This is a genomic window from Methylomonas stagni, from assembly GCF_050154735.1.
Lineage (GTDB): Bacteria > Pseudomonadota > Gammaproteobacteria > Methylococcales > Methylomonadaceae > Methylomonas > Methylomonas koyamae_A.
The window spans coordinates 2519991-2575915 of sequence record NZ_CP189557.1 but is presented as its reverse complement, the minus strand read 5'-3'; the positions used below and the strand labels follow the sequence as shown (position 1 = coordinate 2575915).

Below are 55925 nucleotides of genomic sequence, written 5' to 3'. Positions count from 1 at the left end.
TACTTGGTCCAGCGTCGAACGCTCGGTACGCATCGCCCGTTATCACGGCGCCGAGTACATCATCAACACCCGTGCCAGCAACGGTTATCAAGGCTTTCGCGGTTTGGGCTGGTGCGGACAAATGATGACCGCGCTGAATCAGGCGTTTAGCCGCGATCCAATGGCGGCGGCCAATCAGCCGGACATCATGGAGCAGGCCAGCAGTTTTCCGCCGGAATTGCGCGACATCCGCAAGGCGTCGGCCGCCATCAACGACGATCTCGGTTTGTTGGTATTGAACGGCCAGATCGCCTCGGCCCGTAAAAACGCAGCCGAATTCATGCCGGTGTTGGAAGCGATCAAACAAATCGGCACCGATATCGCCAGCATTTTTACCGCCTCGGTCAACAGCTTGCAGCAAGCCACCGTGATGTCGTCGCATCTAAACAACGCGGGCTTTTTGGCTTCGTTGGCGGTCGACATCATGGACCGCAATCTGTACGAGCGCGCCAACGATTGCCGTTGGTGGGCATTGACCTCGGCATTTCGTCGTCACCTGGCCGCCGGCAGCCCCGATGCCGGCCAGCGGCGCGAAATCGCCGATATTCTGCAATACATCAACGCCTTGTACACTGTTTATACCAATCTCTATGTTTACGACGCCAACGGTGACATTGTCGCGGTGTCCGATCCTAACCAACAGGCCTTGGTCGGCGGCCGGGTTGGCGACGATAGCGGAGCGGTCACGGCCCTGAAATGCCCTGACAGCCAAAGCTATCGGGTCTCGCCTTTTGCCCGTTCGGCGTTGTACGCCCAGAGACCTACCTATATCTACAACGCGGCGATCACCGATTTGGCCGATACGACCCGGGTCGTGGGCGGAATTGGCATTGTTTTCGATAGCGAGCCGCAATTCGCGGCGATGTTGAGCGACGTATTGCCTCGCGACGAGCAGGGTAGTCCGGTGGCGGGTTGTTTCGCGCTGTTCGCAGATCGGCAAAAGCGGGTCATCGCGACGGCTGGCGACTCGGATTTGGGCGCCGGCGAGTTGTTGGATTTGGACGGTGCCTGCTTTCGCTTGCCGGCCGGTCAGCGCGAATCCCGAGTGGTGCAATACCGCGAACGAAATTACCTGCTGGGTAGTGCTGTGTCCAAGGGCTACCGGGAATACAAAGTCGCCGACGGCTACGTCAACGACGTGATCGCCTTCATCTTTATTCCGTTCTGAATCTACCCGAGGCGGCCGATCGCCCATTCGCAGTTTAACTTTGGGTGTTCGGCGGACTAGGGCATGGAAACGCAGTCTTGAATTCTCGGGGGATAAGGCTTTGTTTTCTGAGTAGCTTGCATTGCCAATTCCGGCCCTTGCTCCATCCAACTTTTGCACATAATGGCTGTTTGGAAGCATTACTAATCCAACAAAGTTTTGCTTACTACGGCGATATTTAAAAATTAGGTAGGTTCTAATTTGCAAGCTTAGAATGCAAATAGCCGGTATTTTTCCAGGTTGCATCGAATTCAAACCAAGCGGATCTGTCGGCTCCATACACTTAAAACCAGTCCAAGCTGTTGGCGTCCTTGCTGGCCGGCAACCAGTCGCTCGGCATGTCGTCTTTCAAGGCCACGCCGGAAAGTCCGCGCCGTAGCGCTTGCGCGCTCAGATAAGCCAGTTTGATCGCGGCGGCTTCGTAAGCCAGGCCCTGCGGCGGGCGGATGTTGGATAGGCAATTGCGGTCGGCGTCGGTATTGCCGAGGCGCGGCGCGTGGGTCAGGTAAATGCCCAAGCTGTCGGCGGCGCTTAAGCCGGGGCGTTCGCCGACGATGATGACGGCGAGTTTGGCTTGCAGCAGTTCGCCGATTTCGTCGGCGACGGCGACGCGGGCTTCCGGCACTAGACAAATCGGACCCAGGGTCAGGCCGCAAGCGCGGTAAGCGGCCGTCACCGCTTGCAATAAGCCGAAGCCGTGGCGTTCGACCGCAGTCGAAGACAGACCGTTGCTGACGATCAGCGCGACATCGGAGACGGTCGGGTTCAGAGTCGCGAGTTGGGCGCGGCTATTCTCGGTCAAGCGTCGGCCCAAGTCCGGTCGGCGCAAATATTGAGCGCGATCCGCAAGCGGCGTGTTCAGTACCAAAACCGGCCAGCCGGCATCGGCGACTGCATCGGCACAGGCGCGAACCGCCCACGGTTGATGCACCGCGTCCCGAGCCGCGGCGTGAGCAGCGTTGAATTCCAGTTGCGCCGAGGTCGGCAGCGCGCAGCCGGCCCGGCCCAATGCGATGCGAGCTTGGGTGTAACGGCGCAGTTCCAGCCAGGGATCGCTCATGCCGTCAGTTCGCCACGAAATTGGCCGAGCAGCCGGGACGCCTCGCGCCGGCCGGTCAGGCGGTTGTTGTCGAAGATGCCCTGGTTTTCCAGCCAGGCCTCGAATTCCGGTGCGGGGCGCAGGCCCAGCGCTTCGCGCAGATACAGCGCGTCGTGGAACGAGGTGCTTTGGTAGGCCAGCATCACGTCGTCGGCGCCGGGTACGCCCATCACGAAATGGCAGCCGGCGACGCCGAGCAAGGTCAGCAAGGTATCCATGTCGTCCTGGTCCGCCTCGGCATGATTGGTGTAGCAAATGTCGCATCCCATCGGTAGGCCGAGCAGTTTGCCGCAAAAATGGTCTTCCAGACCGGCGCGGATAATCTGTTTGCCGTCGTACAGGTATTCCGGGCCGATGAAGCCGACCACCGAATTGACCAGCAGCGGATCGAACTCGCGGGCAACCGCGTAGGCGCGGGCTTCGCAGGTTTGCGCATCGACGCCGTGATGGGCGCCGGCGGACAGCGCGCTGCCTTGGCCGGTCTCGAAATACATTAACTGGCTGCCGACGCTGCCGCGCCGTTGCTCGTCGGCCATCGCCTTGGCTTCGCTCAACAGCCCCAAATCCACACCGAAGCTGCGATTGGCGGCCTCGGTGCCGGCGATCGATTGAAACACCAGATCGACCGGTGCGCCGCGCCGCATTAGCTCCATCGTGGTGGTGACATGGGCCAACACGCAGGCCTGGGTCGGGATCGCGTAACGCTGGATGATGCCGTCGAGCATCTCGAGCAAGGCGCGGACGTTGTCCAGGCTGTCGGTGGCCGGATTGATGCCGATTACCGCGTCGCCGCTGCCGTACAGCAAGCCGTCGAGAATGCTGGCGGCGATGCCGCGCGCGTCGTCGGTCGGATGGTTCGGCTGCAGCCGGGTGGATAGCCGACCCGGCAGTCCCAAGGTGTTACGAAACCGACTAACCACCCGGCAGCGGCGGGCGACCGCGATCAGATCCTGATTGCGCATGATTTTGCTGACCGCGGCGACCATTTCCGGCGTCAATCCGGGCGCCAGGGCCGCCAAGTCGGTTTGACCGGTCAGCAGCCAATCGCGGAATTCGCCGACCGACAAACCGGCGACCGGCGCAAATGCGCGCTGGTCGTGGCGATCCAGGATCAGGCGCGATACTTCGTCGTATTCCGGGTCGATCAGAGGCTCTTCTAAGAAGCGTTGCAGCGCGACCTCGGCCAGACAACGCTGGGCGGCGGCCCGTTCGATCTCGGAATCGGCGGCCAATACGGCCAGTTCGTCGGCTGCTCGGCGTGGCGATGCCTTTGCCATCAACACCCGCAGATTCGCAAATTGAAAGAAGCGGCCGTTAACGGCGGTCGAGTAGGGCATTCCGCGAGCGAAAATTGATTGAAGATTGGACTGCGAGCATAAGCCGGTTTTATGACCGATTCGTGACACTGGCGAGCGCATGCTTGCCGCAAACTGGGGTATCTCAAAAAGAGTCGTTGTCACGTGTTTTGGGCCGTCCATGTTTCGACTTTGCTCAACACGAACCGCCCAAAACACACTCACTTACCCGGTGAATAAAAAATCCAGCTTCCACTTCAGAGGGTGTCGTAAAAGTCGAAACAGAACCTTCTCCTCGCGGGAGAGGGCAGGGTGAGGGGGATAAATTCAATGCCTTACCTTGATATTTCCCCTCACCCCAACCCCTCTCCCGCAAGGAGAGGGGCTTTTACGACACCCTTCTTCAGTGGGAGTTACGCGGTGTCGGACGCGGATTGCGGTCAGTAGTTGAGACCGGGCAATTGGAGGATCAGCGCGGCGCTGATCATCGCGGCGGCGGTCAAAATGGCCCAGAGCGAACGGCGATTGTTGGATTTGAGCTGTTTGCGCAGCAAGACCATTTCGCGCTGGTGGTGCTGGATTTGTTGCTGCATCTGGGCGGTGCTCTGCAATGCGTGCAACACCAGGGCCGGGATTTCCGGCAGTTGCTCGGTGATTTCCGGGAGTTTGCCCAGCAGTTCCTTGAGCTTGGCGGCGGGTCCCATCCGTTCCTTGAACCAATTCTCCAGGAAGGGTTTCGCTGTTTGCCACAGGTCCAGCTCCGGGTAGAGCTGCCGGCCCAGGCCTTCGATGTTCAGCAAGGTTTTTTGCAGCAGCACCAATTGCGGTTGAACCAGCATATCGAAGCGGCGGGCGGTCTGGAACAGTCTGAGCAACAGCAGGCCGAAGGAGATGTCTTTCAACGGCTTTTCGAAGATGGGTTCGCAGACGGCGCGGATGGCTGCCTCGAATTCCTCGACCCGAGTCGTGCTCGGCACCCAGCCCGACTCGATGTGCATTTGCGCGACCCGCCGGTAATCGTGGTTGAAAAAGGCCAGGAAATTCTCGGCCAGATAACGCTGATCGGAATCCGACAGGCTGCCGACGATGCCGAAATCGACCGCCAGGTATTTGTCCGGCAGTTGCACGAAAATATTGCCGGGGTGCATGTCGGCATGAAAGAAATTGTCGCGGAATACCTGAGTAAAGAAGATTTCGACGCCCCGTTCCGCCAGTTTCTTGAAATCGGCTTGGCCTTCGCGCAAGGCGTCGATGTCGCCGACCGGAATACCGTAGATGCGTTCCATCACCAGCACTTTGCGGCGGGTCAGCGGCCAGTGGATTTCCGGGATGTAGAGCAACTCGGAGTTTTTGAAATTGCTGCGGATCGCGCTGGCGTTGGCGGCTTCGCGGACCAGGTCCAGTTCGTCGAGTATGGTTTTCTCGAACTCGGCGACGATTTCGACGGCGCGCAGGCGGCGGGCATCCGGCCAGAAGCGCTCGGCCAGTTTGGCGAATTCGAATAACAGCGCGACGTCCGAATGAATCTTGCCGGCGATGTCCGGGCGCAACACCTTGACGATGACTTGCTCGCCGCTGTGCAATTGCGCGGTATGAACTTGGGCGACCGAGGCCGAGGCCAGCGGCGTCGGATTGAATTCGGCGAAGGCTTCGCCCAGGGTTTGGCCGAGTTGCTGCTCGATGATTTTCCGGGCCGTTTCGGCCGGAAAGGGCGGCACCTTATCCTGGAGCTTGACCAGCTCCTCGGCGATGTCTTCCGGCAGCAAGTCTTTGCGGGTGGACAGGGTTTGGCCGAATTTGACGTAGATCGGCCCCAGGTCTTCCAGGGTTTTGCGGATGCGGACGCCGCGCGGCAGCGTGGTGCGGCCCAGCCAGTAGTTGGGCGAGCAATAGGCCAGAAAGCGGATGGCCCGGAACAAGCGGGTTTTCAGCACGATTTCGTCCAGACCGTGGAACATCATCACCCAATTGATATGAATCAGGCGCATCAAGGTTTTGGGACGAATCACAAGCAGTCCTTTTAACGGGGTTCGGTGGGTGGAGTGAGGGCGGCGGCCAGCCGGTCGAGGCGAGCGGTCAGTCTATCGGCATCCTGCCGGAGTTCGTCTATCCGTTGAAAGACTTGCTCGGCTTCCGGTTTGGCGGGCAGTTCGCGGGTTTCTTCCTGGAGAAATTCCTCCAGATTGAGTTTAAACGTGGTAAGGCCATGCCGCGACCAGGCGCGGCCGCCGCGCACCCAGCCGGCCAGGCGGTGGGCCAGGTCGGCGCCGGCGTAGCGGGCCAACTTGGCTTCCCAGGCGATGTCCAGCTTTTCGAACAAGCGCTGCAGCTTGCGGGCCAGTTGGGTATCGCCGGCCAGTTTGACTTCGCCGCGAAACAGCGAGCGCATGGGCGTGGCGCTCAAGCCCATCAGGCCCAGAGCGGCCAGCGAGCCGCTCAAACTGGCATCGGGTTCCCCGGCGTAACTCTCCAGAATCTGGATGCGCCGGGTGCCGGGACACAGGAACAGTTCGGCGCCGAAGGGCTGAATGCGCAACGCGATGACCTTGCCGGCCATCGGCGCCAGATAGTCTTCGAGGTGGTCGTCCAGCACCAGATACTGGTTCAACGCGGTTTCCAGCGCGGCTACCAGCAGGGGGTTGACTTGCAGAAAATCGTTCGCCATTAGCCGTTCGTCGATCGGAGCTGTTGCGGACAATCGCGCGCTACCATCCGGGGGCGATGGAAGCCGCGGCGCTTAAAATTTGTAGCCCCGGTGCACCGCGACGATACCCTGGGTCATATTGAAATATTCGCAGCGCTCCAGGCCGGCGTTTTCCATCATTTGTTTTAGTTCGTCCTGCTTCGGGTGCATCCGGATGGATTCGGCCAGATAGCGGTAGCTTTCCTCGTCCTTGGCGACGACCGCGCCGATTTTGGGCAGCAGATTGAACGAATAAAAGTCGTAAACCTTTTCGGTAATCGGATCGGTCGGATGGGAAAATTCCAGCACGATGACCCGGCCGCCCGGTTTCAAGACTCGGTACATCGAACGCAGCGCGGCGTCCTTGTCGGTGACGTTGCGCAAGCCAAAACCTATCGTCACGCAATCGAAGGTATTGTCGGCGAAGGGCAGGCATTCGGCGTTGACCTGGGCGTAACGGATATTGCCGGCCAGACCTTTGTTGACCAGGCGTTCGCGACCGTTGCGCAGCATCTCGGCGTTGATGTCGGCCAATACCACTTGGCCCTTGGCGCCGACCCGTTTCTCGTACAGCATCGTCAAATCGCCGGTGCCGCCGGCCAGATCCAGTATTTTATCGCCTTCGCGCACATTGGCCAGTTGTACCGCGACCCGCTTCCAGATCCGGTGAATGCCGAACGACATCAGATCGTTCATCAGATCGTAGTTGTTGGCGACCGAATCGAACACGCCGCGTACCATCGCGACTTTTTCCGAGACCGGTACTTGTTTGAAGCCGAAATGGGTAGTGTTGTCGTTAGTCATGGTGGCGTTTAATGAGTAATGGGCGAGCGGCGGCTAATGCCGGCGGCTTGGAGTTCTTCGAGATATTGCGACCAGAGCAGCGGAAAGTCCGAACCCAGTTTGTACAACAAGTCCCAACTGTAAATGCCGGTATCGTGGCCGTCGCTGAACACCAGTTTGACCGCGTAATTGCCGACCGGCAGGATGTCGGTGATGGCAACGTCCTCCTTGCCTGTTTGCAGGGTTTCCTGGCCGGGGCCGTGACCGACGGCTTCGGCCGACTGGGTGTAGACGCGCAGGTATTCGGCCGGCATTTCGAAGATGCTGCCGTCGTCGAAATGGATTTCCAGTATACCCGAGACCTGGTGCAGCTTGATTTCGGTCGGGACGTGGTGGCAGGGCGGAATTTCGATACGCATGGCTTATAAGATGTAGCGGCTGAGGTCTTCGTCGTCGGCCAGTTCCAGCAAATGGGCGTTGACGTAGGTGGCGTCGATGGTCACGGTTTTCTCCAACAGGTCCGGGGCGTTGAAGGACACGTCCTCCAGCAACTTCTCCAAGATTGTGTGCAAGCGGCGGGCGCCGATGTTCTCGGTTTTTTCGTTGACCTGCCAGCCCAGTTCGGCGATGCGGCGGATGCCGTCGGCGGTAAATTGCACGTCCACGCCTTCGGTTTTGAGTAGCGCCTGATATTGCTCGGTCAGCGAGGCGTTGGGCTCGGTCAGGATGCGGACGAAGTCTTCGGCGCTAAGCGCGCTCAGTTCGACCCGGATCGGAAAACGGCCTTGCAACTCTGGAATCAGGTCTGACGGTTTGGTCAAATGAAAGGCTCCGGATGCGATGAACAGCACGTGGTCGGTCTTGATCATGCCGTATTTGGTGCTGACCGTGCTGCCTTCGACCAGCGGCAACAAGTCGCGCTGCACGCCTTCGCGAGAGACTTCGCCGCCGCCGATTTCGCCCCGTTTGCAAATCTTGTCGATCTCGTCCAGAAACACGATGCCGTTTTGCTCGACGGCTTGTAGCGCCGTTTGCTTGATGTCTTCCTCGTTGACCAGTTTGCCGGCTTCTTCTTCCTGTAGCAGTTTCAGCGCGTCCTTGATTTTCAATTTGCGGGTCTTGGTGCGGCCGCTGTTCAGGTTTTGAAACATGCCCTGTAACTGATTGGTCATTTCTTCCATGCCCGGCGGCGCCATGATCTCGACACCCACCGACGGCGCCGCGACATCGACTTGAATTTCCTTGTCGTCGAGATCGCCTTCGCGCAGTTTTTTACGCATTTTCTGGCGGGTGGATTCCTCGGTTTCCGACAGCATGCCGCCCTCGGCGCGCGGCAGCAGAATGTCCAGCACCTTGTCTTCGGCGGCGTCGGCGGCGCGGTTTTGCACTTTTTCCATTGCCGCGACGCGAGTCATTTTGACGGCGGTGTCCACCAGATCGCGGATGATGGATTCCACGTCGCGGCCGACGTAACCGACCTCGGTAAACTTGGTGGCTTCTATTTTAATGAAGGGGGCGTTGGCCAAGCGGGCTAGGCGGCGGGCGATTTCGGTCTTGCCGACGCCAGTGGGGCCTATCATCAGAATGTTCTTCGGAGTGATTTCCTCGCGCATGCCGGCATCTACCTGGCCGCGGCGCCAGCGGTTGCGTAGCGCGATAGCGACCGAGCGCTTGGCGTCGGCCTGGCCGACGATGTGCTTGTCCAGTTCGCTGACGATTTCTCTTGGGGTCATTTGACTCATGGTTGTTCTTGCTCCGCCGGTTTGGCTTCGGCGTCCAATTCTTCGATGCGTAAATTGTGGTTGGTGTAGATGCAGATGTCGGCGGCGATGTGCAGCGACTTTTCGACGATGTCGCGGGCGCCGAGTTCGGTGTTTTCGTACAAGGCGCGGGCCGCGCTTTGCGCGAACGCGCCGCCGGAGCCGATCGCGATGAAATCGTATTCCGGCTCGATCACGTCGCCGGTGCCGGAAATGACCAAGGTGGTCTTGCTGTCGGCGATGATCAGCAGGGCTTCCAACTTGCGCAGCGCCCGATCGGTGCGCCAATCCTTGGCCATTTCGACGGCGGCGCGGGTCAGATTGCCCCGGTGTTTTTCCAGTTTGCCTTCGAAATGTTCGAACAGGGTAAAGGCGTCGGCGGTGGCACCGGCAAAACCGCCTATCACCTTGTCGTGGTAAAGCCGGCGCACCTTGCGGGCGTTGGCCTTCATCACGGTGTTGCCCAGCGTGACCTGGCCGTCGCCGCCGATCACGACTTTGTCGCCGCGCCGCACGGACAATATGGTGGTACCTTCGAAACTCGTCATGTTTTCAATCAACGGAACGGGGAAAGCCGAGGATTTTACATGTTCTGCATTGCGATGGGGAGAAGTTTGCTGGGGCTCGCCGGCCGGCCAAGCGTTGAACTATCGGGCGAAACTGATTAAAGTGAGGCGGCCGGATAGGTGGTGCCGATAACGCTGCCGTAGAGCGGCGGCCGGGACGGCTTTCGATCATTAGAATAACAACAAGGGGATCAACATGAGAGGTTCATCAGGCTGGAAACGCGCGGCCTTGCTGTGCGCGGTGTTCTTTTCGGGCGCGGTAGCGGCGGTAACGCCAGACGAAGAAGAAAAACAGCAATGTAAAAAACCCAAATTTCGGGACTTCGAGCCCGCGCACATGGCGGAAGTGGCACCGGGCGTGCCGTTGTCGTTTCACGTTTCGCCCAACGCCGACCCGTTTACGATCACCGCCGAGGCACGTGGCGAGAAAATGAAAGTGGATGTTGTCAATAAAAAGACCTTCTATCTGGTCAATACGACTTTACCGGCGCTGAGCGGCGGGTTTGCCAGGATACACGTCACCGCGAAAGCCGCCGAAAGCAAGACCATCGCTAGCGGTTGCCTGGGTCAGGATGGTTGGCTGCTGAAAATCAAGGGGGCCGAGGCGCCCGCGAAAACGGCGGTGGCGCCGGCCGCTCAATAGCGGATTTTGTCGGTTTTGGCCTGCCAACGGCGGAACGGCAGATCCGGTTCCGCCAGCGGCAGTCGGCGCATTGCGATTCGGCGGTGCTCGGCGGCCTTGCCGATTTCGTCGTAGATAAAGCCGTCGTCGAAACCGGCTTGGGCCGCGTCGTGGCGGTCGCTGGCGTAATACACCGCCTTTAGTCGCGCCCAATAAATCGCGCCCAAGCACATCGGACAGGGTTCGCAACTGGTGTAGAGCGTGCAGTCGGTCAGTTGAAAGTCGCCGAGCGCTCGGCAGGCCAGACGGATTGCCGCGACTTCGGCGTGAGCGCTCGGGTCCAGGTCGGCGGTCACCCGATTGCCGCTGGCGGCGATAACTCGGCCGTCCCGGACGATCAGCGCGCCGAACGGTCCGCCGCCTTGTTCGACATTCGCGGTGGCCAAATCCACCGCTTGCTGTAAAAAGCCGGCGTCCATTAGAGGCCCAACGGGTTGTCCGGGTCGATGCCGGTCATGAACGGCAAACGCCGGTCTTCGTTGGTGATTTGGTAAACCTTGCCCAGCCAATTGTTGAACACCGCCTTGGCGGAGTCGCGCCACGTAATGTCCAAATGGCCGAGTATCTCCTCCTCGGGCAGGGCTTTTAGCGGTGTGGCGCCGTGCCGGGCGGCCTTGACCTCCGCTTCGTACTCGGACAGTAGGCGTTGCGTCGCAGGGTCGAAGTAGTTTTCCGGAAACGGCGGGTAATCGTCGCGTTCTGCTCGGTAAAACCGCAGTACCTCGCGCTTGTATTCCTTCAGCAGGCTGATGTCGTCGTATTCCGGATGGCCTTGGAAGAATACGATACGGAAGCCGTCCGGACTGACCGCCAGATGTACGCCCGCCTGATCGCTGGCCACCAACACTTTCAATCCGTGTTTTGCCATGTCCGCTTGAAAGACTTCGTTGTAGCGCGAGTGCGGTACGTCGAAGCGGGTGTTGATTTCGGCCACCAACGGATGGCGGCGGTCGACGACCTTATGCGAGAACACGCCCCAGCGTTTGGCCGGTAAGCGGGTGCGTTCCACGCCGTAGCAATGCTGAATCAGTGCGTGGGTCGCCTGACAAGAACACAATATTGACGTAACATTTTGGTTGGCCCACGCGAAAATTTCAGTCAACGGCCCCCAAAACACTTCGTCTTGCACACGGTCATGGGTGACAGTGGCGCCGCTGATGATCAATGCATCCAGGCCGTCGCGTTTGATTTGCTCGAAGGATTCGTAATAGCGCTCGATATGAGCCAGCGCTTCAGGGCCGCGTTCGAGGCCGGCAATCGTGAATGGATGAACGTGAAATTGGGCAATCTGATTACAAGCGCCGACCAGCCGGAAAAACTGGCGTTCGGTGGCTTCCAGCGCCGCGTCGGGCATGATGTTGAGCAGGCCGATATGCAATTCGCGGATGGATTGGCCTAGCGCGCGCGCCGGACTGAGGATTTCTTCGCCTTCGTCGCGCAGACGGCCGAAGGTCGGCAAATCGGTATGGGCAACTAACGGCATCGCGGTAGAGGCCTCATGAGCTCTGGCGGTCGATGGCCGCGGCGATCAATTCGATGAAATCTTGCTCGCTTTGAATCCGGGCCGTTTCGTCGGCGCTGACCGTGTAGCCGTATTGGGCGGCAATCGCTTCGTAGCGCGGCACGCGGGCCTTGAACAGCTCCGGAAATACCCAAGTGACGAAGTCGTCCGGCGGAATTTGGTCGGTCGAGGCGTAACCGCGTTCGTTCATGAATCGCGCCAGCTTGGCATCGACGAATTCGGGGCGGTAGTAGAGCGGTTTCGGATCTTGCTTGGCGCGGTCGATGATGGTTTGTTCCAGCGCCGGCGGAATCTGGATGTAAACGATCAGCGTGTGCTCGGCCAGCGTTTCGAGAACCTCGGGGCAATCGAGTTCGCAGACGCTACCGCCTGCGTCGTTCAAAAAATGTTTGTAGCCGTAAATCGCTTCGGCCTTATGAATGAAATCCGGCACGTCGTTCATCGCCGCGATTTCGGCCTGATGGTGTAGTGCCTGGCGGCGCTTGAATTCGGCCAGCGTCAGGCCGCCCTTGGCCGGATCGCCGATTTTGCCCAGGAAACTCGATACCGGCGCCAGATTATCGACGGTAATATTGTTGCAGATGTAGATCGAGTCCGATTTAAGCAGCTCGCGCAAAAACGGCACGCCCATCGCCTGCTGTTTGATGTTGTCCAGGATGGGTTCTTCCAAGTACTTGGTGCCGATCCGGTAATCCCCGGAATAGTGGAACCATTTGTCCTTGGGCAGTTTGTTGGACAAGGTAGTCTTGCCCGCGCCGGACATGGCCAGCAGCGTGATGCTCTTGGATTCCCAGTCCAAGAATTGTTGGGCGGTCATTTTCATAAAAGGTGATTGCTTAATCCAAAAATCGCTGATATCCAAATCTTCCGAGTCCGGGCGGGCGTGGCGATCGGGATCGGTATAGCCGAGATCGTCGGCTTCCAGATCGTCGAACGGCGCGCTCCAATCTTCGGGGTCTTCGATATAGTCTATCGTCGAGTTGTACCAACTTTCGTTGTCGTATTCGCCCAGATCGCCATTGGCGTATTGGACTTCGATGTTGTCGTCGTTGCCTTCGATGGCGACGACCTTGAAGGTGAGGTTGCTTTCCAAGTCTTTATACCAACGGCCGATCACCGGGTCTGCGATAGTAGTCATCGTTGCGTCCTCGCTAAGTGGTTTACCCGCCCAATGATAGCGAGTTTGCCGAGACTGTGCGAGCCGAGTCGCCGGCGAATTCGGTTAGAATGGCGATTTACTCTTGGTCGGTACAGGTCATGAACGTGGATAGAATCATCGAATTGGAGATCAAGCAGGCGTATCAGGAAGACCTGATACAGGCATTGAATCAGGTGGTGGCCGGTCAACAAATCCAGATCGGCAAACTGGAAGAAACTTGCAAGTTATTGCACGACAAGATCAAAAGCCTGGGACATGCCATTAACGATGGCGGCGGAGCGCAGGCGGACGAGCGTCCGCCGCATTATTGAACCGGCCGGCATCCGGCCGGGCTTGTGCTTCCCGCCGTTTAGCCGGTCTTGACGCGCCGACGCGGCGTTTCGGCGCTAGCGACCGATTTGGCGGATGGCGGCAATGCGGTGCAATCCAGATTTTTAGAATGCAGTCGCCGGCAGAAATCGCGGCTGTCGTCTTGCGCCAGCCCGGTCCAAACGGTTTTCCAAAACACGCCGCCCTTGAATTTTTGGCGGACGATACGAGCTTGGCCGGCTTTGGCTAGTGGGCCGAGCGCGCTTCTGGCGCGTTTCAGATTGACGTCGGCGTCGATCTTGCGCGCGAAATTGCCCATCGCGACCGACCAGGCGCGCTCGCTGGAATGGCTTTTGACGCTGGCCGCGCGGATTTCCTTAACGGCCTTGCCGCGTTCCGAATGGCCGGGATTGATCCGAATCGGCTCGTAACGGTTGCTGCCGGAGTCGGCGCCCATTTGTTCCGCGCTACCGGCGCAACGATTAGAGGACAACTGGAACGGCGGCGGCGCGCCGCTGCCGTCTTGCAATTGGCTGATGTGGCTGCCGTACAAGCCGCTGGCACTGTTGGTAAAGCCCAGGTCCAGCAGGTTTTCCATTTGTTGAAAGCGTTCGGCACTACTGTGCGCCCCCAACAACACGCCTATCAAGCGATGGCCGTTGCGTTTGGCCGAGGCGATCAGGTTGTACCCGGAGCCGCAAGTAAAACCGGTCTTCAGGCCGTCGGCATCCGGATAGCTTTTCAGAATGCGGTTGGTATTCGGCAGCACTCGACCCTTGTAGCGAAATTCGGTCGCCGAGAAAAAACGGTAATACTGCGGAAAATCGCGGATCAATGCGGCGGACAACAAGGCTAAATCGCGAGCGCTGCTGATCTGGCCGTCGTCCGGCAGGCCGCTGGCGTTCTGAAACGAACTGTTATACATGCCCAGCCGATGCGCCGTTTGGGTCATCATCGCCGCGAAATTGCTTTCGGTACCGCCCAGATGCTCTGCCAGCACCACCGCCGCGTCGTTGGCCGAGCGGGTCGTTACCGCCATGATGGCCTGCTCGACGGTCAGGTTTTGGCCTTGGCGCAAGCCCAACTTGGAGCTGGGTTGCAGCGAAGCGTGTCGGGATACCGTGACCGTGTCGTTCAGGTGCAGGTGACCGGATTCTATCGCCGAGAACGTCATGTAAATCGTCATGACCTTGGTCAGCGAGGCAGGATACCAGCGATGCGTGGAGTCGGTTTCGTGAACGACTCTGCCCGTATCGGCATCGATGACAATGGCCGCGTAACGGGCGGCGGCCGGCGAACCGTGCAGCAGCAGGCAGGCGATTGAGGCGAGGGCTAGGTTTAGGCGCGGCACGGTACTCAAGTTCTTACTTTGCTCCAAGTAGGTGGTGTAAGGTTTTGACTGGATTATTTAATCAGAATAATCGCTTTCAAAAAAGGCTTATTTTCGAATCGGTGACCAAATATTCTGGAATTTTTTTGGGCAAGCTTAGCCGGTTTTTTGCTTGAACAAAAGGGCAATTGCGGTTTGTAAATGCTTAAAATTGTTATATTATCTAAGCTCGGGGCTGCTATTTGACAAACAGTCTGGGCAGCAAGGGATCTATAGTCGTCGGGATGGTGTCGCTTGATTGAAGAAAAACGTTATTTTGACAATAGTTTTGATGTGTTTCTGGCTGATACGCCCGAGAGTCTGGAAATCCATTACAACCTCCGGTTTCGGGTGTATTGCGATGAAATGGGCTACGAAGACAAGGAGCGGTTTCCCGATAGATTGGAGAAGGATTATTGGGATGAAAACGCCGTCCATTTTTTGGTCCGCCATCGCGATAGCGGCTGTTGGCTGGGAGCCATGCGGTTGGTCAAGCCGAGAGGCTATCGGTTTCCGCTCGAGGATCGCTGCACGCCCTACCAGCCTCTGTCGGCGAATCAATACCGCAACTCGGTGGAAATTTCCAGGCTGTGCGTGCTGCGGGAAGCCCGGCGCTTAAACTTGCACAGGCGGCCGGCCAAGGTGTTGGCCAACGGCGAAGTCGATCGGCGTGTCAGTTTCCTGCAAGATTATAAAAACTTGAGCCGTAGCGTGATGTGGGGTTTATATCGGGCGGCCGTCGTGTATTGCCGGCAAACCGGAATCAGAGACTGGTACATCCTGGTCACGCCGTCGTTGGCGCATGCGGTCAAGCGCGAAGGCTTCGAAATGACTCAGATCGCCGAACCTTGCGGGTTGAACGGCGTGCGTACCGCGTATCGATTGAGCGTGGCGCATATCCTGAAAAACCCGATATGGGAACACGACTACAAGCGCGATTTTCTGCGCTACTCCGAGCTGAACGACGAATTCGCCGCCTATGGTTATCTGCGCAGGCCGCTACGCCAGATCGGTTCGGTTTCCTATATTCAGCCGCGCTATTAGAAAAACTATAACGGCGGAAATCGATAGACCGGCAGCTCGGTTGCCGATCATCGATAGAAGAGTGCCGCAGCGCTAGTCACGGCGTTAGTCCTTGAGCGTTCCGGCTTGCTCGAGCCATTCGGCAAACAGGGCGCCAGACGTGCAAACTGGGTTTGCGCGCCTGGCTTTTCCGTATCAACCACCGCCGGCTTGGCGAAACCGTGGTCAAGCGGAATCAATCCTCGCGATGCCGGCCGCGGCGGCATTGACTAAAGGTCGAGTCGGTGTTTGCCGAGGCATCGCGAGCCGCCACGCCGGTGTCCGGGAAGTCGGTGAACAAGCCATCCACGCCTAAATCGAAGTAGTAGCTCATTTCCTGTTGCGGGTCCGCGAAACCGTAACCGCCGGAGTCGTTGCGGAAGGTCCAGCTATGCACCTGCAAACCCTTGTCGTGCGCCATTTCCAGTACGCCGGTACTGCCGTCCACTCGGCGGTCGTGAAGGTCTATGCTACCGTCGCCGGTACGGTCCACGCCATCGGCCACCGTTTTCACCAGATAAGGTTTCCATGGGCCGATTGCGTCGGCATAGGACTTAACGAAATCCAGGCCGGTTTCGCTTAACAAATCCGCAAAAGTGCGCGGGTCGCCGGCTTTGACGAAATCGTAAGGCTGTTTGTAAGGCGGAACCAGCGACAGCGAACCATCGGCATTGACATCGTCGGCGTCGATCAACTGCACCAAGCGAATGTCGGTTTTCCTGCTCAGATATTGCAGATTGCCGACTTCGAAGGATTGGATGAACACCGGCGCGCAGGCGCTATCGTCGTAGGCGGCGTGCAATTTGGCCAACAACTTGTTTTCGAAGAAATTCCGGCCGAACAGCGGCCGGCGGTTGGCGGCTTTCAAGTCGGCGTGATAGGTGGAATGTTTGATTTCCGGATAAATGCCGATGGTCCGGCCGGTTTCTCGGCTTTTTTGCTTGGCCAGCGCGATGACTTCTTCCAGTGTCGGAATTTCATACAGGCCGTCGTAGGCGGTGTTGGCAGGCCGCTGCAGCGGCAAACGCTCTTTGGCGCGCAGGGTTTTGATCTCCGCCAACGTAAAATCGCTGGCAAACCAGTCTTCGTATTCGACACCATCCACCATCCGCTTGGTTTTGCGGCCGGCGAATTCCGGGTGATTGGCCACGTCGGTGGTGCCGCCTATCATCGGTTCGTGGCGGGCGATCATCTGGCCGTCCTTGGTCAACACCAAATCGGGCTCGATGAAATCGACGCCCATCTCGATTGCCAGCGTATAGCCCGCCAATGTGTGCTCCGGCCGGTAACCGGCGGCACCGCGATGGCCGATGACGAGAGGGCTGGTTTGCATGGTGCCGTGATCTCGATGATAGGAATGGGCGGCGGCGGTGCCGGGCCCAGTCAATATAGCCAGGGAAACGGCCGCCGCCGGCAGGTTGTAAAGCATTTTAAACATGTTGGCTCCTTAGTTAAGGAAAGGTGAGCTTCCTAGGAAATTAATCGCGGCGTTCGCCGTCGGCGGGCAGTACTTTGCTGAACACCGTCGCGCCGTTGATGTCTTTCAACGCCACCCGCAAGGCTCGGCTGCGTTGGTCGATATCGACTTGACCGAAGAACTGCAAGCCGGCGTACGGGGACAAGTTGACTTGGCCGGCCGGTGGCGCCTTGCTGAACACCACTTGCGGGCCGAAGGTGCCGTCGGTGCCGTTCGGTCCGAATGAGCCGGCGTTCAGCGGGCCGGCGACGAATTCCCAGAACGGCGCGAAATCCTTGCTGGCGGCCTTGCTGGGGTCGTAATAGTGCGCGGCGGCGTAATGCACGTCGGCGGTCAGCCACACCACGTTTTTGACGTGGGCGTGTTTGATAAAGCTCAGCAAGCGGGCGATTTCCAGCTCGCGGCCGGCGGCCGGACCGTTGTTGCCGTTGGCGACCGCTTCCCAGCGCGGCGTGCCGTCCGGCAAGCTACCGTCGCCGATGTTCAAGCCGATCGGCATGTCGGCCGAAATGATTTTCCAGGTGGCGTCGGAGCTGGCCAAGGCTTCTTCCAGACGAGCCAGTTGTTCCTCGCCCAGGAATGCGGTTTCCTCGCTTTCGGAGGTTTGCAGATTGGCGGTGTTCGGACCACGGTAGCTGCGCATGTCCAAGACGAACACCTCCAGCAACTTGCCGTAAGACAATTTCCGGTAAACCCGGTCGGATTCTTCCGCACCGTGCGGGCGTAGCGGCGCGTATTCGTGGAAGGCTTGGGTGGCGTGGGCGATCAGGGTCGGAATATCCTTGATGGTATAGCGCGCGTCGTTGCTCAGGTCCTTGGCATCCGACCAGTTGTTGACCACTTCGTGGTCGTCCCATTGCCAGATTTGCGGTACTTCGGCGTTAAAGCGGCGCAGATTGGCGTCCAGCAGATTGTATTTGTAACGGCCGCGAAACTCGTCCAGCGTTTCGGCCACTTTGGACACTTCCGGCGTGACCAGATTGGTCCAGACCTGGCCGTTCTCGGCGACCACGCTTTCTTTAATCGGGCCGTCGGAATACACGCTGTCGCCGCTTTCAATGAAGAATTGCGGTTGGACTTTACGCATCGCTTCGTAGATTTTCATGCCGCCGAAACTTTCGTTGATGCCCCAGCCCTGGCCGGCGATGTCGCCGCCCCACACAAAGCGGATGTTGTCGCGTTTACCGATCGTGTGGAAATGCCCGGTCACCGCCGCGCTGGCATTGCGAGCGTTGGTCAAGTCTTCGAACCAGACCTTGACGTAAACGTCTTGGCCGGCCGGCAGATCGACCAAATCCTGGCGGGCGGTGAAATCGGATTCAGGCGTCGCATAAGGGCCGCGAATCGTTACCGGATTGGTGAAGTCGGCATCGAATGCATATTGCACGAACATCCGGGCCGGGCGGTCGGCACGGCTCCACACCACGGTTCTGCCCGGCAGCGGATCGCCGAATTGGATGCCTTGCGGCATTTGCGGGGCGTCCACCGCGCAAGCCGGGTTTGTTAAAGCGGCAATGGCCGCCAGCAGCGCCGATTGGCCGGCGATACGGGTAAATCTGCTTAATTTACGCATGCTTAATTCCAGGGCTGGGTAGAGGAGGCTGGGATTATAGGCAGCGCAAAATGACAGGATGATTAAGCGGAGCCGCTTGATTTTTCGAGCGAATCGGCGGAATCGGGTGGTGGGAGGGATTTGGAATGTCGTTTTTATCGGTCGTTCGTCGCGCGGATTTGTGCTGTGGCGAAGTCGTGGCAGACGCATCGAATGCGCCGTTAAGCCCGCCCGGCTGTTGCTGCCGGGCGGAATGAGCAGGAGTGAGGCTTTGCGTTGCAGGACACAGGCGGAATGCACTCGCCGTGTCGTTTCTTTCGCGCGTGCGTTTGGCGCGAAGGTTTGGGCTTGCGGCGCGGTCGGTTTACTGAAGACGTTGCGGCCGCGTTCCGGTGGGACCGGTCCCCGGTTTACAAGCGGCCGTTTTGGTAGTCGTCTATCGCTTGCAGAATTTCGGCCTCGCTGTTCATCACGAACGGGCCGCGCTGCACAATCGGTTCGCGCAGCGGCCGGCCGGCGATCAGTATGGCTTGGCTGTCCTGTTCGGCGATCATCACTACGCCGTCGCTTTCCGACCGATTATTTAACACCGCCAATTGCCGAGCCGCGAGCTTGCGCCCGCCGACCGTCAGCTCGCCGCGATAAACGTAGATAAAGGCATTGCGGTCGGGCGGCAGCGCTTGGCTGAATGCGTCGCCGGCCGGCAAGTGCAGATCCAGAAACAACGGTTCGGTGACCGGCCGTTGTATCGCGCCAGCCACGCCGTGACTGGCGCCGGCAATCACGCGGAGCAGGCCGCCGTTCGGCAGCTCGAGTTCCGGTATCGCCGGGCTTTGCACGTCGAGGTAGCTGGGGGCCTGCATTTTGTGCGCGGCCGGCAGATTGATCCACAGTTGAAAGCCTGCCAACAAACCGTCTTTCTGCTCCGGCATTTCCGAATGGATAATCCCGCGTCCGGCGGTCATCCATTGTATCCCGCCAGTCTCCAATAGCCCGGCGTGGCCGGCATTGTCGCTATGCCGCATGCGCCCGGCCAGCAAATAGGTCAGAGTTTCGAAGCCGCGATGCGGGTGGCTGGGGAAGCCGGCGACATAATCGCCGGGGTTGTTGCTGCCAAAGGCGTCCAGCAATAGAAACGGGTCCAGCCGTTTTTGTAAACTTGGCGGTATCAGCCGCGTCAGTTGGACGCCGGCGCCGTCGGTTGTGTTAAGCCCGGTGACTAATTGTTCGATAGTCCGGGAGTGATTTACGGTGGAAGCGGATGTTGGGCTCATCGGTTGATCTCATTTTAATTGGGCGTGTTTAAGGTCCCTTCGGCGTCGCGCGGGGACCGAGCGGCATCGGCACGGTTCCTGATCCCAGCGGGGCGTTCCCTTGATCCAAGCGTGGCGTTCCCTTGATCCAAGCGTGGCGTTCCCTTGATCCAAGCGTGGCGTTTCCCTGAGCAGAGCGGGGCGTTCCCCGAGCGGAGCCGAAGCGTTCCCTGAGCGGAGTCGAAGGGAACATGCCGGTCGGTTCAATCATCGACAGGGCAAATCCTCGAGGGGGTGACGGATTTGGAACTCGCCGCAGGATGGGGGGCGCCGGTCATATTTCCAGCGCGGCAATTTCCAGCTCGGCTTGCCGCAAGGCCAGTTCGGCGACATCGCCGCTTCTTGCCAGACCTTCGGCATGGATGAAAGTCAGATCGGTCATGCCCAAAAAGCCCAGCATCGTTTGCAGGTAGGGCGTCATCGTATCCAAGGGAGTGTCGCTGTGTTGTCCGCCATAAGTTAAGGTTAAATAAACCTTTTTGCCGCGCAACAAGCCTTCCGGGCCGGACTCGGTGTAACGAAACGTCAGGTCGGCGCGGGCAATGGCATCGAACCAGGCTTTGAGCTGGGCGGGAATCCCGAAGTTGTACATCGGAACGCCCAGCACGATACGGTCGGCTTGTTGGATTTCGTCTATCAAGGCGTCGAAACGTTCCGCCAAGGCCTGCTGTTCGGCGTCGCGCTGTTCGGCCGGCGTGAACAACACGCCGAGGGCCGCGCCGTCCAACAGCGGTGGAGCGGATTGCGCCAAGTCGCGTTTAATCAACTCGGAATCAGGGTAGGCGGCTTGTAGCTTTTCAGTCAATAGTGTCGCCAAATGGCTGGAGTGGCTTTGTTCGCCGCGAATGCTGGTGTTGATTTGCAGAAGGTTCATCGTTGGTCTCCTAAATGTCAGTGGATGGGGCTACTATAATTCGGGATAATCAAAACGATAAGACGTGAAAATGGATAACATTATTCCACTAGAGCAACAATATCCCGGCATCGAGCCGAACGATTTGTGGCTATTCGCCAAGGTGGCCGATTGCGGCAGCTTTTCCAGGGCCGCCGAAGCGGCGGGATTGCCCAAGTCGTCGTTGTCTAGGCGCATCGCGTTGCTGGAGCAGCGTCTGGGCGAGCGTTTGTTGCAACGCACGACGCGTAAGTTGACCCTGACCGAGCTAGGCGAACGTTTGCGGGAACATGGTCGGCAAATCGGTGAGGAAACCAACGCGGCGGTGGCCTGGGCGGCGCATCGGCAAGTGACGCCGTCCGGCCGGTTGCGTTTATCCGTTCCCGGCGATTTCGCCAGTTTGGCTTTGGCGCCGCTGTTAGCCGAATTCGGGGAACGCTATCCCGATGTGGTGTTGGCCCTGGATCTATCGCCGCGACGGGTGGATTTGGTTGGGGAAGGCTACGACTTGGCGATTCGGGTTGGCGAATTGGCCGACGACGCGATGTTGGCGGCTAAGCGCCTGGACCGGTTCGAATTCGGTTTGTACGCGGCGCCACACTATTTGGCGCGCGCCGGCACGCCGGATCATCCCCGGCAATTGGCGGAGCATACCGCGTTGCATCTGGTAGCGGCCAATCAAGAAATCGCGCCCTGGCGGTTGCGGCGCGGTGAAGAACTTTGGACCGGCCTGCCGCCCGCGGCGGTCACCGCCAATTCGCCGGAGTTATTGGTTAAACTGGCTCGTCTGGGTCGCGGTATTGTCGCGGCGCCAAAAGTCTACGGTGAATTGAGTTTGCATACTGGTGAACTGGTGCGTTTGCTAGCGGACTGGCAACTTCCCGGTGTCGATGTCTGGGCGGTATTCCCAGGCCGAAAGCTAATGCCGACCAAGACTCGAGTGTTCTTGGATTTTTTGGCGGAGCGCTTCGGTAAGGGGGCATTCTAATGAACAGATGATTTGTCGCCGAGGAAGGTGAAAAAGCTGGGCGTAGTGAGGTTACTTAGGCTACGATAAGAGGTGTCGATTTAACGGTGCTGCCCTTATAAATATGGCATATTGAGGGGGAAATGCTGTGTAGTGAGACCAAGTTACAAAAGTTGACCGGAAGCACTAAGGCAAAAAATAACCGCCAGTCTGTTAGAACTGGCGGTTGGTATATAGCAATATCGCTTGGTAATTCGATCTGCTTACGCGGATATTATGCTCTGGCTTTGAGTTTACGCTGACCCGCTAGACCTAAAAGCCCGATTCCTAACAGCGCTAACGATTCAGGCTCTGGTACAGTTACTGTGTTGCCGTTAAGCTGGCCGTTTCCCCCGTTTGAGTACTTGTCATTGGCGGTAGTGTTAAAAAACGCACTGGAGTTGTATTCAAGGGTTTTGGGGTCGAAATAGGAATATGCCGTACCGCCGACTGCTCGTAATGTTGCTGAAACGCTACCGCCTTGGATATTGGAACCGGTGTTAAAGATCAAAGAATCAATCACTAAATCAAGCCACACGGTCCCAGTCTGAGCGGCGTCAACTTCTGCGCCACTACCAGCCGGAGTGGTGTAGTTTGGGGTCAAGTCATTAACGTAAATTCTAGCCCATGCGTTGGTCGTATCGTAGGTTGAGTCGAAATTCAACGAAATACCTCCAAACGCAAATGTCAATTCGTAACCTGCATCCATAAAAGCAGGGCCGGATGAAAATCCTCCGTTAACGCGGTCGATTTCGCCTACACCTTCTAGGTAGAAACCAGTGGCTCCAACACCGCCACCAGCGACAGTACTTGTTACGGTATTGATCGCGACTCCGTTATTGAACACTGCGGAACCGGTGTCGCTGGCTGAGTACCATTGAGTAAACTTGAATTCACTTAGAAAGTCATGGTCTGTAGAGTCAATGTAGTTTGGATCCCAGTTTACGTGGCTAACGCTTAATGCGCTTGCTGTTCCGCTGAGAGCTATCATGCTGATTGCGCCGATTAATTTGAGTTTTGTCGTTGTTTTCATGTTGGTTCACCTTAGTTTGATTGGTTAAGGACTTGTATGAGTCGTATTTTTACAAGCATGTATTGTGCCGCTTTTCTTAAATAGCCATAATATATTGATATTTATGATTTTTATTCTGTCTTGTGCGATGAGCGCTCTCTGGTATTTTTTGTGGTGTAAAAAAAGCCGACGCTTCGTTTTGCCGCAGGAGAGGTCAATGGTTCTTGGTTGAAGCTGCTATACTTTAAGGACTAGTCGGTTTTTAGGGGAATTAAAATGGAACCAGATGCATTTGCCATTGCCTTGACCCGTTTTCAACAAGCAATTGGTGCTGATAGGGTCAATGCTGATTCGGATATGTTGGACATCGTTACTAGCGATTGCTCTATGTTACGGCGCCGTATTATCGCTACCCTTGAGCTTTCGAGCGCTTCGGATGTGTGTGAAGTTGTTAGGATTGCCAATGAGCATCGCATTTCCCTCTATCCCTTTAGCACAGGACGAAACTGGGGCTATGGATCGAAAAATCCCGTCCAGGATTGTTCCGTACTGGTGGATTTGTCACATATGACTCAGATTATCGACTTCGATGATGAAACAGGTTTAGTTACTATTGAGCCTGGTGTTACTCAACGTCAATTAGATGCCTTTTTACGAGCGCATGGGCATCCTTATATCGTCCCTGTAACGGGAGGCGGTCCGGATTGCAGTTTGGTCGGCAACGCTCTAGAACGCGGTTACGGTATAACGCCTTATGCCGACCATTTTAGCGCGGTGATGAGTTTGGAAGCTGTTCTGCCAAACGGTGAAATTTATCGTTCCATGATGGAGGGGTTGGGCGGAGTTGAGATAGATAAGGCCTTCAAGTATGGGATGGGGCCATACTGTGACGGTTTGTTTTCTCAAGGCAATTTTGGAATTGTGACGAAAATGACGATAGCCTTGGCGCCTAAGCCAGAACGAGTCGAGGCTTTCTTCTTTGGCGTAAAAAAGTCTGACGATTTGGAGTTGGCCGTAGAAAAAGTGCGGCAGGTTCTTAGAGAAGTCGGTGCGGTGACGGGATCGATAAATTTGATGAACGGACACCGGATGTTGTCGATGTCGGAACCTTACCCGAAGGATAGGCTAGGCGAGAATGGAATGATTCCTGACGCGGTTTTGAAAAAACTGATGCGGCGCAATCTATTTATGGAATGGACCGGCGTTGGAGCAATCTACGGCAATAAGAAGGTCGTGAAGGCGGTGAAAGGCGAAATTTGCAAAATATTAGGTCCGGTTGCTAAGCGGTTGGTGTTCTTCACGCCAAAAAAAGCGAGATTTTTATTTAAACTAGCTTCAGCTATCCCGATCTTCCGGGATTCGCAAATTGTAAAGGGTTTGGCATCTGTCAACAAGAGCATGCAGATATTTGCAGGAGAGCCAAGCGAAATAGCCTTGCCTCTCGCTTATTGGCGATCGGGTGTCATGCCGGCAGACGGGACGCCTATGAATCCAGATGTCGACGGTTGCGGTTTAATCTGGTACTCCCCGCTTTTGCCGATGAAGCCGAGTTTGACAAGAGCCTATATTGATATGGTTACGAAAATTTGTGTAAAACACAAAATTGAGCCACTAATTACGCTAACGAGTATTTCCGATCGCTGTTGGGATAGCACGATACCAATTTTGTTTGATAGGCAAAATTCAGAAGAGGTTGCTCGTGCTCATGCGTGTTATCACGAGTTGTTGGATACCGGTATAGCATTAGGATTTATACCTTATAGGCTGGGCATTCAGTCTATGTCTTTGCCAAGCGAAAAAAATGCAGTACCTTCTTTCTTGCAAGCTGTAAAGAAAGCAGTGGATCCGAGTAATATTATGGCTCCGGGGCGTTACGGATTGTGATTCTTCGCTCATTCAGCAATGTAGTCGTTAGGGAACCTCTGATTAATTCGCAACCTAGTATTCTATAACTAATTAAATCAACGGCTTATGTATTCGAATGTTTTGAAAAACTGAATTAGTCAGAGGTTCCTTAGCAAAATCAAAAGGTTTAATAAATCATAATCCTTCGAAAGACAGGTTGTATATACTTGAGCATTGCGCAAAAAAACCACTTGTTATTTAAATCGCTGGCGAGTCCAATATCGTGTAATTACTGTTTGAAAATATGTGTGGGTTAAAGGTGGCTGGATCGGTAGAGTCTGCACTGATAATTGGTTGTCAAAGCTGGTCCGAGCCTCTAAATATGCTAAAAAAAAGGAAATGACTTTGTTTTTCTGCGGGTACTCTTCGGGATAAAATGTTTAGTAGCTTTGGTTAATATATTGAAAGCCCATAGTGGAATAGATATAACTTTCGGTATATCTAAAACATGCTCCTTTGATATGCATTGTAATATTTTTATTATATCGACTAATTTTAATGCTTGATCGGGTCCGGAGCAAAGATGAAATATTTTTCCAACGAAATCTAGTCTTTGCGAGCTGGTTTTTATACATTTTGCAACATAATCAACGGGTATTATATCCAGCTTTGCGTTGCCGAGGTGCGGTAATAGTCCAAATGTAAGGCGCCCTGACAGAAAGTCACAAATATAATAAAAAATTTGGAAGTGAATGATCTTACCTGTTTCGGAGTGTCCGACAACCATACTCGGACGGTGTACAGTTACAGGTAAATTGAGTTCGGGCATCTTTTCTCTTAAATAATCTTCTGCTTCAGCCTTGGATTGCTCGTATGTGTTATGAAATGCTCTCGTTTCGGTAATCCATGTTTCCGGTATTAAGCCGGACATCTTGCCAGCTACCCCAATAGTGCTGACATATTCTACCTTCTGCAATACTCCCGCCACTTGGCAGGCGTGAGCCAGTTCGACAATGTTTTTGACGGCGCTCAATGCGTGTTTGCGAGCCGTGTCCAGCGGCAGATTCATCCGTACCACGCCGGCGCTATGGATAATGTGCGTGCATGAATTAACGATTTCTCCATAGGCTTGCTCGGATAGGGCAAAGCGCGGCTCATCGGTGTCCCCTTGTAGTAGGCTAATCCGTCGGCGCGCGTCGTCGGCTCGAGTGGTATCCAGTTCCCAGAATTCAATCAGTTCCTCTAGTCGTTGCCGGAGGTGCTCGGGTGATTTCGCGCGGATTAACAACCAAATTCGGTTTTGTGGTTCTTCCAGCAATAGCGGTACCAGCATGCTGCCGATAGCGCCGGTCGCGCCTGTGACGAAGTAATTGGATTTCATCGTTATTCCTTGGGTGCGATTGGACGATCTGCAAAAGGACTTGTCAGGCCGGTAACTTCAGCAGCACGATATTAGGTTCAATCAACAGGGGTTGCTGGTGAATAGTTGAATCGCCATTGTCTAATGCGTCGTAAAGCTGGTTAATCCACGTTCCGTAATCTCTTTGAATATTCCTCCGCAACAGCTTTAAATTACGCGTCAGTTCATTTCTTTCGACCGACAGTGACGAAAAGCTTAACACAGCACCGACCGGGCGCTTGTAATTGGGTAATTCCGTTGCGGTTTCGGCGAGCGTCTTCGCTAATTTTCTGGCGAAATCGAGCATTTCGCCGGCGTCTTCTGGTCGTTTGGCTCCCACTGTTACCAAGGTTGTCAAAAATTTGCGGTTTGCGCCGAATACAACCGCGTGCTCGATTTTACTATGGCTTTTTAACAAGTCTTCGATTTCGACAGGGGCGATTTTGCGGCCGGTGGAGGTCTTAAACACGTCGGATTTTCGCCCGGTCAGGCGAATGTAGCCGTGTTCGTCGATCTCGGCATAATCCCCGCTCGCCAAATAACCGTCCGTCGTTAATCTGCGGTCTTCTTGTTGTTCCGCTACATAGCCACCAAAAACTCCGCTGCCTTTAACGAGTAATTCACCGTCTTCCGCAAGTATTACCCTATTAGGGCTTAGTGGTTTACCGACAGTGCCGAATCGGTAGTCGTTGCCGCGGTTCGCGGCAATCGGAACAACGTTTTCGCTGAGACCGTAGGACTCCAGAATCAACAGCCCTGTTGCGTAGAAGCGTTTTAGCAGCCAAATTGGTATCGGAGCGGAACCGCTAATCAAATATCGAATGTTGCATCCGAACAATGATGTAAACGACTTGAATAGGTGGCGATTGATAAAACGAAATAGGCATCCGACCGGCGAATCGTTTTCCCCCGCAGACAGACAATAGCAGAGGAGGTGATAGATAGGTTTTGGTTGTCTATTTAATTTGTTCTCGACTTCTTGATAGAGCTTTTCGTAAAAACGCGGGACAGCAATAAAGACATGCGGGTTGATTTGAGGTAGATATTCAATGATTTTTTGCGGCTGAGTTACGAAAAATATTTCCGAACCTCCAGCAAGCGCACATAGGTTTACAATGCGTTGAAAAAGATTCGATAACGGCAACCAACAGACCAAATGGCAGGGGCTTGGCCAATTTCCGGGAAGGTGTCCAATATGGCTTGAATAGCGGTGACGATCTGTTCGTGTCTGTACGCTATTCCCTTGGGGGTACCGGTGGTGCCGGAGGTGAATATGATCGTTGCAATGTCGTTGGGGAATATCGCCGTTGATAAAACCGTGTGGTCGAGTTTTTCGTCGAGGTGGTCGTGAATGGTCACCGAGTGAAGCTTGCTCTTACCGGATTCGCTGGCATCTTCAAGTGAAATAACGGTGGATATTTGATTAAAGACGCTGTCGCCAAATTTTTCCAAACGTCCAACTCGATCGATAATCATGGCATCGATTTTGACCAGAGTGGAGATGGTTTCGAGATGTTCCGCGGTTTCTTCGGGATCTATCCCGACAATGACGCCGCCGAGCATCAGAATTGCGTGATGTGCCAATTCCCATTGGCTTGAGCTTGCCGCCAAAACAACGACTGTCTGCCCTTTTTCGATACCGAGAGTTTTTAGCTGCCAAGCTAGATCGACTGCCTGTAAATAGAATTGGCTGATGTTGGTGGGTGACCATTGGCCGTGAATATCGAGCGACCAATGAGCGTTAGCGTTCGGAGTTTGCCTGGCTCTTGTGGCTAACAATTCAGGGAGCGTCACTCTTTGCATTTTGCAATCTCCTTGTTGCTATCATGGGTGGATCGTAAGCACCCAGTGGGTGGTTTACGGTCAATTCCTTTTCCGATAGGTCAAGCCATTTCAGGCTTCTTGTCACCTCACTGCCTAAAAATACTTTCTTTTTGAGCATAAAGTCGATTATAGGCACGAGTATGCGCCATTGGTTTACATTGGCCTTGCCCTCGCGTATTAATGCGGAAAACTCCGGCAGATACGGGTTGTACCCAAAATGCTTTAAGTCTGAATACATTAATAGCCAATTGATTGGGTAATTGCTGAATATCGGGCTGGCGTGCTTTCCGGATTTTACCAAACCCAGTTGCACGACTTTTTGCATGATCTGTTCCTGGTTGTAACGCCAGGCGTGATAGGGTGCTAAGTATCTGGGAAATACAGTTCCGGAAGGATAGTTCTGGGGATTGAAAAATCGGGAAAGCTCTAGTTCGTCAAATTCGGTGCTGGTTTTCAGTGCCGGTGGCGTCCAATCGACTTTGGCAATCAAATCCCTGGAGAACTCGTAAAGCATTCGTTCAGGTTCGGGTTGGCCGGGCGAATATCCGGCCAGTATCAGCGGAATATTTTTTTCGAGGGCCAACTTAATGGCATCGCCCTCGAATAGCGGGGCGTAGACGTACGACACGGTGTATACCGCGCCGCGCGGTTCCTGGTTTTTCAGCAAATGTCGGAAGAGCTTTTGGTAAAACTGCTCGGAAGGCCGGTAAACCACATGGTCGATGTCCAGCTTATTCAACGTGCGACGGATATTGTCCCAGGCTAACGGCGGAATATTGATGTCGGTGGTGAAGGCCAGAACCTTAAGGCCGTATTCGACTTTTAACTTATAAAGTAAATAAATGCTGTCCTTACCGCCGCTAAGCGGCACCAAGCAATCGTATTCCGCTTGATTCTTACACTCGCGCAGGGCTTTTTCCAGATCGGCTTCGCGTTCGGCACGCTGTCTATCTAAAATTTGGCTGTCTTCCGGTTTATAGTTTTCGCACAGATGGCAAATCCCATTTTTGCCGAGTATGACTCCGGGTACCGCATCGGATATTAAACATTTAACGCAGTTTGCCATAATAGCTCCAGGGACAGGTTCTTAATTTCGCGCTAACAGGCGAGGGGTGTTGCGCTCGGTAAAACTATCTGGCTCCCTTACCCCATAAGATGACCTCGACGGTGCTCATCATGATGGTCAAATCTAAAAACAGACTGTAGTTTTTTACATAATATAAGTCATATTGCAATTTCTGCAGGGTGTCGTACTCGCTGGCGCCGTACGGGTAGCATAGCTGCGCCCAGCCGGTGATACCGGGTTTTACCCGGTGCCTTTCCTTGTAATAGGGGATGCGTTCTTCGAAACCTTGCACAAATTCGGGGCGTTCGGGTCTTGGGCCAACGAAGCTCATGTCGCCTTTCAACACGTTCAGCAGCTGCGGAAGCTCGTCTATCCGATATTTGCGGATAAACTTGCCGACCTTGGTGACCCTGTCGTCTGTTTGAGCGGCCCATTGCGCGCCGTTTTTTCGGCATCCACTCGCATGCTGCGGAATTTGATGACGTTAAATACCTCGCTACGATAGCCTACCCGCCGCTGCCTATAAAATACCGGCGCGCCAAAGCCGCTTTCGACGTAGATCGCCATCATGGTCAGCACCATGATCCACCAACTGACGGATAGCAATAACAAGCTGGCAATCACGTCGAACGTGCGTTTGACGATAGGGCGGGTGCCGTCGTTAACGAAACCGTCGGAGAACACCAGCCAGCTCGGGCTTAACGTTTCCAGATATATCAAGCGCTGTTCGCGCTCGTAAAAGGTTTGCAAATCCATGATTTGAACGCCGGACATCTTGACGTCCAGCAGCTCGTCGACAGGGAGCTTTTTGCGCCTATCGTCCACCGCGATGACAATTTCGTCGACCTCGGCGGCTTCGACAATGTCGTTCAAGCGCAATTTCTCGTTGAGTGCGATGGCGTGCGGTACGTTGATGGGTTCGTCTTCGAGTGTTACATAACCGACAATTTCGAAGCCGCGATAAATGTAACTGGAATTGATGACGCTCAATTCCCCGGCTCGCTGGCCGCAACCGATGACCAGTACCCGGCGCTTGAGTTTTTCCAAGTTCACGAAACGATAAAACAGGTGGCGGGTCAGCAGTAGCCCGGCGTAGGAGAGAATCAGCGCGGAAATCAAAACGCTACGTGCCAACATCAGGTCTGGAATCACGTAGTAGATAAATGCCAACATGAAAACCGCAATGGCGAACGCAAAACTAATACGCTGTAGGATATTGTATTCTTCCTTATCGAGCGTTTTCCGGTATAGCCCCAACGCCGAGCACGCGGCGGTAAATACCATTGAGTACATCAAGGCGGCGGCTCCCAGTTCGTTGGAGGTATACCAGGAGGCCGTATAGAGAAAACGGACTGTCGCGCCACAATACATCGCCAGAAAAAAGACCAGCCATTCCAGGATTAACAGCCATAAATAAGCCGTTGAAATATAGTGTCGAAAGATTCGAATCATATTGGGTGCGAATTACGGTCCGGGAAGAATTATTGGAGAGACGTTTGGCCGGCCAGTGCTCGGATGTATTCGGCCGGAATGGCATAAGTGATGCCACTGGGGTTGGTGATGGCGTTTTCCTTGCTGCCTTGCACGAACACCTTGTTGATGATGCCGACGACCTTGCCCGAGTCCGGATCGTAAAGCGGGCTACCGCTGTTGCCCGGATAGGCGGTCGCGTCGAGTTGGAACACGTTGTACGGGGTCTGCAGTTTTCTCAGCATGTTCACATTCAATTGATTGGTGGCGATGGCTGGGATTGCATTGGGCGAAATCGCTGAAACCATGGTGTGATGGGTGACAGGGTATAAGCCCAATACCATGCCGATCGGATAGCCGGTAAAAGCGAATTGCTCGCCTTCTTTAACCTTTCGCGAATCGCCGATTTCCAGCGGCGGTAGCTTGCCGCCTTCGAGCGTCAGCATCGCCAAGTCATGCTCTCCGTCCACGCCGGCAATATTCGCGATCAACATGTGTTCTTTTTGGTCCTGCAGATAGAACACGGCGAAACGCTCCAACCGGGCGCCGTCCAGCTTTTTCTCGAGCACATGGGCATTGGTGACGATCCGGTCGCCGTTACCGACCGCAAAGCCGGTCCCCAAAAACAGCGCCCTGGGATTACGGGTAGGCATGTAAGTTCCGACAGCAACCACGCCGGGTTTGATAAGGGCGATGGTATCCGGAAGTTTGTTGTCGTTGGCAAGCAAGTTGCCACTGGCGGCAAGCGTTAAAGCACTACCCAGAAAATATGCCGCTAAGTTAATCATGCAGAACTGTCGAGGGGGTCATACGAAGCCATGCCTAAAGTTTAGCCTATCTTGTCGTCAATACTAACACCCTGCCGAGAGTAGCGGCGCAAATTCGTTGGTGGTTCGATCCAAGCAGAGTTTTGGCTTGGAAACGGTTCGGTCGGGATGGCTGGATGAATTTGGAGACGCGGAGTCGCTACGGTTGGTTTTTTCCCGAAACAGCGGAACTTGACCGGCATTGGCCGGTCTACTTGGGCGGAGATAGTGCAGCCGGTAGCGCCGCGATCGGGAAACAGTGAGATCCCGTTCCGCGTTACCGGTTTTTTTATGGGTATAGCCTTTCCTGCTGAAACGAGGAGCCGTTCCAGCACAGTGCGCTGGCGCCGTCTATCGTCCAGTCAGCCAGCACGAAACGCTTGGCATGGCGGCCTTCCAGCAGGAATTCGTGCAGGTTCGGGCGATGGGTGTGGCCGTGTATTAGAATGTCGCAGCCATGTTGGCGCATCGTTTCGGCGACGGTTTGTTGATTGACATCCATGATTTCATCGGTTTTGCCGCGCTTATGATAAAAGCTGCGTAGGCGGTACCAGCGCGCGGCCAACAGGCGAAGTATCAATGGTTTGCTCAGTACATTGTTGCGCCACCGAGGATTACGGGATTTTTTCCGAAACGCTTGGTAAGCCTCGTCGTCGGTACAGAGCAAATCGCCATGCGTCAATAAAACTCGGGTGCCGTTCAAGTCGATAACGCTGTAATCGTCCAACAACGTGACGCCGGTTTCCCGACAAAACTGTTCGCCCAGCAGAAAGTCCCGATTGCCTTGCGACAAGAAAATCCGGGTTCCGGCTTCGGTCAGCGTTCTCAGTGCTTTTTTGATACTTTGGTTGGGTGGGGTTTTGTCATCGTCACCTATCCAGGCGTCGAAGAGATCGCCGAGTATATAGACGGCTTGGGCGCGCGAGGCTCGGTGCTGCAAAAAATCGAGAAAGCGCCGGGTTAGTCCCGGCTTTTCCCATGCCAGATGCAGGTCGGAGATGAACAGAATATCCTGGTGTAGAGACGCCTGCTTCGGCGTCTCTAGCGAGGATTGCGGCATGGCGTTATTCGACGACTTCGGCTTTCTCAATGACGATGTCGGTTTTGGGGACGTCTTGATGCATGCCGCGGTTGGCGGTGGGTTGCTTGGCCATCGCATCGACGACATCCATGCCTTCGACGACTTCGCCAAATACCGCATAGCCCCAGCCGCTAGGCGTTTGGTTGGTATGGTCTAAAAAGGCGTTGTCTTTATAATTGATAAAAAATTGCGCGGTGGCCGAATGAGGATCGTTGGTACGGGCCATAGCGATGGTGCCGCGCTTGTTTTTCAGGCCGTTGTTCGCTTCGTTTTGGATGGTGGCCTTGGTGGCTTTTTGATTGAACGACGTGTCGAAACCACCGCCTTGAGCCATGAACCCCGGAATGACACGATGGAAGATCGTGCCGTTATAAAAGCCGTCGTTCACGTAGGCAATGAAGTTGGCCGTCGATGCAGGCGCTTTGACGGCGTCGAGTTGGATGACGATGGTGCCTAGCGTGGTGGTCAATTTGACTTTGGATTGGGAGTCCGACATTTTGTTTTCCGTTGCAAATGAAAGGGTTGAAAATAAAAACAGCATCAGGTAAGCGAACCGGTTACGCATGAAATATCCTCGTTAGCGCTGTAAGCGGCGAATTCTATGTGTTTTTATCTTGAAAGAGAAGCCGGAATCTTGGTAGATTGCGGAGTCTTTGCGCCGTAATCGATCAACGCCGATGCTGAAAATTTACAACACCCTGACTCGCAGCAAGCAAGAATTCATTCCCCGGGAACCCGGCAAGGTCGGCATGTACGTTTGCGGCATGACTGTTTACGACTATTGCCACGTCGGCCACGCTCGGGTGATGGTGGTTTTCGATACCGTGGCCCGCTATTTGCGCCATGCGGGATACCAACTGACGTATGTGCGGAACGTCACCGATATAGACGATAAAATCATTCAGCGCGCCAACGAAAACGGCGAAGCCTTTACCGAATTGACCGAGCGTTTTATCGCCGCGATGCACGAGGACGAAAGGGCGCTGGCGGTATTGCCGCCGGACATCGAGCCGCGCGCCACTCAATCGATTGCCGACATTATCCGGATGACAGAAACGCTGATCGCCAAAGAGTATGCCTACGTCGGCGGCAATGGCGACGTGTTTTACGCGGTGGGCCGTTTCGACGGTTACGGCAAGCTGTCCGGCAAGAACATCGAAGATTTGAATGCCGGCGAACGGGTCGACGTCGATGCGGCCAAACGCGATCCGCTGGATTTCGTGCTGTGGAAAATGGCCAAGCCCAATGAACCTGCCTGGGAATCGCCTTGGGGTCTGGGTCGTCCCGGCTGGCATATCGAATGCTCGGCGATGTCCACTTGCTGCTTGGGCAATCATTTCGACATTCACGGTGGCGGCATGGATTTGCAGTTTCCGCATCATGAAAACGAGATTGCCCAGTCCGAGGGCGCCACCGGTCAGCCCTTCGTCAATTATTGGATGCATAACGGTTTCGTTCGGATTAACGAAGAGAAAATGTCCAAATCATTGGGCAATTTTTTTACGGTGCGAGAGGTGCTGAAACAATATCGGCCGGAAGTGATTCGGTTTTTCATACTGTCCAGCCACTACCGCAGTCCGCTAAATTACGCCGACGAGCAGCTCGACGAAGCCGGTACCGCGTTGACCCGTTTATATACGGCGCTGCGCGGCGTCGAAATCGCCGACATCGACATCGACGTCGATTATCGGCTGCGTTTCGAGCAAGCGATGGACGATGACTTCAATACGCCGGTGGCCCTGGCGGTACTTTTCGATTTGGCTCGCGAATTGAACAAAACCGAACACAAAGCCCAACTGGCGGCGACGTTAAAGCGTTTGGCCGGAATTTTGGGATTGCTGCAAGACGATCCGGACGATTTTCTGAAAGGCGGTAGCGGCGCGGACGGTTTATCCGAGGCCGACATTGAAAGTTTGATTGCCGATCGTAAAGTCGCCAAAACCAATAAAGATTGGGCGCGAGCCGACGCGATCCGGGATCGCCTAAAAAGCTCGGGCGTCATTCTGGAAGATGTGGCCGGCGGGAACACCATTTGGCGGCGGGAAAACTGAGAGACAGCAATGACTGAAATCAAAGATCAATCCGTTCAACTGTTTCTCAACGAACTAGCCAGCAAACAGGCGACACCGGGCGGGGGTAGCGCGGCGGCGCTGCTGGGAGCGCAAGGCGCTGCGTTGGTTTCGATGGTTTGCAATCTGACGATAGGCAAACCCAAATACGCCGAAGTCGATGCCGAGCTGAGAGTGTTGTTGGTCGAGGCGGAAGCGTTGCGGGAAACATTGACCGGGATGATTCAGGCCGACGTCGAGGTGTTCGATCGCTTGATGGCCTGTTATGGCCTGCCCAAGGCCAGTGACGAGGAAAAAACTCATCGGACCGAGCAAATTCAGGCGGTGCTGAAGGACGCGACCGATGTGCCCTTGGCTTGTGCTAGGGCTTGCGCGCAAGCGATCGCATTGAGCCGGGTTGCGGCCGAAAAAGGCGGGCAGGCGGTCATCAGCGACGCCGGCGTCGCGGTGATGGCGGCCTTTGCCGGTTTGAAGAGCGCGGCGCTGAACGTCCGGATCAATGCCGGAGCCTTGAAAGATAGGGCGTTCGCCGACAGCCGGCTGGCGGAGTTGCAAGCCTTGTTGACGACAGGCGAGCAGGAGGCCGAGGCCATTTACCGGATCGTGCAAGACAAGCTTTAACTCGCCATTCGCCCGAATCAGCGCTCGGCTATCGGGGTATTCGCTTCGAGCTGTCTAGGTTACAACAGGCCCAAAGCCGATAAGTTAAGCGCTTACGGTCGATCTAGGCCGGGCTGAGGGAGTCGAACTAAGCCGCTGGCTGAGCGGAGTCGAAGCCAGCCGTTCGCTTCGGCTCTGCTTAGCGAACGGCTTAACCTAACGGCAATGGCAGTTGCAGCAGGCTTAGGCGCGGATTGGCTCAAAGCTGTTTGACGTTAATATTCAGTGTTTGAATCCGATAGGCGATCTGCCTAGGCGTCATATCCAACAAGCGCGCCGCCTTGGCCTGCACCCAGCCGCTTTGTTCCAGCGCCGCGATTACTCTTTCCCGCTCGTCCATGTTTTCGTCGTGCAGATCGATTTGCTTGATCTGTTGCGGCGTCCGGCCGATGCCAATTTCGCTTTCCAGCCCGGTCGCGGCAATTACGTCGCGATCGATGACGCCGTCCTGGCTCATAATCGCGGCGCGTTCCAGGCGGTTTTCCAATTCGCGGACATTGCCGGGCCAGTCGTGTTTCATCAAAATGCGGATCGCGCTTTCCTTGACTTCCAGCGGCCGGCCGCCTTGTTGCTTGGAAATCCGGTTCAGTAAAAAGCTGGCCAGTTCCGGAATGTCTTCGATGCGCTCGCGCAGCGGCGGCATATTGATAGGCATCACGTTCAGCCGGTAATACAAGTCTTCGCGGAAGTTGCCGTCGGCCACCTCCTGCTCCAGATTGCGGTTGGTCGCGGCGATGATGCGGACGTTGACTTTCAGGGTGCGGACGCCGCCGACCCGCTCGAATTCGCCCTCTTGCAATACCCGCAATAGTTTGGCTTGGAACGAAGCCGAGATTTCGCCGATCTCGTCGAGAAATAAGGTGCCGCCGTCGGCCAGTTCGAAGCGGCCCTTGCGTTGACCGATCGCGCCGCTGAACGCGCCTTTTTCGTGACCGAACAACTCAGACTCGAGCAAGGTGTCCGGTAGTGCCGCACAGTTCAGTTTCAGAAACGGGCCGTTGGCGCAGGCCGAGTTGAAATGGATGGAACTGGCGACTACTTCCTTACCGGTGCCGGATTCGCCGCGAATTAAAACGGTGGTATGCCATTTTGCGACCTGACGAATGATGTCGAACACCTTCAGCATCGGTTCGGAATGGCCGATGATGTTTTCGAAGCGGTAGTTTTTGACCAGGGTCTGTTTGAGGTAGTCGCGCTCGCTGGCCAGTTCGTTTTGTTTGCGTTCCATGACCCGCAGCATGTTGACGCTGTGGGCGATCAGGTTGGCAACCATTTCCATGAAGCGGGCGCGTTCGCCGAGGAAGCCGGCGTCGCATGGCTGAGCCGCCAGGATGCCGACTACTTCTCCTTGTTCGACGGCCAGTGGCGAGCCGATGAAGGGTAGGTCGGGGTTGTATACGCCGAGCCGGCTTAAAAAGCGCGGTTCGTCGGCGATGCGCTCCACGACGATGGTGCTGCCTTCGTCCAAAATCGCACCGACCAAGCCTTCGCCGGGTTGGTAGCGGACCGAACGGTCGATGTCTTCGCCGTAGATTTCGCAGATGCTCATGCTGTCGTCTTCAATGTCGCGTAGCGTGATCATCCCGAAATGCAGGCCGGTACGTTTGTGCAGTATCTCCAATATCCCCTTCAGTTTGGTTCTCAGATCGTGGGTGCTATTGAGAAGTTGGCTGACCAAATACAGGGTGTCCAGTTCCGATTCGACCAGTAGTAATCGTTCACTCATGGATGCTCACCATGGCTGAGTTTTTTTGACAGGGAAAACTGAGTTTGAAACTGCAGCCGTTTTGATAGTCCGGATCGATTTCGATCATGCCGTTGTGCTGGTTGACAATTTCCTTCGCCATTACCAGCCCCATGCCGGCCTGTACGCTGCCCATCGTCGGCGAAGTGGTGAAAAACGGTTCGAACACTTTGCTGCGTTGATTCGCCGGGATGCCGGGGCCGGTATCGTCGATAGCCACGTGTACCCAGGCGCGGTCGCTGGCGGTGCTGATCTTGATCAGCCGTTCGCGACTGCCGGCGCGGTTCATGGCATTGACCGCATTGTCGATCAGTTGCTTGAACAGCATGCGCAGTTTGTTCTCCGACCCGAGGATAGAAGGCAAAACCGGATTGGGCAACCAATCGACGACGATGCCGTTGGCCAGAAACTTGGTGCTGTAGAGCAGCATTACCTCGTGCAGCAGTTGATTCAGATTGACGGGTACGACCGCCGATTCCGGGATCTCGGGCACGCAGCGTTGCAAAGTCGCCAGGGTTTCCTCGCCCATGGCTTGTACCTGACTGAGCAGGTCGCGTAACGGCTGGTTGTGCGAATCGTTGCGCTGACTCATGATCTGTATCGCCGCGTGAATTTGATTGAGCGGCTGGCGGATTTGGTGCATCGCGCCCAACAGGGTTTCGCGGATGCTGCGTATGTGTTCTTCCTCGGTCAACAAATTGCGCAAAGTCTGAATCTGCAGTTTTTCCTGCTGGCGACGCTGTAGTGTGATGTCGTTGACGCTCAACAATAGATAGTCTTTAAATTGCTTGGCGAAGAAAGTGTCGGCGCAGACGTCGTTTTCGGTAAACCAGTTGCCGGAGCAGGAAAACCAGCGGGTGCCGCGGATGCCGGTGCCGTCGTAACGGATTTCCCGGTTGGTGAAGCCTTGGCGAGTCGTGGCGGCGTTCCACAGATCGCCCATGTCCTGCTCCAACGCGTCGAGGAAAAACAATGCCGGTTCCGGTTTATCCAGTTCGCTGATCAGCATCTTGTACATTTGGTTGTCCAGGACCACTCGCTTGTCGCTGTCCAATACCGCCATCGCCACCGGCGATGCGTTCAGCACCGATTCGATCAATTGCTTTTGGTTACTGACCTGCTGTTCGACGTGGTGAGCCTGGGTGACGTCCCGGTGCATGCCAATGTAATGACTGATGGCGCCGCGTTCGTCGAACATCGGCGCGATCGTCAGGTCCGCCAAATAGCGGTCTCCCAGTTTACGCCGGTTGACCAACTGGCCGTGCCAAACTTGCTTGCGGGAAATGGTGTGCCATAGGTCGTAATAAATTTGCCGGGGCGTGGACTTGTCGGAGAGCTTGGATTCGTTTTGGCCCAGAATTTCGGCGGCGTGGTAGCCGGTCACTTGGGTGAAGGCGTCGTTGATATACAGGATATTGGCTTTTTTATCGGTGATCGATATGGCGACCGGGGCTTGTTCGACCGCTTTCACGAACAGCGAGAAAGGTAGGGTTTGGTTTCGCTTGTCGCCGCGCTTGGCCGGGGTGGTATCGGCCTGGCCGGGCGCCAACAGATTGGCCGTGTCGATCTCGATTTCGCCCAGCATGAAGTCACGGGTGGATTTGGTCATGGCAAACTGCTCTCTAGGTATATTCCGGATGAATGATTGTTGCCCGCCGAGCAATCGACAGCAAAGCCGGCGGCAAGGGCGACCGGCTCCGGGCCGGTATTTCCTTAAAAGCATATGCAATTTGGACGCCAAAGTTGGTAAGGCTAGTCTGCTGTTGCTTATTCCCGGCTAATTGTAAGGTTTACGACATTTATTTGCCCGCTTGTTTTGAATCTGTGTTTTTTGGCACAGAGCTTACAGGAAACCTGAGCCCTGATTTCGCGGGATTCGGCGGGTATTCGCCGAGATAGTCGCTTGGCACGGATGATGCTGAATAGTTAACACTACACAAGGTTCTTAAAACGATGAGCGAATACTTATTGCTGATATTGGGCACGGCGCTGGTAAACAACGTGGTGCTGGTCAAGTTCCTCGGATTATGCCCGTTCATGGGCGTTTCCAACAAACTTGATACCGCATTGGGCATGGGCTTGGCGACCACCTTCGTACTGACGCTGGCCTCGGCCGCGAGTTGGGTGTTGGAGCACCGCTTGCTGTTGCCGTTCGACATCGGCTTTTTAAGAGTGTTGGGTTTTATTTTAGTGATCGCCGCCGTCGTGCAGTTCACCGAGATGGTCATTCATAAGACTAGTCCGGTGATGTATCAGGTGTTGGGTATTTTCCTGCCGCTTATCACTACCAATTGCGCGGTCTTGGGCGTGGCCTTGCTGAACATCCAAGAACAATACAACTTCGTCCAAAGCCTGTTGTTCGGCTTTGGTTCGGCATTGGGTTTTACCCTGGTGATGGTGCTCTTTGCCGGTCTCCGTGAACGCTTGGCGTTGATGGCTGTACCGGCACTTTTTTCAGGCACCCCCATTGCGTTTATCACCGCCGGCATTATGTCGCTGGCATTCATGGGATTTGCGGGTCTATACAGCAAATAAGAGGCGCAGCCATGTACGTTTTATCCGCGATAGTGATTTTGACCGCTCTGGGCCTGTTTCTGGGCATCAGTTTGGGCATTGCCGCTAAATATCTGAAAGTGGAATCCGATCCGCTGGTCGAGCGAGTGGAAGAATTAATGCCGGGTTCGCAGTGTGGCCAATGCGGCTTTCCAGGATGTCGGCCGGCGGCCGAGGCCGTGGTATCCGGCGCCGCGCCGGTGACCTTGTGTCCTCCGGGAGGAACGGCCTTGGTCGAGCAACTGGCCAAGCTGCTGGGTGTCGATGTCGACTTGAGTCAAACTCAGGATCAAGAGCCGATGGTCGCCAGGGTCAGTGAAGAGACTTGCACCGGTTGCACTCGCTGCTTTAAGGTGTGCCCCACCGATGCGATCGTCGGCGCACCAAAACAAATCCATGCGGTCGTTGCCGATGCCTGCATAGGCTGTAAAAAATGTGTGGAAGTTTGCCCGACCGAGTGCCTGCAAATGCATCCCGTCGAAGTCACCTTGCGGAACTGGCGCTGGCCCAAGCCTTTGGCGGCGTAAGGAAAAAGTTTATGTTTGGATGGTTTGAAAATCCTAGATTACGCGGCGGCGTCCATGCCGAAGAGCATAAGAGCGAAACGGCGAAGCTGAGTATCGCCAGCGGCTTTCCGATTCCGAAAAAGCTCTACATTCCGGTGCAGCAGCACGTCGGCAAGCCCGCCGAGCCAGTCGTCAAGGTCGGCGAAAGAATTCTAAAGGGTCAACTACTGGCCTATAGTCAAGGCACCATTTCGGCGCCGGTTCATGCACCAACATCGGGCGTTGTCGCCGACGTGAAAGATTTTCCGGCGCCGCATCCGTCCGCGTTGCCGATTCGAACCGTTGTCATCGAAAGCGACGGACACGACGAATGGGCGCCGCTGGAAGTGCCCGACGATCCGTTTGAACTTGATGCGGAAACGATTTGCGCGATGGTCGGCTCCGCGGGCGTGGTTGGCTTGGGCGGTGCGGTGTTTCCGTCCGCCGTGAAACTCAGTCTGGGCCGAAAAAGCAAAATTCATACATTGTTGATCAATGCTGGCGAATGCGAGCCCTACCTGACCTGCGACGATAGGTTGATGCAGGAAAAAGCCGACGAAATTGTTGCCGGTATCCGCCTGATGCTGCGAGGCATGGGCGCGCCCAAAGCGATGGTCGGTATCGAGGACAATAAGCCGGCCGCGTATCAGGCCATGCGCGATGCTTGCCGGGATTATCCGAATATCGTGGTATCCCAAGTCCCGACCCGCTACCCGATGGGCTGGGACCGGCAGATGCTGCGTTATCTGACTGGTCAGGAAATTCCGGCCGATGGCCGAGCCGCCGATATTGGCGTCGTGGTTCACAACGTGGCAACCGCCCACGCCGTTTACAAAGCGATTTGTCTGGGTCAGCCGTTAATTTCCAGGGTGGTTACCGTGTCCGGTGCCGCCGTTGCCCAACCTCGCAACGTCGAAGTGCCGATCGGCACCTTGATGTCGGAAGTGCTGGCATTCTGCGATTGGGATAAAACCAAAATGGCCCGCTTGGTGATGGGCGGACCGATGATGGGCGATGCGCTGCCTATCGCCGACGTACCGGTCGTCAAGGCGTGCAATGGTATTTTGGCTCTAACGGCCGCTGAAATCGAAGAACCCGAAGTGCAACCGTGCATTCGCTGTTCGAGCTGCGTCACGGCTTGCCCGGTGGGTTTGCTGCCGTTGGAAATGGCTAGCCGGATCAAAGTTAACCAACTCGATGCCGCGGTCGATCTGGGCTTGAAGGATTGCATCAGTTGCGGCAGCTGTTCCTATGTTTGTCCTTCGAATATCCCGCTCGTGCATTACTTCAAATTCGCGTCCGGCGAACTGGTTAAGCGCCAGCAGGCCGATCACAAGTCGGAACAAACCAAACGTCTGATCGACGAACGCAATCAGCGAATGGAGCGCATCCGTCTGGAAGCCGAAGCCGAGGCGCAACGTGCTCAGGAAGCCCGCGCCGCCCGTTTGGCCGCTCAACAAGCGCAGCAGGCACAACAAGCCCAGGCGAAAGCGGAGGAAACCGTATGAGTGTAAAACCGGTTAGTGGTCCTCACGTACTGGCTACCCGCCGTTCCGATCAGGTCATGCGTCTGGTGATTCTGGCGATGGCACCGTCCGTAGGTTTCGGCGTGTTGCTATTCGGTTGGCCGGCCTTGTATTTGCTGGTTGTCACGGTCTTCTCGGCGCTGGCCTTCGAAGCGTTCTGTCTGAAATTGAAAGGCGTCGCGGCCGGACCGTATTTGCGCGACGGCTCCGCAATCGTCTCCGGCCTGCTGGTGGCGATGACCTTGCCGCCGTGGGCACCCTGGTGGATAGGCGTCGTTGGCGCCGGTATCGCTATTGTGTTGGGTAAGCATGTCTATGGCGGTCTGGGACAAAATTTATTTAATCCGGCGATGCTGGCCAGGGTGGCCTTGCTGATTTCATTTCCGATCGAAATGACGACGTGGGCGAACGTATCGCCGCTGTTCACCGGGCCTGGCGTGTTCGACAGCTTCGCAATCACATTTTCGGGCTTAAGCAACGCCGATGCGGTAACCGGTGCGACGACGCTGGGTCTGGTCAAGACCGAATTTTCACAAGGCCACGTATTACCCGGCATATTGAACGACTATTCCGGCTTCTTGGCGATGTTGGGTTGGGAGCGCGGCAGTCTCGGCGAAACTTCGACGCTGTTGATTCTCGGCGGCGGCCTGTGGCTGATGCGGCAGGGCGTGATCCAGTGGCATATCCCGGTTTCGTTGTTGGCGACGATTTTCCTGCTGTCGTCCGGCTTTCATTTGTGGGACGCCAAACATTACTTGAGTCCGTGGGTGCATTTGAATTCCGGCGCGGTCATGCTGGTGGCCTTCTTTATCGCTACCGATTACGTGACCTCGCCGAATACGCCGCAAGGACAGGTGATCTTCGGCGCCGGCTGCGGCTTGTTGATATTCGTAATTCGTTCCTGGGGGGGTATCCCGAGGGCACCGGTTTTGCCATTTTACTGATGAACGCCGTGACTCCATTGATCGATCATTACATTCGGCCGCGTATTTACGGACGTTACCGTAGCGGTAAACCGCTAGACATTTCCAATTCCTGAGATTGCCGATGAGTTCCGATCCCGTGCAAAAACAAGCGGCTGGCGGCGAAGCGCTGGCGGCGGCGATTTCCGCAGGCAAAACGCTGAAACGTAAGCTGGCGGTCTGGCTGGAGCCCGAGAATTTGCAGGCATTGCGGCCGCAATTGCAATTTCAGGCCGGCGTTTTGGCGGGTTTCGCGTTATTGGCGGCGCTGTTGCTGGGCTTGGCCGATCTGGCCACCCGAGGCGTGATCGCGCTGCGATTGCAGGAAGACTTGCAGGCCAATTTGGCTCAGGTGGTGCCGGCAGATTTGCACGACAATAACTTGTTGGAAGATAGCGTGATGTTGGATTCCGCCGATGCGAATCTGGGCTCGCCGCAAACGCAGGTGTATCTGGCCAAGAAAGCCGGCGCGGTCAACGCGGTGTGTTTCAAGCTGATCGCGCCGGACGGATATGCGGGACCGATCAGTCTGGTCATGGGTGTGGACCGAAACGGCGAAATTCTGGGCGTGCGGGTGATTGCCCACGTCGAAACGCCGGGTCTCGGCGACAAAATCGAAATTACCAAATCCAAGTGGGCCTTGTCTTTCGACGGCAAATCGCTGGATAACCTGACCGTCGAACAATGGGCGGTCAAGAAGGACGGCGGGGTGTTCGATCAATTCAGCGGCGCGACCATCACGCCGCGTAAAGTCGTGCAAGCCATTCGGCGCGGTCTGGAATTCTATCGCGTCCATCAAGCCGAACTGCTGGCCGCCGAATAGCCGCATCCTGGTAAACCACGTTTTCGTTTCGGAGTGTATCCATGAATCTTTCGATATTGTTTTCCGAGCCCTACCGCAAAATCGCCAAAGACGGTCTGTGGGACAACAACGTCGTATTGACCCAGAATTTGGCCTTGTGTCCGCTTTTGGCGGTGACCGGTACCGCGACCAACGGGCTGGGCATGGGCTTGGCGACGATGGTGGTGATGCTGGCGTCCAATGCCGCCGTGTCGGCCAGCCGGCATTTGATTCCGGCCGAAATTCGGATTCCGATCTTCGTGTTGTTGATCGCGGCGCTGGTGACCTTGGTCGATTTGTTTCTGAACGCCTGGATGCACGAGTTGCATAAGGTGCTCGGTTTGTTTATTCCGCTGATCGTTACCAACTGCGTCATTTTGGGCCGGGCCGAAGCCTTCGCCTCCAAGCAGGAAGTGTTGCCGTCGATGTGGGACGGCTTGATGATGGGCGTCGGCTTCACCGCCGCGATGGTGGTGCTCGGCGCGATGCGGGAAATCAGTTCGGCGGGTACCTTGTTCGCGAATGCGTCGGTATTGCTCGGCGAAAGTTTTCAATTTCTGGAAACCGTGTTGATTCCGGAATACAAAGGTTTTCTGCTGATGGCGCTACCGCCGGGCGGATTCATCATGTTGGGATTCATGGTGGCCTTGAAGCGACTGTTCGATCGCAAGGCCGCCGAAAAACCGGTCCAACCGGCCGCGCCGATCGAAGCAGCCGTCGTCGAATAACCGAGGTCAACGATGAACGTAGGAGTTTGTTACGCTCAAGCGGACCGGCAAATCTGGATGCGTCTGGAAGTGCCGGAAGGTAGTACCATCGCCGAGGCGATAGAATTATCCGGTGTTTTGAGCCAGTACCCGGAAATCGATCTGGAAACTCAAAAGGTCGGGATCTTCGGCAAACTGGCCAAGCTCGATACCGTGGTCAAGGAAGGCGACCGGGTGGAAATCTATCGCAAAATTACCGCCGATCCCAATCAAGTTCAGCGGCGCCGGGTGGCTTAGCCATGTACGTCTGCGTTTGTAAGGCATTTACCGAACGCCAGCTTGATGCGGCAATCGCCAGTGGAGTATCCTCGCGTAAACAATTAACCAATTGTTTCGGGGTTGGCGGCGAATGCGGTAAGTGCAACCGGGAGCTTTCGCAACGATTGCTCGGCAAAGCATCTTCCGGCTGTTCATCCAGCATCCATGCCGCGACCAATCATTAAAACGAATCACCGGGAGAATCGACATGCAAGGCGATAAAAAAGTCATCGAGTTTTTAAACAAAGTGTTGGAAAACGAACTGACCGCGATCAACCAGTATTTTTTGCACGCGCGGATGTTCAAGAATTGGGGTTTGCACAAACTTAACGAAAAGGAATATCACGAATCCATCGACGAAATGAAACATGCCGATCGCTTGATAGAGCGGGTGTTGTTTCTGGAAGGATTGCCCAATCTGCAAAGCTTGGGGCGCTTGATGATAGGTGAGAATCCCAAGGAAATGCTGGAATGCGATCTTAAACTGGAACAACTGGCGTTGCCGTTGTTGAAGGAAGCGATTGCCTATTGCGAGTCGGTGGCCGACTACATTTCGCGCGAATTGTTGGAGCATATTCTGGAAAGCGAGGAAGAACATATCGATTGGCTGGAAACCCAGCTGGATTTGATCGAAAAACTCGGCATTCAAAATTACCTGCAATCGCAGATGTAATCCCTATTTCGCCTCTTCCATCCGACCGCCTCCGCGTGGCTGTATGGAAGGGGCCAAGCTTCGTTTTCTCACGTTATCTTCTTTCGAACCTCCCCGTTCGCGTAAAACCGGGTACCGATGGTGTTGGCGTTCGTCCGCCGTTTTTTCCGAAGACATTGCGGAGCGCTGATCGCGCCAACGGGATTTTTCCCAGCGCCCAGCAGAATCGTCGGTTTCTCGCTAAAATGACAGCTTGATTCTCTACCGGCCGGACCAACGAACGACACGCATGGCTTGTCCGACGTCCAAGGCCAACGATCGCCAGTTCGGTGCCCACTGAAAGGATTTATGCTGCAAAACGCCTTTACGCTCGAATCATTGCTGGAGACTCACGATCTGCCGTTCGTGATCATCAATGCCGATTTAAGGATCGTCGCGGTGAATCGCGCTTGGGAATTAAGTTTTGGCGTCGATAGGCAGCAGCAGGTTGGTCGGCCCTGTTGTGCCGATAGCGGTCGCTGCCGCCACCGGCAATTGTTTCAGTCCTTGGAAGGTTACGCGGGCGTTCATGGCGGTGTCGGTACCGTTCCGCCCGAGCTGTCGTTCAATGTACGGGGATTTCCGCTGCTGGATGCCGACGGCACGCTGTATTTGGGTGAAACCCTGGCTCCGATCAGCAAGCCGACCGGCGCTTACAGCGGGCCGACGATGATAGGCCAGTCGGCGGCGTTTACCCGCTTCAAATCCACGTTGTTGCAAGCCGCCGTCAGCCAGGCGCCGGTGATGCTGTTGGGCGAAACCGGTACCGGTAAGGAATTGGCGGCCGAATTCGTGCATCGCCAATCGCCGCGCGCCGACGCGGATTTCGTCATTGTCGACTGCACGATACTGGGCGAGGATTTATTCGAAAGCGAATTGTTCGGCCACGAGAAAGGCGCGTTTACCGGCGCCGCCGTCGCCAAAAAAGGCCTGTTCGAACTGGCCAACGGCGGCACCTTGTTTCTCGATGAAATTGGCGATCTGCCGTTGTCGCAGCAACCCAAATTGCTCCGAGCCCTGGAAAGCGGCCAGTTTCGCCGGGTCGGCGGAACGACCATGTTGAAGTCGGACGTGCGTATCGTCTGCGCCACACACCGTAATTTGGCCGATATGGTTAAAGCGGGCCGGTTTCGCGAGGACTTGTTTTACCGGCTTTCGGTGTTTCCGGTGGACGTGCCGCGCCTGCGCGACCGCAAACAGGATCTGCCGGTGTTGATCGATTTTTTTCTGGAGCAGCTCGGCGGTCGCGACGGCCGTACTTATCGGCTGAACCAGCCGGCTTTAATCAAATTGCTGCAGTACGGATGGCCGGGTAATATTCGCGAATTGCGCAATTGCTTGCAGCTCGCCGCCGGCTTGTCGCAAAACGGCGTGGTCTCGGAGGCTTGCGTGCATTTCATGCAGCCGCTGAACCAAGCGGCCGTAGTCGAAGCGACGGTCGCGGCAACGCCGGAGCGCAAGCCCTGTTTGAACAGTTTGGCGGAATTGGAAGCCGATTTCATCAACAGCCTGATCGTCAAATATCAAGGCAACCGCAAGTTGATCGCCGCCGAAATGAACATCAGCGAGCGCACGCTTTATCGCAAACTAAACCGTTTGAATTTGAATTAGGTCGCGGAGCATATCGTTATGGAAGCCAATCTTATCAACTGGACCTTAACCAGCATCAGCCCGCAACGCAACGGATTCACGCCGCCGCGCGACATGCGGGAGACCGTGGCTCAAATCAAGGCCTTGCCGCCGTTGCCGGGTAGCGCGATGCGTATCTTGAAACTGACTTCGGACCCGCACGCCGATGCCGCCAAGTTGGCGGAAATCATCGAGCTTGATCCTTTGTTGACCGCTCAGATCATACGCTGGGCCAGTTCGGCCCTGTACGGTTACCGGGGCAAGATCACGTCGGTGCATGATGCGATAACCCGGGTGCTGGGTTTCGACTTTGTCATGGATCTGGCCTTGGGCTTAGCCGTATTGGCGCCGTTGAAAGCGCCCAAGGACGGGCCGATCGGCACCCGGATGTTTTGGACGCATGCGCTGGCCAGTACTCAGTTGATGGCCAAATTAGCAGTGGCGATGCCGGAACCGAGTCGGCCGTCGACGCAAGCCTTGTTTTTGGCGGCGCTGATGCACAACATTGGTTTTCCTCTGCTGGGCCACCGTTTTCCGGACGAATTCGCCTATTTGAGCGGTTTGATCGCCGCCAATCCCAGCTTGGTGGTATTTCACCTGGAAAACTTCGCGTTCGGCGTCAATCACGCCGAAATAGGGGCGTGGCTAATGAACGATTGGTCGATGCCCCGATTGGTAACCGACATCGTTTATCATCACCACAACCCTTGTTACCGAGGCGACAATTACATGCTGAATTTGCTGACTTTCGCAAACGACAGCTTGCTCGGCGAACTTGGGATAGGCGATGCCGCCAATCAGACCTGTTCGGAGCAGGCCGTCGAGCAATTGGGTTTGACGCAGGACGCGTGCCGGGAAGTACTGGACAGGCTGAATGACGATCTGGCCAAGGTCGTCGCCACCGCCGAACAGCTGACCGAATAAGCTCGCGCCACTAGTCGCGCATGACCGCATTGCGGCGGTCCTTGCGTTTCAACACGCCGCCCAATATCCACATTTGGTACATCGATACTGTCCACATGAACGCGAACGCCACGCCGAGGCCGGCACCGGCGAGAATCACCAGTAGCGCGAAATGCGGATTAAGCTTGGTCAACCACCAGGATGCGATGTCGATCAGTAAAAACAAATACGGCATCACCACGGCCGGATATTTGTACTTACAAGGCACACCGGTACTGAAGCTGAAAATAATACCGACGAACATGAAGATAAAACTGATCCCAAACAGGTGGATGTGCGAAATGCGTATCAGCGATTGAAACGTGGCGCCTTCATTGGAAGCGGCCAGTTTCTTTAAATTGTCGAATCGGCCGAAGTCCGGCAACGAGCCGGCGGAGGCGTTGTGGCACATCAAGCAGCGGGTCTCGACAATCGGCTTGATGTCCCGATCGTAAGTCGCTTCCTCGGCGCCGTCCCGCACCCACTGGATGATTTTGAAGCGTTCCTGGTCGGGGGCGTTGTACTTCATCGAACCGTTCAGCTTCGATTCCAACACCGAACCGGACCGGTCGCCGTAATAGCTGTAGACAATGTCATCCAACGACAGGCCGAACTTGCCGTCGGCCATGCCGTGAGTGAATAGGATTTGGATCAGCGCCATCAGATAACCGGCGCCGACCGTGGTCAGATAACCGCTGAACAGCAGTTTGATCGAGGTGCCGAAGCTGATCAGATTGATGCCTTTACCGGCGCGGTCGAGAGTAGGTGGATCGCAGTTCATGGCGCAATTCCGAGACTAAACGAAAATACCGTCCGGCGCGTGAGCGCCGAACGGGCGAGGGCGATTTTCGCACTCGCTATTGTTGACTATTCTGGTAGTACAAGCCAAGTGCCTCGATCTCGGAGTCGCTCAAGGTCTCCGCCAGAATCCGCATCCTGGCGTAGATGTCGTTGTGGCGTTCGCCGGATTTAAAGGCGCGCAAACTGGCGGCCAGATAATCCCCGCTTTGGCCGGACAACGCCGGAACGTCCTGCGCTTGCCCCTTGCCGTCGGTGCCGTGGCAAACCTCGCACGGCGGCAATAAACGCTGCTTGTCGCCGTGCTTGACCAAGTTTTCGGCGGTCGGGTAGGCGCCTTTCGCGTTAGCCGACAAAATCGCCGCCGGTCGAGTCGAAAACCAGGCTGCCACATCGGCCGCGTCTTGCGGCGTTAGGCCTTTGGCGATGCCGGTCATCAGCGGATTTTGCCGACTGCCGTCGCGGTAGTCTTGCAGTTGCTTGAATAAATAAGTCGGCAACTGGCCGGCCAGCGACGGATAGGTCGGCACGGCGCTGATGCCTTGCTCGCCGTGGCAGGCGGCGCAGGCTTGCGCCAGTTCCCGGCCTTTTTGTGGATTGCCGGATTCAACCAAGCTCAATTGCTCGGCGGTCCACGCCAGTTTCGACGAGGGTTCGGCGCAAACCAGCGCGGGTGTCAGTACTGCGATCAAGCGGATTAGGTTTTTCATGATCAGACCCCCCATCTGCCGGAACCGAAGGTTTCCATCAGGAAGAATTGCAAAATCGGGTAACCGAATGCAATCAACATGAATACCGCGATGACCGCGTTCCACAATCCGAAACTGTTCAAATAGGCTGGTAAATCCCGGACCGGATGAATCGGTTCGGCGTATTCGACTTCGCCTCGATAGGCTTCCGTGCCGCACTGGGTTTTATACAGGTTGTAGAGCAACATGCCGGAGGACACCAGCAGGATCGTGCCACCGAAGATCATCGTGACTTCGTAGGGCTCCCAGGACAAGGTCAGCAAGTTGTTGTAATTGACGCTGTCTATCCGCCGCGGCTGGCCTAGCAAACCCAGAATGTGCCAGGGCGTGGTCATGATGATCATGCCGACGAACCAAGTCCATAATTGGGTGATCGCCAACGACGGGCAATGCAACGGTTTACCGGTCAGAACCGGCCAGAAATAATAGGCGATACCGAAATACATGATGATGGTCGTGCCGCCGAAGATCAGATGGAAATGGCCGGATACCCAGGCCGTGTTATGTACCATCGCGTTCATTGCATAGCTGGCGTTGACCAGGCCGCCGAAGCCGCCGAAGATCAGCATCAGCAAGCCCAGAATTAGCGCCAACACCATTGGGTTGTTCCACGGCAGCGCGGCGATCCAGCCGAACAAGCCCTTGCCGCCGTTAAGGCGGCCGGCGATTTCCAGCGAGGCGATCACGGTAAAACCGGTGATGAAGGTCGGCAACGTGACGACGAAGGTGCCGATCGCGTGCAGGATTTTCCAGCCGTGGCCTTGCTCAGGATCCATGTACAAATGGTGGAAGCCTATCGGCAAACTGAAGACAACCAACAGAATGAATGCGGCCCGGGCCATTTCGTCGCTGAACAAATAACCGCCGGCCTGTTTGGGGACCAGGGTATAAAACGCGGTATAGGTCGGAATCAGCCAGAAATAGACGATGGGATGCAAGGTCCAGGCGAACAGGGTACGAGCCAAACCGGCGTCTATCGTATCTATCCAGCCCAAGGCCCACGGGATCAATTGAAATAGGACTTCCACCGCGACGCCGACGCTGGTCCACAGCCACAGAATCGCATTGGCCGTGGTGGCGAACATCGCCAACGGCACCGCTTGGCCGGGATGAGCCTTTTTCCATTGCATGTACATCACGATCATCGACACGCACCAGAACCACGAGCCGACTACCAGCAAGGTCGCGCCGATGTAAAACAACGGGTGGGCCATCAACGGCGGATAAAAGGTAAACAACACCGAGGCCTTGCCCAGCAGCAACGGCAGCGCGGCCAGCACCACGCCGGTCAGGGCAACGCCAAAACCGCTCCAAGCGAAACTTAGGTTCCAGATTGGCAGTTTCAGCGTGCTGGTGGCCACGTAGTAGCCGAAGCCCATGATGAAAAACGTCGTCAGTACAAAGCCCATCAGCACGCCATGGGTACTGACCGAGGCGTAATACACTTCCCGCGACTCCAGAAATCCGAAGAAGCCGCTACGTTCAATGACTTGGTACAGCCCCATCAACGCCGCCAAACCGAAGGCGGCGAACGCGACCCACAGATGGGTCAACGCCAGTTTTTTCGCGTTTACGTTATCCATGATGTTCTCCCCTTGCTTGGCCAGCGCGTCCCACTCGGCCTTGCCTACCACCTTGATGTTGCTCCACATGTGGGCGTGGCCCATGCCGCAATACTCGTTGCACAGCAAGGGATAGTCGCCGGTGTGGTGCAGTTCGGTCTTGACCTGGGCGACATAGCCCGGCACGATCATCGTGCTCATATTGGTCATCGGCATGTGGACGCCGTGGATGACGTCCAGGCTGACCCAGCGGAAGGTGATCGGCGTTTCGGCCGGCACCGTGAGAGTTTTTGGGAAAAAGCCGTAGCGGCCGGCCACCATGCGCACCGTGACGCTGCCGTCCGGATTGCGGCTGGCGCCGAGTTTGTCCTCGGCGAATTCCTTGGACAAATGCAGTTTGGCCGAGTCTATGGTTTCGACATTGCTCGGCGCGTGTATGCCGTGCAGCAAGGCCGAGCCGAGAATGGCCGAGACGAACACGCCGGCGATACCCAGCGCGACACCGGCCCAATTTCGTTCCAGTTTATCGATATGCATGGTGCCCCCTCAACCGATATGGCCGCGCGGCAGGAACACCCCGTAATACATCAGCAGCCAGGCGATCAGCATGCCGCCGCTGACGATCAGCATCAGCGCCCAGGTGCCGACCGGCGAGCTTTCCAGGATTTTTTTTCGTTCTTCTTCGCTTAATCGAGTCATACCCATCCTTCCTGTTTAATTATTTTTAGGAATTGAGCAATAAGCGCCGACTCGCGGCCCGTCATTCTTGGCGATGACTATTCCCTGGTTATTGCAAGGGAGATGATACCCTGATCGCGCGCGGACGCAAAACGCCAAGGTGGCGCTCGCGTTCCAACCGCTTTAATGCGGGTGGGCGTTGAGGCGATACAGCTTGTAATCGACGAACTCCCCAGCTTCGGTCAGCGTTTCGGCATGGGTGAGCTCGATGTCGAAATGTTCGGCGTAAAGGTGCCGTACTTCGGCGGCGATCTCGGGTTGCGTGGCAACCGTTTCCGTGGTTTCGGCTTCCTCGGCGGTCAACAGAAAAATCTTGTCGGTATCGGGCAGAATGCGCTCCAGATGTGCGACGTAAAGTTTGCGAACCTCTTCCGGCAAGGCAGTCAATGCCGCGCGGTCGTAAACCGCGGCGACGGTGCCGAGATCGGTAGCGGTCAGCGAAAAATAATCGCCACACAATATCGTCAGGCGATCATGCCGCCACGCCACGAATTTGCCGATTTTTCGACGGCTGGGTTTCAAGCTGTTCTCGCGGAAAAACGCCGCGACAGCAACCGGGCTGAGTTCGATGCCAATCACTTCGTGGCCTTGTTCCAACAACCAGATCAGATCCAGGCTCTTGCCGCACAACGGCACGAATACGCGACTGCCCTCGGCCAAGTCCTGTCCGTTCCAAAATCGGCGTAGTAAGGGATTAACCGCGGCTTGATGGAAGTCGTCGCGTTGGTCTCGCCAAAATTGCAACCAAAGCGGATTGTCGCGGGCGGTGGCGGCGGACGAGGAAGGCGTGGCAGGTTGCTGGGCTCGGTTGGACATGGCTGATTCGCTGTGCGGTAGGGTTGTGCTTCGAAAAGGTTCTGATCGAACGGGCACAACGCTTCGCGAGAAGAGCGATGCAGGCCGAAAAGGCGCTTGCGGCGGCGGAGCGACTGTGTCAAAAGCCCCCGCTGGGGTCAAGGGTAACACGCGGGCCGGCTGTCGTGCCGGAATTTGTCCGGTTTGGCGCGTGCCCAAGCCGCGCTTCGATCTGAGCGGGGTCATAATGGTCGAACCGAGGCCGGCGAAATCGGTTTGTGTCGGCCGTGCGACTGCTGGGTTGAGAGGGCTGGACCCGCGCCGGGGCGACCGTTGGCCGCCCCGGCGCGGGTCTGGGTTATAATGGCGGTTTTTTCAAAATCAACGAGTCGTAACATTGTGGACGTAACCCGCTACATGCAGCAATTGGGCAAGCAGGCCAGACAGGCCGGCCGCGAGATCAGCAAGGCCGATACCGGCCGCAAGAATCTGGCCCTGGTGAAAATCGCGGAAGCCTTGGCCGCCAACGCCGACACGTTGATCGCCGAAAACGCCAAGGATTTGCAAGCCGGCCAAGCCAACGGCCTGGATGCCGCTTCGTTGGACAGGCTGGATCTGACGCCGGCCCGTATCGAAAAAATGGTCGAGGGCTTGACCCAAATCGCCGCGTTGCCGGACCCGGTCGGCGAAATCACCAACCTCAGTTACCGGCCGACCGGCATTCAAGTCGGACAAATGCGGGTGCCGCTGGGCGTGATCGGTATCATTTACGAATCCAGACCGAATGTCACCGTCGATGCCGCCGCGCTGTGCCTGAAAGCCGGGAATGCCTGCATTTTGCGCGGCGGCTCCGAAGCCATTCATTCCAATCGGGCCATCGCCGCCTGTATCGCGCAAGGTTTGGCCGAGGCCGGACTGCCGCAACAGGCGGTGCAAGTCGTCGAAACCACCGACCGGGCGGCGGTCGGCGCGCTGGTGACGATGAAGGAATTCGTCGATGTGATCGTGCCGCGCGGCGGTAAAAGTCTGATCGAGCGGATTAGCTCCGAGGCGACCATCCCGGTCATCAAACATCTGGACGGCATTTGCCACGTTTACATCGATGTCAAGGCCGACCTCGACAAGGCGGTGGCGATCGCGTTGAACGCCAAGACCCATCGCTACGGCGTCTGCAACGCAATGGAGACGCTATTGGTTGCCGAAAGCGTTGCCGGTGCGGTATTGCCCATCCTGGCCGAGCAATACGCCGCCAAGGGCGTGGAGTTGCGCGGCTGCCTGAAAACTTGTTCATTGATTCCGGGCGCGGTCAGGGCCAGCGAAGCCGACTGGCAAACCGAATATTTGGCGCCGATTTTATCGATCAAGATCGTCTCCGGCATCGACGAGGCGATAGACCACATCAACACCTATAGCTCGGCGCATACCGAAGCCATCGTTACCGAGGATTTCACGCTGGCCCGGCGTTTCTTGCGCGAGGTCGATTCCAGCTCGGTGATGGTCAACGCCTCGACCCGTTTCGCCGACGGCTTCGAATACGGTCTGGGCGCCGAAATCGGCATCAGCACCGATAAATTGCACGCGCGCGGACCGGTCGGCTTGCACGGCTTGACTTCGTTGAAATACATCGTGCTGGGCGACGGGCATATCCGCCAGTAATGATCGGCGTTTACGGCGGCACCTTCAACCCGGTTCACTACGGGCATTTGCGGACCGCATTGGAAGTGCGCGAATGCTTAGAATTGGACGACTTGAAAATGATTCCGTGCCGGGTGCCGGCGCATCGCGGCGAGCCGGATGTTTCGGCGGAGCACCGTTTGCGCATGCTCGAATTGGCGGTCGCCGGCACGCCCGGTTTGAGCGTCGATAGACGTGAACTGGACCGGCCGGGACCGTCCTACATGGTGGATACCCTGCAATCGCTGGCGGCGGAGTTGCCGGGGTCCGGCTTGGTGCTGTTCGTCGGTGCCGACGCCTTCACCGGTCTGGAAGGCTGGCATCGCTGGCGGGACCTGTTCGATTACGCCCATATTGTGGTGATGACCCGGCCAGGCTTTCAACCGTCGGTACTTGGCGATTTTATGCGAGCCCGCCTCGCGGCGCGGCGGGACGAGTTGCGCGACGCCAGGGCGGGCAAGTTGTTTTTTCAAGCGGTGACCTTGCTGGACATTGCCGCGACCCAAATCCGCCGGATTATCGCCGACGGGACGAATCCTAGATTTTTATTGCCGGACGCCGTTCTGGCCTATATTCAACAACATCAACTTTATCGAGCAAGCTCGACATCTACGGAAACCTGAATGCAAAGTACCGAATTAGCCCAATTGGTCCAAACCGAACTGGATCTGCGCAAGGCCCTGCATATCGCGACGTTGGACGTGCGCGACAAGACCAGCATCACCGATTTTATGATCGTCGCGACCGCGACCTCGGCGCGGCACGCCAAGTCGCTGTGCGATTACGTCGTCGTGAAAGTTAAGGAAAACGGCATCCAACCGATCGGTACCGAGGGCGAGCAAGGCTCGGATTGGGTTTTGCTGGATCTCGGCGACGTGATCGTGCACGTGATGACCGGCCAGGCGCGCGAGTTCTACCAGTTGGAAAAACTCTGGTCGGTGCCGGCCAAATCCGCCTGAGCCGGGAGCCGGCGCGGCCGATTTAAATTGGCCGTCCTCCTCAAGATTTCGGCCGGTCAGTCGATGACTAGGCTAGCCCGAGGAGGAACCATGAACACCCTGAGACTGCTTCAAATCATCCCGTTGTTATGGCTGGCGGGCTGCGCCGGGCCGGCCGGCAAATCCGCAGGCTTGTCCGAATCCAAAACTCTCAGCGCCAGCGGTATTAGTCGCTTCGACGACAGCGGCGCGCTGAACGTCAAGCAACGCTGGCAGCAAGCCCAGCAGAATGCCAAACTCGACGCCTACCGTGATTTGGCCGCTCAACTTTATCGCGAGCCGCTGCCTAACGGCTCGACGGTCGGCGCCCAGGTGATGCGCGACGAAGCCTATCGGATTTACGTCGATAGCTATTTGCGCGAAGCCCGTCCCGCCGATTACCGTACCGTTCGCGATCATTTGAAAGCCACGTTGGACCTGACCTTGACGCCGCGCTTTTATCGCTGCATGGCGGGCGATGCGGGGCAGGTCGGGCAATGTCAGCAACAGGACCAAAAGCTGGCTTTCAGCCGGTTGGGGTACCGGGAGGCTACCGTGGTTTCCGCGAATCTGGCTTGCGGCAATCGGGATTGTAGCGACCAATACCACGTCAAGGGCTTTTCCAAACAACCCAATGTCGTCGATGATGTCTTGCTTGATGCCGGCATGTACGACAGCGAATGGACAATCAACACCGGCGCGCGTACGCTGTTGAATTATTTCCTGACCAACGGGTTCCTCAATGCGCTGTAACGGCTTTAGCCACGTTTTACTGATTTTGCTGTTGGCCGGTTGCGGCGGCGCCGGTACGCGAGACGATAGCGCCAGCGATTTGGCGGCCTCGCGACAGGTTAGCGCCGAGGGTAGCGCAGCGATTGCCGGTGCGAATCGCGAGGCGGCTCGGCGGGCCGCTATCGACAACGCGGTCGACGCGGCTTCGGCTCGGCTGCGGCGCGGCAATCGCGGCGACCAGTTGATCAGCGATATCAAGGTGGTCGACGAATGGCAGGACGGCGCCGTCTACCACGTGCAAGTGCTGGCAATGTTGGCCGACAGCGAGCGTTGCGCGTCTCCCTATCGCAAGAAGATTGTCGCGACCGGCTTTCCGATTATGAACGCCGACCAGCTCAGCGGTTCCGAGAGCCAGGATTTGTACAGCGGCATTCC

Annotated in this window: 54 protein-coding genes and 4 pseudogenes (2 of these 58 cut by a window edge); 24 read left to right on the top strand and 34 right to left on the bottom strand. The window is 56.1% G+C overall.

Going from position 1 to position 55925, the window contains the following annotated elements; all coding sequences use genetic code 11:
• On the top strand, positions 1-1207 hold the 3' portion of the coding sequence (locus tag ACP4CD_RS11905; protein WP_426991086.1) for a cache domain-containing protein. The gene continues 812 nt to the left of window position 1, outside the view; the window shows 1207 of its 2019 coding nt (coding positions 813-2019); the start codon falls outside the window, past its left edge; the stop codon is at positions 1205-1207.
• 322 nt (positions 1208-1529) lie between these two features.
• On the opposite strand, the gene eutC is transcribed toward ACP4CD_RS11905, so the two are convergent.
• From eutC to hslV, 8 genes are all read right to left on the bottom strand, one after another.
• A complete protein-coding gene (gene eutC / locus ACP4CD_RS11900) occupies positions 1530-2306 on the bottom strand; it encodes an ethanolamine ammonia-lyase subunit EutC (protein WP_426991085.1) in 777 nt (258 codons plus the stop codon).
• Complete coding sequence (locus tag ACP4CD_RS11895) at positions 2303-3682, bottom strand: ethanolamine ammonia-lyase subunit EutB (protein ID WP_426991084.1); 1380 nt, start codon at positions 3680-3682, stop codon at positions 2303-2305. The genes eutC and ACP4CD_RS11895 overlap by 4 nt, the downstream gene beginning before the upstream one ends.
• A gap of 398 nt (positions 3683-4080) precedes the next feature.
• Positions 4081-5649 carry a ubiquinone biosynthesis regulatory protein kinase UbiB gene (gene ubiB, locus ACP4CD_RS11890; protein WP_426991083.1) on the bottom strand — a complete coding sequence of 523 codons (1569 nt, stop codon included), beginning with the start codon at positions 5647-5649 and terminating at the stop codon, positions 4081-4083.
• Between the two features lie 11 nt (positions 5650-5660).
• Positions 5661-6305, bottom strand: coding sequence for a ubiquinone biosynthesis accessory factor UbiJ (locus ACP4CD_RS11885; protein WP_426991082.1), 645 nt, complete (start codon positions 6303-6305; stop codon positions 5661-5663).
• A gap of 72 nt (positions 6306-6377) precedes the next feature.
• Complete coding sequence (gene ubiE, locus ACP4CD_RS11880) at positions 6378-7127, bottom strand: bifunctional demethylmenaquinone methyltransferase/2-methoxy-6-polyprenyl-1,4-benzoquinol methylase UbiE (protein ID WP_064024253.1); 750 nt, start codon at positions 7125-7127, stop codon at positions 6378-6380.
• Positions 7128-7135: 8 nt separating this feature from the next.
• Positions 7136-7525, bottom strand: coding sequence for a gamma-butyrobetaine hydroxylase-like domain-containing protein (locus ACP4CD_RS11875; RefSeq protein ID WP_064024251.1), 390 nt, complete (start codon positions 7523-7525; stop codon positions 7136-7138).
• Between the two features lie 3 nt (positions 7526-7528).
• On the bottom strand, positions 7529-8848 hold the full coding sequence (gene hslU, locus ACP4CD_RS11870; protein WP_426991081.1) for an ATP-dependent protease ATPase subunit HslU: 1320 nt from the start codon (positions 8846-8848) through the stop codon (positions 7529-7531).
• On the bottom strand, positions 8845-9414 hold the full coding sequence (hslV, locus tag ACP4CD_RS11865) for an ATP-dependent protease subunit HslV (protein ID WP_071154817.1): 570 nt from the start codon (positions 9412-9414) through the stop codon (positions 8845-8847). The genes hslU and hslV overlap by 4 nt, the downstream gene beginning before the upstream one ends.
• A 214-nt stretch (positions 9415-9628) precedes the next feature.
• On the opposite strand from hslV, the gene ACP4CD_RS11860 reads away from it, so the two are divergent.
• On the top strand, positions 9629-10075 hold the full coding sequence (locus ACP4CD_RS11860; RefSeq protein ID WP_064024245.1) for a hypothetical protein: 447 nt from the start codon (positions 9629-9631) through the stop codon (positions 10073-10075).
• Here the strand turns inward: ACP4CD_RS11860 and ACP4CD_RS11855 are convergent.
• The 4 genes and pseudogenes from ACP4CD_RS11855 to ACP4CD_RS11840 all read right to left on the bottom strand — a co-directional run.
• Positions 10069-10533 carry a nucleoside deaminase gene (locus ACP4CD_RS11855; RefSeq protein ID WP_426991080.1) on the bottom strand — a complete coding sequence of 155 codons (465 nt, stop codon included), beginning with the start codon at positions 10531-10533 and terminating at the stop codon, positions 10069-10071. The two genes, ACP4CD_RS11860 and ACP4CD_RS11855, sit on opposite strands and share 7 nt — an antisense overlap.
• Entirely contained in the window at positions 10533-11597 is a 1065-nt protein-coding gene (metA, locus tag ACP4CD_RS11850; RefSeq protein ID WP_426991079.1) for a homoserine O-succinyltransferase MetA, read from the bottom strand. The genes ACP4CD_RS11855 and metA overlap by 1 nt, the downstream gene beginning before the upstream one ends.
• 13 nt (positions 11598-11610) lie before the next feature.
• Positions 11611-12459, bottom strand: coding sequence for an ATPase (locus tag ACP4CD_RS11845; protein ID WP_426994676.1), 849 nt, complete (start codon positions 12457-12459; stop codon positions 11611-11613).
• A 21-nt stretch (positions 12460-12480) separates the two neighbouring features.
• Positions 12481-12774 (bottom strand): annotated as a pseudogene (locus ACP4CD_RS11840) (DUF6763 family protein); the annotation flags it as partial.
• Between the two features lie 89 nt (positions 12775-12863).
• On the opposite strand from ACP4CD_RS11840, the gene ACP4CD_RS11835 reads away from it, so the two are divergent.
• Positions 12864-13106 (top strand): SlyX family protein, encoded by a 243-nt coding sequence (locus ACP4CD_RS11835; RefSeq protein WP_426991078.1) that lies wholly within the window; start codon positions 12864-12866, stop codon positions 13104-13106.
• A gap of 38 nt (positions 13107-13144) precedes the next feature.
• On the opposite strand, the gene ACP4CD_RS11830 is transcribed toward ACP4CD_RS11835, so the two are convergent.
• Entirely contained in the window at positions 13145-14455 is a 1311-nt protein-coding gene (locus ACP4CD_RS11830; protein WP_426994675.1) for a D-alanyl-D-alanine carboxypeptidase family protein, read from the bottom strand.
• A 273-nt stretch (positions 14456-14728) separates the two neighbouring features.
• Here ACP4CD_RS11830 and ACP4CD_RS11825 point away from each other — a divergent pair, with 273 nt between their 5' ends.
• On the top strand, positions 14729-15517 hold the full coding sequence (locus ACP4CD_RS11825) for a PEP-CTERM/exosortase system-associated acyltransferase (RefSeq protein WP_426991077.1): 789 nt from the start codon (positions 14729-14731) through the stop codon (positions 15515-15517).
• A gap of 214 nt (positions 15518-15731) precedes the next feature.
• On the opposite strand, the gene ACP4CD_RS11820 is transcribed toward ACP4CD_RS11825, so the two are convergent.
• The 4 genes from ACP4CD_RS11820 to ACP4CD_RS11805 form a co-directional block, all read right to left on the bottom strand.
• Positions 15732-16973, bottom strand: coding sequence for a glycerophosphodiester phosphodiesterase (locus ACP4CD_RS11820; RefSeq protein WP_426991076.1), 1242 nt, complete (start codon positions 16971-16973; stop codon positions 15732-15734).
• 40 nt (positions 16974-17013) lie between these two features.
• Positions 17014-18585 (bottom strand): alkaline phosphatase D family protein, encoded by a 1572-nt coding sequence (locus ACP4CD_RS11815; protein ID WP_313728825.1) that lies wholly within the window; start codon positions 18583-18585, stop codon positions 17014-17016.
• 389 nt (positions 18586-18974) lie between these two features.
• On the bottom strand, positions 18975-19838 hold the full coding sequence (locus tag ACP4CD_RS11810) for a pirin family protein (protein ID WP_426991075.1): 864 nt from the start codon (positions 19836-19838) through the stop codon (positions 18975-18977).
• 313 nt (positions 19839-20151) lie between these two features.
• Positions 20152-20751 carry an FMN-dependent NADH-azoreductase gene (locus ACP4CD_RS11805; RefSeq protein WP_064024225.1) on the bottom strand — a complete coding sequence of 200 codons (600 nt, stop codon included), beginning with the start codon at positions 20749-20751 and terminating at the stop codon, positions 20152-20154.
• A 70-nt stretch (positions 20752-20821) separates the two neighbouring features.
• Between ACP4CD_RS11805 and ACP4CD_RS11800 the strand changes: the two genes are divergently transcribed.
• A complete protein-coding gene (locus tag ACP4CD_RS11800) occupies positions 20822-21757 on the top strand; it encodes a LysR family transcriptional regulator (RefSeq protein WP_426991074.1) in 936 nt (311 codons plus the stop codon).
• 253 nt (positions 21758-22010) lie between these two features.
• Here ACP4CD_RS11800 and ACP4CD_RS11795 read toward each other — a convergent pair whose 3' ends face one another.
• Positions 22011-22808: a PEP-CTERM sorting domain-containing protein gene (locus tag ACP4CD_RS11795; protein WP_426991073.1), complete on the bottom strand. Its 798-nt coding sequence runs from the start codon at positions 22806-22808 to the stop codon at positions 22011-22013.
• A 255-nt stretch (positions 22809-23063) separates the two neighbouring features.
• Between ACP4CD_RS11795 and ACP4CD_RS11790 the strand changes: the two genes are divergently transcribed.
• Positions 23064-24671 carry an FAD-binding oxidoreductase gene (locus ACP4CD_RS11790; RefSeq protein ID WP_426991072.1) on the top strand — a complete coding sequence of 536 codons (1608 nt, stop codon included), beginning with the start codon at positions 23064-23066 and terminating at the stop codon, positions 24669-24671.
• A 346-nt stretch (positions 24672-25017) separates the two neighbouring features.
• Here ACP4CD_RS11790 and ACP4CD_RS11785 read toward each other — a convergent pair whose 3' ends face one another.
• From ACP4CD_RS11785 to ACP4CD_RS11750, 8 genes and pseudogenes are all read right to left on the bottom strand, one after another.
• Entirely contained in the window at positions 25018-26013 is a 996-nt protein-coding gene (locus ACP4CD_RS11785) for an SDR family oxidoreductase (protein ID WP_426991070.1), read from the bottom strand.
• A 43-nt stretch (positions 26014-26056) separates the two neighbouring features.
• Positions 26057-27175 (bottom strand): AMP-binding protein, encoded by a 1119-nt coding sequence (locus ACP4CD_RS11780; RefSeq protein WP_426991068.1) that lies wholly within the window; start codon positions 27173-27175, stop codon positions 26057-26059.
• Positions 27142-27834 (bottom strand): AMP-binding protein, encoded by a 693-nt coding sequence (locus ACP4CD_RS11775; protein ID WP_426991066.1) that lies wholly within the window; start codon positions 27832-27834, stop codon positions 27142-27144. The genes ACP4CD_RS11780 and ACP4CD_RS11775 overlap by 34 nt, the downstream gene beginning before the upstream one ends.
• Entirely contained in the window at positions 27812-28729 is a 918-nt protein-coding gene (locus ACP4CD_RS11770) for a hypothetical protein (RefSeq protein WP_426991064.1), read from the bottom strand. Before ACP4CD_RS11770 ends, ACP4CD_RS11775 begins: the two co-directional genes overlap by 23 nt.
• Positions 28730-28985: 256 nt before the next feature.
• Positions 28986-30205 (bottom strand): annotated as a pseudogene (locus ACP4CD_RS11765) (TIGR03013 family XrtA/PEP-CTERM system glycosyltransferase).
• Positions 30206-30402: 197 nt separating this feature from the next.
• Positions 30403-31179 (bottom strand): S1C family serine protease, encoded by a 777-nt coding sequence (locus ACP4CD_RS11760; RefSeq protein WP_426991062.1) that lies wholly within the window; start codon positions 31177-31179, stop codon positions 30403-30405.
• Positions 31180-31486: 307 nt separating this feature from the next.
• Positions 31487-32257 (bottom strand): UDP-2,3-diacylglucosamine diphosphatase, encoded by a 771-nt coding sequence (locus ACP4CD_RS11755; protein ID WP_426991060.1) that lies wholly within the window; start codon positions 32255-32257, stop codon positions 31487-31489.
• Between the two features lie 4 nt (positions 32258-32261).
• On the bottom strand, positions 32262-32774 hold the full coding sequence (locus ACP4CD_RS11750; protein ID WP_269454742.1) for a peptidylprolyl isomerase: 513 nt from the start codon (positions 32772-32774) through the stop codon (positions 32262-32264).
• Between the two features lie 181 nt (positions 32775-32955).
• On the opposite strand from ACP4CD_RS11750, the gene cysS reads away from it, so the two are divergent.
• Together cysS and fchA are read left to right on the top strand one after the other, a co-directional pair.
• Complete coding sequence (gene cysS, locus ACP4CD_RS11745) at positions 32956-34329, top strand: cysteine--tRNA ligase (RefSeq protein WP_426991058.1); 1374 nt, start codon at positions 32956-32958, stop codon at positions 34327-34329.
• 9 nt (positions 34330-34338) lie between these two features.
• Positions 34339-34968, top strand: coding sequence for a methenyltetrahydrofolate cyclohydrolase (gene fchA / locus ACP4CD_RS11740; RefSeq protein WP_426991056.1), 630 nt, complete (start codon positions 34339-34341; stop codon positions 34966-34968).
• Positions 34969-35206: 238 nt separating this feature from the next.
• Here fchA and nifA read toward each other — a convergent pair whose 3' ends face one another.
• Both nifA and nifL read right to left on the bottom strand, forming a co-directional pair.
• Positions 35207-36733 carry a nif-specific transcriptional activator NifA gene (nifA, locus tag ACP4CD_RS11735; protein ID WP_064024199.1) on the bottom strand — a complete coding sequence of 509 codons (1527 nt, stop codon included), beginning with the start codon at positions 36731-36733 and terminating at the stop codon, positions 35207-35209.
• Positions 36726-38360, bottom strand: coding sequence for a nitrogen fixation negative regulator NifL (gene nifL, locus ACP4CD_RS11730; RefSeq protein WP_313728815.1), 1635 nt, complete (start codon positions 38358-38360; stop codon positions 36726-36728). Before nifL ends, nifA begins: the two co-directional genes overlap by 8 nt.
• 344 nt (positions 38361-38704) lie before the next feature.
• Here nifL and rsxA point away from each other — a divergent pair, with 344 nt between their 5' ends.
• The 11 genes and pseudogenes from rsxA to ACP4CD_RS11675 all read left to right on the top strand — a co-directional run bounded on the left by rsxA (position 38705) and on the right by ACP4CD_RS11675 (position 47447).
• Positions 38705-39286 (top strand): electron transport complex subunit RsxA, encoded by a 582-nt coding sequence (gene rsxA / locus ACP4CD_RS11725; RefSeq protein ID WP_064024198.1) that lies wholly within the window; start codon positions 38705-38707, stop codon positions 39284-39286.
• A gap of 11 nt (positions 39287-39297) precedes the next feature.
• Positions 39298-39831 carry an electron transport complex subunit RsxB gene (rsxB, locus tag ACP4CD_RS11720; RefSeq protein ID WP_064024196.1) on the top strand — a complete coding sequence of 178 codons (534 nt, stop codon included), beginning with the start codon at positions 39298-39300 and terminating at the stop codon, positions 39829-39831.
• Between the two features lie 11 nt (positions 39832-39842).
• Positions 39843-41357 (top strand): electron transport complex subunit RsxC, encoded by a 1515-nt coding sequence (gene rsxC / locus ACP4CD_RS11715; RefSeq protein WP_313728814.1) that lies wholly within the window; start codon positions 39843-39845, stop codon positions 41355-41357.
• Positions 41354-42414 (top strand): annotated as a pseudogene (locus ACP4CD_RS11710) (RnfABCDGE type electron transport complex subunit D). Before rsxC ends, ACP4CD_RS11710 begins: the two are co-directional and overlap by 4 nt.
• Positions 42415-42422: 8 nt before the next feature.
• Complete coding sequence (rsxG, locus tag ACP4CD_RS11705) at positions 42423-43160, top strand: electron transport complex subunit RsxG (RefSeq protein ID WP_083385532.1); 738 nt, start codon at positions 42423-42425, stop codon at positions 43158-43160.
• Between the two features lie 41 nt (positions 43161-43201).
• The gene (locus ACP4CD_RS11700; protein ID WP_064024189.1) at positions 43202-43906 is read left to right on the top strand and encodes an electron transport complex subunit E; all 705 of its coding nucleotides are present in this window, start codon (positions 43202-43204) and stop codon (positions 43904-43906) included.
• Positions 43907-43918: 12 nt separating this feature from the next.
• The gene (locus ACP4CD_RS11695) at positions 43919-44182 is read left to right on the top strand and encodes an RnfH family protein (RefSeq protein ID WP_064024187.1); all 264 of its coding nucleotides are present in this window, start codon (positions 43919-43921) and stop codon (positions 44180-44182) included.
• A 2-nt stretch (positions 44183-44184) separates the two neighbouring features.
• Positions 44185-44388 carry a (2Fe-2S)-binding protein gene (locus tag ACP4CD_RS11690; RefSeq protein ID WP_082885286.1) on the top strand — a complete coding sequence of 68 codons (204 nt, stop codon included), beginning with the start codon at positions 44185-44187 and terminating at the stop codon, positions 44386-44388.
• A 23-nt stretch (positions 44389-44411) separates the two neighbouring features.
• Positions 44412-44876, top strand: coding sequence for a bacterioferritin (gene bfr / locus ACP4CD_RS11685; protein ID WP_064024262.1), 465 nt, complete (start codon positions 44412-44414; stop codon positions 44874-44876).
• A gap of 327 nt (positions 44877-45203) precedes the next feature.
• Positions 45204-46505, top strand: coding sequence for a sigma-54 interaction domain-containing protein (locus tag ACP4CD_RS11680; protein ID WP_168031812.1), 1302 nt, complete (start codon positions 45204-45206; stop codon positions 46503-46505).
• 18 nt (positions 46506-46523) lie between these two features.
• Positions 46524-47447, top strand: a complete 924-nt coding sequence (locus ACP4CD_RS11675; protein WP_426994646.1) for an HDOD domain-containing protein — start codon at positions 46524-46526, stop codon at positions 47445-47447.
• Positions 47448-47457: 10 nt separating this feature from the next.
• Here the strand turns inward: ACP4CD_RS11675 and ACP4CD_RS11670 are convergent, their stop codons facing one another.
• The 6 genes and pseudogenes from ACP4CD_RS11670 to ACP4CD_RS11645 form a co-directional block, all read right to left on the bottom strand.
• Positions 47458-48246, bottom strand: a complete 789-nt coding sequence (locus tag ACP4CD_RS11670) for an elongation factor-1 alpha (RefSeq protein ID WP_071154839.1) — start codon at positions 48244-48246, stop codon at positions 47458-47460.
• A gap of 76 nt (positions 48247-48322) precedes the next feature.
• Positions 48323-48973 carry a c-type cytochrome gene (locus ACP4CD_RS11665; protein ID WP_426994645.1) on the bottom strand — a complete coding sequence of 217 codons (651 nt, stop codon included), beginning with the start codon at positions 48971-48973 and terminating at the stop codon, positions 48323-48325.
• A gap of 2 nt (positions 48974-48975) precedes the next feature.
• On the bottom strand, positions 48976-50595 hold the full coding sequence (locus tag ACP4CD_RS11660; RefSeq protein WP_426994674.1) for a cbb3-type cytochrome c oxidase subunit I: 1620 nt from the start codon (positions 50593-50595) through the stop codon (positions 48976-48978).
• A 63-nt stretch (positions 50596-50658) separates the two neighbouring features.
• Positions 50659-50895 (bottom strand): annotated as a pseudogene (locus ACP4CD_RS11655) (cytochrome C oxidase subunit II); the annotation flags it as partial.
• A 225-nt stretch (positions 50896-51120) separates the two neighbouring features.
• Positions 51121-51273 (bottom strand): hypothetical protein, encoded by a 153-nt coding sequence (locus ACP4CD_RS11650; RefSeq protein ID WP_168031802.1) that lies wholly within the window; start codon positions 51271-51273, stop codon positions 51121-51123.
• Positions 51274-51435: 162 nt separating this feature from the next.
• The gene (locus ACP4CD_RS11645; protein ID WP_426994644.1) at positions 51436-52128 is read right to left on the bottom strand and encodes a thiopurine S-methyltransferase; all 693 of its coding nucleotides are present in this window, start codon (positions 52126-52128) and stop codon (positions 51436-51438) included.
• A 396-nt stretch (positions 52129-52524) separates the two neighbouring features.
• Between ACP4CD_RS11645 and ACP4CD_RS11640 the strand changes: the two genes are divergently transcribed.
• From ACP4CD_RS11640 to ACP4CD_RS11620, 5 genes are all read left to right on the top strand, one after another.
• A complete protein-coding gene (locus ACP4CD_RS11640) occupies positions 52525-53763 on the top strand; it encodes a glutamate-5-semialdehyde dehydrogenase (RefSeq protein WP_083385533.1) in 1239 nt (412 codons plus the stop codon).
• Positions 53763-54404, top strand: a complete 642-nt coding sequence (nadD, locus tag ACP4CD_RS11635; RefSeq protein ID WP_426994643.1) for a nicotinate-nucleotide adenylyltransferase — start codon at positions 53763-53765, stop codon at positions 54402-54404. Before ACP4CD_RS11640 ends, nadD begins: the two co-directional genes overlap by 1 nt.
• A complete protein-coding gene (gene rsfS / locus ACP4CD_RS11630) occupies positions 54405-54740 on the top strand; it encodes a ribosome silencing factor (protein WP_064024169.1) in 336 nt (111 codons plus the stop codon).
• A 90-nt stretch (positions 54741-54830) separates the two neighbouring features.
• Positions 54831-55511 (top strand): hypothetical protein, encoded by a 681-nt coding sequence (locus ACP4CD_RS11625; protein WP_071154844.1) that lies wholly within the window; start codon positions 54831-54833, stop codon positions 55509-55511.
• On the top strand, positions 55501-55925 hold the 5' portion of the coding sequence (locus ACP4CD_RS11620; RefSeq protein WP_313728805.1) for a flagella assembly protein FlgT middle domain-containing protein. 742 nt of this gene lie beyond the right edge of the window; only the first 425 of its 1167 coding nucleotides appear in the window; the start codon lies at positions 55501-55503; the stop codon falls past the right edge of the window. The genes ACP4CD_RS11625 and ACP4CD_RS11620 overlap by 11 nt, the downstream gene beginning before the upstream one ends.

What these genes read in the sequence shown, in the direction of transcription:
- cysS (WP_426991058.1), top strand. Translation starts at nt 32,956, where the DNA reads ATGCTGAAAATTTACAACACCCTGACTCGCAGCAAGCAAGAATTCATT.
- ACP4CD_RS11650 (WP_168031802.1), bottom strand. Translation starts at nt 51,273, where the DNA reads ATGACTCGATTAAGCGAAGAAGAACGAAAAAAAATCCTGGAAAGCTCG.
- ACP4CD_RS11875 (WP_064024251.1), bottom strand. Translation starts at nt 7,525, where the DNA reads ATGCGTATCGAAATTCCGCCCTGCCACCACGTCCCGACCGAAATCAAG.
- ACP4CD_RS11785 (WP_426991070.1), bottom strand. Translation starts at nt 26,013, where the DNA reads ATGAAATCCAATTACTTCGTCACAGGCGCGACCGGCGCTATCGGCAGC.
- fchA (WP_426991056.1), top strand. Translation starts at nt 34,339, where the DNA reads ATGACTGAAATCAAAGATCAATCCGTTCAACTGTTTCTCAACGAACTA.
- ACP4CD_RS11820 (WP_426991076.1), bottom strand. Translation starts at nt 16,973, where the DNA reads ATGTTTAAAATGCTTTACAACCTGCCGGCGGCGGCCGTTTCCCTGGCT.
- ACP4CD_RS11800 (WP_426991074.1), top strand. Translation starts at nt 20,822, where the DNA reads ATGGATAACATTATTCCACTAGAGCAACAATATCCCGGCATCGAGCCG.
- ACP4CD_RS11675 (WP_426994646.1), top strand. Translation starts at nt 46,524, where the DNA reads ATGGAAGCCAATCTTATCAACTGGACCTTAACCAGCATCAGCCCGCAA.
- bfr (WP_064024262.1), top strand. Translation starts at nt 44,412, where the DNA reads ATGCAAGGCGATAAAAAAGTCATCGAGTTTTTAAACAAAGTGTTGGAA.
- ACP4CD_RS11750 (WP_269454742.1), bottom strand. Translation starts at nt 32,774, where the DNA reads ATGTCGGACTCCCAATCCAAAGTCAAATTGACCACCACGCTAGGCACC.
- rsfS (WP_064024169.1), top strand. Translation starts at nt 54,405, where the DNA reads ATGCAAAGTACCGAATTAGCCCAATTGGTCCAAACCGAACTGGATCTG.
- ACP4CD_RS11895 (WP_426991084.1), bottom strand. Translation starts at nt 3,682, where the DNA reads ATGCCCTACTCGACCGCCGTTAACGGCCGCTTCTTTCAATTTGCGAAT.
- ACP4CD_RS11640 (WP_083385533.1), top strand. Translation starts at nt 52,525, where the DNA reads ATGCAGCAATTGGGCAAGCAGGCCAGACAGGCCGGCCGCGAGATCAGC.
- hslU (WP_426991081.1), bottom strand. Translation starts at nt 8,848, where the DNA reads ATGAGTCAAATGACCCCAAGAGAAATCGTCAGCGAACTGGACAAGCAC.
- ACP4CD_RS11700 (WP_064024189.1), top strand. Translation starts at nt 43,202, where the DNA reads ATGAATCTTTCGATATTGTTTTCCGAGCCCTACCGCAAAATCGCCAAA.
- rsxC (WP_313728814.1), top strand. Translation starts at nt 39,843, where the DNA reads ATGTTTGGATGGTTTGAAAATCCTAGATTACGCGGCGGCGTCCATGCC.
- eutC (WP_426991085.1), bottom strand. Translation starts at nt 2,306, where the DNA reads ATGAGCGATCCCTGGCTGGAACTGCGCCGTTACACCCAAGCTCGCATC.
- ubiE (WP_064024253.1), bottom strand. Translation starts at nt 7,127, where the DNA reads ATGACTAACGACAACACTACCCATTTCGGCTTCAAACAAGTACCGGTC.
- ACP4CD_RS11845 (WP_426994676.1), bottom strand. Translation starts at nt 12,459, where the DNA reads ATGAAAATGACCGCCCAACAATTCTTGGACTGGGAATCCAAGAGCATC.
- rsxB (WP_064024196.1), top strand. Translation starts at nt 39,298, where the DNA reads ATGTACGTTTTATCCGCGATAGTGATTTTGACCGCTCTGGGCCTGTTT.
- ACP4CD_RS11855 (WP_426991080.1), bottom strand. Translation starts at nt 10,533, where the DNA reads ATGGACGCCGGCTTTTTACAGCAAGCGGTGGATTTGGCCACCGCGAAT.
- ACP4CD_RS11665 (WP_426994645.1), bottom strand. Translation starts at nt 48,973, where the DNA reads ATGAAAAACCTAATCCGCTTGATCGCAGTACTGACACCCGCGCTGGTT.
- ACP4CD_RS11645 (WP_426994644.1), bottom strand. Translation starts at nt 52,128, where the DNA reads ATGTCCAACCGAGCCCAGCAACCTGCCACGCCTTCCTCGTCCGCCGCC.
- ACP4CD_RS11835 (WP_426991078.1), top strand. Translation starts at nt 12,864, where the DNA reads ATGGCGATTTACTCTTGGTCGGTACAGGTCATGAACGTGGATAGAATC.
- ACP4CD_RS11760 (WP_426991062.1), bottom strand. Translation starts at nt 31,179, where the DNA reads ATGATTAACTTAGCGGCATATTTTCTGGGTAGTGCTTTAACGCTTGCC.
- ACP4CD_RS11790 (WP_426991072.1), top strand. Translation starts at nt 23,064, where the DNA reads ATGGAACCAGATGCATTTGCCATTGCCTTGACCCGTTTTCAACAAGCA.
- ACP4CD_RS11625 (WP_071154844.1), top strand. Translation starts at nt 54,831, where the DNA reads ATGAACACCCTGAGACTGCTTCAAATCATCCCGTTGTTATGGCTGGCG.
- metA (WP_426991079.1), bottom strand. Translation starts at nt 11,597, where the DNA reads ATGCCGTTAGTTGCCCATACCGATTTGCCGACCTTCGGCCGTCTGCGC.
- ACP4CD_RS11815 (WP_313728825.1), bottom strand. Translation starts at nt 18,585, where the DNA reads ATGCGTAAATTAAGCAGATTTACCCGTATCGCCGGCCAATCGGCGCTG.
- nifA (WP_064024199.1), bottom strand. Translation starts at nt 36,733, where the DNA reads ATGAGTGAACGATTACTACTGGTCGAATCGGAACTGGACACCCTGTAT.
- nifL (WP_313728815.1), bottom strand. Translation starts at nt 38,360, where the DNA reads ATGACCAAATCCACCCGTGACTTCATGCTGGGCGAAATCGAGATCGAC.
- ACP4CD_RS11775 (WP_426991066.1), bottom strand. Translation starts at nt 27,834, where the DNA reads ATGCAAAGAGTGACGCTCCCTGAATTGTTAGCCACAAGAGCCAGGCAA.
- rsxG (WP_083385532.1), top strand. Translation starts at nt 42,423, where the DNA reads ATGAGTTCCGATCCCGTGCAAAAACAAGCGGCTGGCGGCGAAGCGCTG.
- ACP4CD_RS11885 (WP_426991082.1), bottom strand. Translation starts at nt 6,305, where the DNA reads ATGGCGAACGATTTTCTGCAAGTCAACCCCCTGCTGGTAGCCGCGCTG.
- nadD (WP_426994643.1), top strand. Translation starts at nt 53,763, where the DNA reads ATGATCGGCGTTTACGGCGGCACCTTCAACCCGGTTCACTACGGGCAT.
- ACP4CD_RS11680 (WP_168031812.1), top strand. Translation starts at nt 45,204, where the DNA reads ATGCTGCAAAACGCCTTTACGCTCGAATCATTGCTGGAGACTCACGAT.
- ACP4CD_RS11810 (WP_426991075.1), bottom strand. Translation starts at nt 19,838, where the DNA reads ATGAGCCCAACATCCGCTTCCACCGTAAATCACTCCCGGACTATCGAA.
- ACP4CD_RS11690 (WP_082885286.1), top strand. Translation starts at nt 44,185, where the DNA reads ATGTACGTCTGCGTTTGTAAGGCATTTACCGAACGCCAGCTTGATGCG.
- ACP4CD_RS11755 (WP_426991060.1), bottom strand. Translation starts at nt 32,257, where the DNA reads ATGCCGCAATCCTCGCTAGAGACGCCGAAGCAGGCGTCTCTACACCAG.
- ACP4CD_RS11670 (WP_071154839.1), bottom strand. Translation starts at nt 48,246, where the DNA reads ATGAACTGCGATCCACCTACTCTCGACCGCGCCGGTAAAGGCATCAAT.
- ACP4CD_RS11795 (WP_426991073.1), bottom strand. Translation starts at nt 22,808, where the DNA reads ATGAAAACAACGACAAAACTCAAATTAATCGGCGCAATCAGCATGATA.
- hslV (WP_071154817.1), bottom strand. Translation starts at nt 9,414, where the DNA reads ATGACGAGTTTCGAAGGTACCACCATATTGTCCGTGCGGCGCGGCGAC.
- ACP4CD_RS11805 (WP_064024225.1), bottom strand. Translation starts at nt 20,751, where the DNA reads ATGAACCTTCTGCAAATCAACACCAGCATTCGCGGCGAACAAAGCCAC.
- rsxA (WP_064024198.1), top strand. Translation starts at nt 38,705, where the DNA reads ATGAGCGAATACTTATTGCTGATATTGGGCACGGCGCTGGTAAACAAC.
- ACP4CD_RS11695 (WP_064024187.1), top strand. Translation starts at nt 43,919, where the DNA reads ATGAACGTAGGAGTTTGTTACGCTCAAGCGGACCGGCAAATCTGGATG.
- ACP4CD_RS11860 (WP_064024245.1), top strand. Translation starts at nt 9,629, where the DNA reads ATGAGAGGTTCATCAGGCTGGAAACGCGCGGCCTTGCTGTGCGCGGTG.
- ACP4CD_RS11660 (WP_426994674.1), bottom strand. Translation starts at nt 50,595, where the DNA reads ATGGATAACGTAAACGCGAAAAAACTGGCGTTGACCCATCTGTGGGTC.